40 protein-coding genes, 3 tRNA genes and 1 pseudogene are annotated in these 42738 nt (G+C 66.5%); 13 read left to right on the top strand and 31 right to left on the bottom strand.

Annotated elements, in window-relative coordinates; translation table 11 throughout:
• Window positions 1-3: 3 nt before the first annotated feature.
• The 12 genes and pseudogenes from tuf to trpE all read right to left on the bottom strand — a co-directional run bounded on the left by tuf (window position 4) and on the right by trpE (window position 8510).
• Window positions 4-1198, bottom strand: a pseudogene (gene tuf / locus PMI12_RS08205) (elongation factor Tu).
• A gap of 73 nt (window positions 1199-1271) precedes the next feature.
• Window positions 1272-1346 (bottom strand) — tRNA-Thr (locus tag PMI12_RS08200).
• 41 nt (window positions 1347-1387) lie between these two features.
• Window positions 1388-1461: transfer RNA gene (locus tag PMI12_RS08195), tRNA-Gly, on the bottom strand.
• A gap of 65 nt (window positions 1462-1526) precedes the next feature.
• Window positions 1527-1612: transfer RNA gene (locus PMI12_RS08190), tRNA-Tyr, on the bottom strand.
• A gap of 106 nt (window positions 1613-1718) precedes the next feature.
• Window positions 1719-2426 (bottom strand): uracil-DNA glycosylase, encoded by a 708-nt coding sequence (locus PMI12_RS08185; RefSeq protein WP_007830971.1) that lies wholly within the window; start codon window positions 2424-2426, stop codon window positions 1719-1721.
• Window positions 2423-3223 (bottom strand): indole-3-glycerol phosphate synthase TrpC, encoded by an 801-nt coding sequence (trpC, locus tag PMI12_RS08180; protein WP_007830970.1) that lies wholly within the window; start codon window positions 3221-3223, stop codon window positions 2423-2425. The genes PMI12_RS08185 and trpC overlap by 4 nt, the downstream gene beginning before the upstream one ends.
• Before the next feature lie 27 nt (window positions 3224-3250).
• Window positions 3251-4273: an anthranilate phosphoribosyltransferase gene (gene trpD, locus PMI12_RS08175; protein ID WP_007830969.1), complete on the bottom strand. Its 1023-nt coding sequence runs from the start codon at window positions 4271-4273 to the stop codon at window positions 3251-3253.
• A gap of 22 nt (window positions 4274-4295) precedes the next feature.
• Window positions 4296-4955 (bottom strand): LysE family translocator, encoded by a 660-nt coding sequence (locus tag PMI12_RS08170; protein WP_007830968.1) that lies wholly within the window; start codon window positions 4953-4955, stop codon window positions 4296-4298.
• Window positions 4956-4971: 16 nt separating this feature from the next.
• Entirely contained in the window at window positions 4972-6030 is a 1059-nt protein-coding gene (gene ltaE / locus PMI12_RS08165; RefSeq protein ID WP_007830967.1) for a low-specificity L-threonine aldolase, read from the bottom strand.
• Between the two features lie 7 nt (window positions 6031-6037).
• Window positions 6038-6622, bottom strand: coding sequence for an aminodeoxychorismate/anthranilate synthase component II (locus PMI12_RS08160; RefSeq protein ID WP_007830966.1), 585 nt, complete (start codon window positions 6620-6622; stop codon window positions 6038-6040).
• On the bottom strand, window positions 6619-7011 hold the full coding sequence (locus PMI12_RS08155; RefSeq protein ID WP_007830965.1) for a GxxExxY protein: 393 nt from the start codon (window positions 7009-7011) through the stop codon (window positions 6619-6621). Before PMI12_RS08155 ends, PMI12_RS08160 begins: the two co-directional genes overlap by 4 nt.
• A complete protein-coding gene (trpE, locus tag PMI12_RS08150; protein WP_007830961.1) occupies window positions 7008-8510 on the bottom strand; it encodes an anthranilate synthase component I in 1503 nt (500 codons plus the stop codon). The genes PMI12_RS08155 and trpE overlap by 4 nt, the downstream gene beginning before the upstream one ends.
• Window positions 8511-8859: 349 nt before the next feature.
• Between trpE and PMI12_RS08145 the strand changes: the two genes are divergently transcribed.
• Entirely contained in the window at window positions 8860-9465 is a 606-nt protein-coding gene (locus PMI12_RS08145) for a chalcone isomerase family protein (protein ID WP_007830959.1), read from the top strand.
• Window positions 9466-9489: 24 nt separating this feature from the next.
• On the opposite strand, the gene gph is transcribed toward PMI12_RS08145, so the two are convergent.
• Together gph and PMI12_RS08135 are read right to left on the bottom strand one after the other, a co-directional pair.
• On the bottom strand, window positions 9490-10200 hold the full coding sequence (gph, locus tag PMI12_RS08140) for a phosphoglycolate phosphatase (RefSeq protein ID WP_007830958.1): 711 nt from the start codon (window positions 10198-10200) through the stop codon (window positions 9490-9492).
• A 287-nt stretch (window positions 10201-10487) separates the two neighbouring features.
• Entirely contained in the window at window positions 10488-11126 is a 639-nt protein-coding gene (locus PMI12_RS08135) for a TetR/AcrR family transcriptional regulator (protein ID WP_007830956.1), read from the bottom strand.
• Window positions 11127-11222: 96 nt separating this feature from the next.
• Here PMI12_RS08135 and PMI12_RS08130 point away from each other — a divergent pair, with 96 nt between their 5' ends.
• The 6 genes from PMI12_RS08130 (at window position 11223) to PMI12_RS08105 (ending at window position 16070) form a co-directional block, all read left to right on the top strand.
• Window positions 11223-12116: an NAD(P)/FAD-dependent oxidoreductase gene (locus PMI12_RS08130; protein ID WP_007830955.1), complete on the top strand. Its 894-nt coding sequence runs from the start codon at window positions 11223-11225 to the stop codon at window positions 12114-12116.
• A gap of 52 nt (window positions 12117-12168) precedes the next feature.
• The gene (locus PMI12_RS08125) at window positions 12169-13020 is read left to right on the top strand and encodes an alpha/beta fold hydrolase (protein ID WP_007830954.1); all 852 of its coding nucleotides are present in this window, start codon (window positions 12169-12171) and stop codon (window positions 13018-13020) included.
• 65 nt (window positions 13021-13085) lie between these two features.
• On the top strand, window positions 13086-13967 hold the full coding sequence (locus PMI12_RS08120) for a class I SAM-dependent methyltransferase (RefSeq protein WP_007830951.1): 882 nt from the start codon (window positions 13086-13088) through the stop codon (window positions 13965-13967).
• A 38-nt stretch (window positions 13968-14005) separates the two neighbouring features.
• A complete protein-coding gene (locus tag PMI12_RS08115; protein ID WP_007830949.1) occupies window positions 14006-14812 on the top strand; it encodes an oxidoreductase in 807 nt (268 codons plus the stop codon).
• A 46-nt stretch (window positions 14813-14858) separates the two neighbouring features.
• A complete protein-coding gene (locus tag PMI12_RS08110) occupies window positions 14859-15320 on the top strand; it encodes a methyltransferase family protein (RefSeq protein WP_007830943.1) in 462 nt (153 codons plus the stop codon).
• Between the two features lie 213 nt (window positions 15321-15533).
• Window positions 15534-16070 (top strand): Rrf2 family transcriptional regulator, encoded by a 537-nt coding sequence (locus tag PMI12_RS08105; protein WP_007830942.1) that lies wholly within the window; start codon window positions 15534-15536, stop codon window positions 16068-16070.
• Between the two features lie 19 nt (window positions 16071-16089).
• Here the strand turns inward: PMI12_RS08105 and PMI12_RS08100 are convergent, their stop codons facing one another.
• A complete protein-coding gene (locus PMI12_RS08100; protein ID WP_007830939.1) occupies window positions 16090-16785 on the bottom strand; it encodes a response regulator transcription factor in 696 nt (231 codons plus the stop codon).
• Between the two features lie 242 nt (window positions 16786-17027).
• Here PMI12_RS08100 and PMI12_RS08095 point away from each other — a divergent pair, with 242 nt between their 5' ends.
• Window positions 17028-18374 (top strand): DotU family type IV/VI secretion system protein, encoded by a 1347-nt coding sequence (locus PMI12_RS08095; RefSeq protein ID WP_007830937.1) that lies wholly within the window; start codon window positions 17028-17030, stop codon window positions 18372-18374.
• Window positions 18375-18434: 60 nt separating this feature from the next.
• Here the strand turns inward: PMI12_RS08095 and tssJ are convergent, their stop codons facing one another.
• Window positions 18435-18947, bottom strand: a complete 513-nt coding sequence (tssJ, locus tag PMI12_RS08090; protein ID WP_007830934.1) for a type VI secretion system lipoprotein TssJ — start codon at window positions 18945-18947, stop codon at window positions 18435-18437.
• Window positions 18948-19018: 71 nt separating this feature from the next.
• Between tssJ and tssA the strand changes: the two genes are divergently transcribed.
• The 5 genes from tssA (at window position 19019) to PMI12_RS08065 (ending at window position 23408) form a co-directional block, all read left to right on the top strand.
• Window positions 19019-20056 carry a type VI secretion system protein TssA gene (gene tssA / locus PMI12_RS08085; protein WP_007830932.1) on the top strand — a complete coding sequence of 346 codons (1038 nt, stop codon included), beginning with the start codon at window positions 19019-19021 and terminating at the stop codon, window positions 20054-20056.
• Window positions 20057-20107: 51 nt separating this feature from the next.
• Entirely contained in the window at window positions 20108-20623 is a 516-nt protein-coding gene (gene tssB, locus PMI12_RS08080) for a type VI secretion system contractile sheath small subunit (RefSeq protein ID WP_007830930.1), read from the top strand.
• 32 nt (window positions 20624-20655) lie between these two features.
• Complete coding sequence (gene tssC, locus PMI12_RS08075) at window positions 20656-22149, top strand: type VI secretion system contractile sheath large subunit (RefSeq protein ID WP_007830928.1); 1494 nt, start codon at window positions 20656-20658, stop codon at window positions 22147-22149.
• Between the two features lie 152 nt (window positions 22150-22301).
• Window positions 22302-22781, top strand: a complete 480-nt coding sequence (locus PMI12_RS08070) for an Hcp family type VI secretion system effector (protein WP_007830926.1) — start codon at window positions 22302-22304, stop codon at window positions 22779-22781.
• An 87-nt stretch (window positions 22782-22868) separates the two neighbouring features.
• On the top strand, window positions 22869-23408 hold the full coding sequence (locus PMI12_RS08065; RefSeq protein WP_007830924.1) for a peptidoglycan-binding domain-containing protein: 540 nt from the start codon (window positions 22869-22871) through the stop codon (window positions 23406-23408).
• A gap of 97 nt (window positions 23409-23505) precedes the next feature.
• Here the strand turns inward: PMI12_RS08065 and PMI12_RS08060 are convergent, their stop codons facing one another.
• The 15 genes from PMI12_RS08060 to PMI12_RS29560 form a co-directional block, all read right to left on the bottom strand.
• On the bottom strand, window positions 23506-24297 hold the full coding sequence (locus tag PMI12_RS08060; RefSeq protein ID WP_007830922.1) for a PP2C family protein-serine/threonine phosphatase: 792 nt from the start codon (window positions 24295-24297) through the stop codon (window positions 23506-23508).
• 36 nt (window positions 24298-24333) lie between these two features.
• A complete protein-coding gene (gene tagH, locus PMI12_RS08055; RefSeq protein ID WP_007830920.1) occupies window positions 24334-25998 on the bottom strand; it encodes a type VI secretion system-associated FHA domain protein TagH in 1665 nt (554 codons plus the stop codon).
• A 79-nt stretch (window positions 25999-26077) separates the two neighbouring features.
• On the bottom strand, window positions 26078-27346 hold the full coding sequence (locus PMI12_RS08050; RefSeq protein ID WP_007830918.1) for a TIGR02270 family protein: 1269 nt from the start codon (window positions 27344-27346) through the stop codon (window positions 26078-26080).
• On the bottom strand, window positions 27343-28023 hold the full coding sequence (locus PMI12_RS08045; RefSeq protein ID WP_007830916.1) for a hypothetical protein: 681 nt from the start codon (window positions 28021-28023) through the stop codon (window positions 27343-27345). Before PMI12_RS08045 ends, PMI12_RS08050 begins: the two co-directional genes overlap by 4 nt.
• 5 nt (window positions 28024-28028) lie before the next feature.
• Entirely contained in the window at window positions 28029-28970 is a 942-nt protein-coding gene (locus PMI12_RS08040) for a type VI immunity family protein (protein WP_007830914.1), read from the bottom strand.
• A 30-nt stretch (window positions 28971-29000) separates the two neighbouring features.
• The gene (locus PMI12_RS28035; RefSeq protein ID WP_007830908.1) at window positions 29001-29933 is read right to left on the bottom strand and encodes a PAAR-like domain-containing protein; all 933 of its coding nucleotides are present in this window, start codon (window positions 29931-29933) and stop codon (window positions 29001-29003) included.
• A gap of 3 nt (window positions 29934-29936) precedes the next feature.
• On the bottom strand, window positions 29937-31001 hold the full coding sequence (locus PMI12_RS08030) for a beta-ketoacyl synthase N-terminal-like domain-containing protein (RefSeq protein ID WP_007830907.1): 1065 nt from the start codon (window positions 30999-31001) through the stop codon (window positions 29937-29939).
• Window positions 30998-32047 (bottom strand): DUF2169 family type VI secretion system accessory protein, encoded by a 1050-nt coding sequence (locus PMI12_RS08025; RefSeq protein ID WP_007830906.1) that lies wholly within the window; start codon window positions 32045-32047, stop codon window positions 30998-31000. The genes PMI12_RS08030 and PMI12_RS08025 overlap by 4 nt, the downstream gene beginning before the upstream one ends.
• An 11-nt stretch (window positions 32048-32058) precedes the next feature.
• Window positions 32059-32532 (bottom strand): DUF6484 domain-containing protein, encoded by a 474-nt coding sequence (locus PMI12_RS08020; protein WP_007830904.1) that lies wholly within the window; start codon window positions 32530-32532, stop codon window positions 32059-32061.
• Window positions 32533-32535: 3 nt separating this feature from the next.
• Window positions 32536-34881 (bottom strand): type VI secretion system Vgr family protein, encoded by a 2346-nt coding sequence (locus PMI12_RS08015; protein WP_007830902.1) that lies wholly within the window; start codon window positions 34879-34881, stop codon window positions 32536-32538.
• A gap of 74 nt (window positions 34882-34955) precedes the next feature.
• Window positions 34956-35351: a DUF4150 domain-containing protein gene (locus PMI12_RS08010; protein ID WP_007830901.1), complete on the bottom strand. Its 396-nt coding sequence runs from the start codon at window positions 35349-35351 to the stop codon at window positions 34956-34958.
• 11 nt (window positions 35352-35362) lie between these two features.
• Window positions 35363-36016 carry a DUF3540 domain-containing protein gene (locus tag PMI12_RS08005; RefSeq protein ID WP_007830900.1) on the bottom strand — a complete coding sequence of 218 codons (654 nt, stop codon included), beginning with the start codon at window positions 36014-36016 and terminating at the stop codon, window positions 35363-35365.
• Between the two features lie 16 nt (window positions 36017-36032).
• Window positions 36033-37082 carry a pentapeptide repeat-containing protein gene (locus PMI12_RS08000; RefSeq protein WP_007830899.1) on the bottom strand — a complete coding sequence of 350 codons (1050 nt, stop codon included), beginning with the start codon at window positions 37080-37082 and terminating at the stop codon, window positions 36033-36035.
• A gap of 22 nt (window positions 37083-37104) precedes the next feature.
• Complete coding sequence (locus PMI12_RS07995) at window positions 37105-39726, bottom strand: DUF2169 family type VI secretion system accessory protein (RefSeq protein WP_007830897.1); 2622 nt, start codon at window positions 39724-39726, stop codon at window positions 37105-37107.
• Complete coding sequence (locus PMI12_RS29560; protein ID WP_007830891.1) at window positions 39726-42614, bottom strand: type VI secretion system Vgr family protein; 2889 nt, start codon at window positions 42612-42614, stop codon at window positions 39726-39728. Before PMI12_RS29560 ends, PMI12_RS07995 begins: the two co-directional genes overlap by 1 nt.
• Window positions 42615-42738: the final 124 nt, after the last annotated feature.

Genomic DNA, 42738 nt, shown 5'->3' with positions numbered 1-42738 from the left:
GGCTTAGATGTCGAGGATCTTCGCCACGACGCCCGAACCCACGGTGCGGCCGCCTTCGCGGATGGCGAAGCGCAGGCCTTCTTCCATCGCGATCGGGTTGATCAGCTTCACGGTGATGCTGACGTTGTCGCCAGGCATGACCATTTCCTTGTCCTTGGGCAGCTCGATCGCGCCGGTCACGTCCGTCGTGCGGAAGTAGAACTGCGGACGGTAGTTGTTGAAGAACGGCGTGTGACGGCCGCCTTCGTCCTTCGACAGGACATACACCTCGGCGGTGAAGTGCACGTGCGGCTTGATCGAGCCGGGCTTGCACAGCACTTGGCCGCGCTCGACTTCTTCGCGCTTCGTGCCGCGCAGCAGCACACGCCGACGTTGTCGCCAGCCTGGCCCTGGTCCAGCAGCTTGCGGAACATTTCCACGCCGGTGCAGGTGGTCTTGACGGTCGGGCGGATGCCGACGATTTCGATTTCCTCGCCGACCTTGATCACGCCGCGCTCGACAGCGCCGGTCACGACGGTGCCGCGACCCGAGATCGAGAACACGTCTTCCACGGGCATCAGGAAGGTGCCGTCCACGGCGCGCTCAGGCGTCGGGATGTAGGTGTCGAGGGCTTCGGCCAGCTTCATGATGGCCCTTCGCCCAGCTCGCCCTTGTCGCCTTCGAGGGCGAGCTTGGCCGAGCCGTGGATGATGGGGGTGTCATCGCCGGGGAATTCGTACTTGTCGAGGAGTTCGCGGACTTCCATTTCGACCAGCTCGAGCAGTTCCTTGTCGTCGACCATGTCGCACTTGTTCAGGAACACGATGATGTAGCCCACGCCCACCTGGCGAGCCAGCAGGATGTGCTCACGGGTCTGGGGCATCGGGCCGTCAGCGGCCGAGCACACCAGGATGGCGCCGTCCATCTGGGCGGCGCCGGTGATCATGTTCTTCACGTAGTCGGCGTGGCCGGGGCAGTCGACGTGTGCGTAGTGGCGGTTGGCCGTTTCGTACTCGACGTGCGCGGTGTTGATCGTGATGCCGCGGGCCTTTTCTTCGGGCGCAGCATCGATCTGGTCGTAGGCCTTGGCTTCGCCGCCGAACTTGGCCGACAGCACCGTGGCGATCGCCGCCGTCAGCGTGGTCTTGCCGTGGTCGACGTGACCGATCGTGCCCACGTTCACGTGCGGCTTGGTGCGGGTGAATTTACCTTTTGCCATTTTTCGACTCCGAAAAAAACGTTTCCAACGTATGCAGATGGGTTGCAAAGCTGCCGTTGCAACCCCCAAAAACTGGTGCCCTTTGCGGGAATCGGACCCGCGACCTCTCCCTTACCAAGGGAGTGCTCTACCACTGAGCCAAAAGGGCTTTGTCTAACCAAATCGCATTCCTGCGCCGAACCGGATCTCTGGAGCGGGAGACGGGAATCGAACCCGCGTCATCAGCTTGGAAGGCTGGGGTTCTACCATTGAACTACTCCCGCATCAGGGGCACTTCAAGGCACCCAAAGCGCTAGATCCAATCGCTCCTAGAAACCAAATTCATCGCTGGTGGAGAGGGCTGGATTCGAACCAGCGTACTCGTAAGAGGGCAGATTTACAGTCTGCTGCCATTAACCACTCGGCCACCTCTCCGGCGAACCTCGAAATATAGCACGGTTTTGTGACTACCCAGAAATCCCGGCATCAAGAAGATGCGGAAGAACTGCCCGAGGCGTGAGCCCACGCTTATCTCCGAAGTTCAACCCTCCGGCCGCTGCGCCTCCCGCCATGCGCGCGCTTCGCCGAAATGACCGCAGCCGATGAACGGCACGGGCGGGCGCAGCGCCGAAAGGGGCGACGGATGATTCGCCATCAGCACCTTATGGCGCCCAACATCGATCAACGCGCGCTTACTCTGCGCGTGCGAGCCCCACAGCATAAAAACAACAGGTTTGGTGCCAGCCGAAACATGGCGGATGACGGCATCCGTCAGCACTTCCCAGCCGCGGCCGGAATGGCTGGCGGGCTGCGCTTCTTCGACCGTCAGGCAGGTGTTGAGCAACAGCACGCCGTGCTTCGCCCACTTCACCAGGCTGCCGCCCGGGTTCGGAAACGGCGGCTGCGGCGCGCCGAGGTCGCGCTGAAGCTCCTTGAAGATGTTGCGCAGCGACGGCGGCAGCGCCACGCCGGGCGCCACGGAGAACGCCAGCCCCTCGGCCTGGCCGCGTCCGTGGTACGGGTCCTGGCCCAGGATCACCACGCGCACCTCGTCGGGCGGCGTGAGTTCCAGCGCCCGCAGCGGCTGCGGCGGAAAGATCACGGCGCCCGCATCGAGGCGTTCGCGCAGGAAACCCAGCAACTTCTGCCCGACGGCGCCACCGAAAAAGTCGTCGACCAGCGGCTGCCAGCCGGGCGCTACCGGCCAGTCGGCAGGATCGCTGCTCGACAGCTGATCGGGCCGATTCATTTGAACAACGCAGCGAGGGCCTCGCCGGGCTCCTTGGCGCGCATGAACGCCTCGCCGACCAGGAATGCATTGACGCCGGCCGCGCGCAGCGTAGCCACGTCTGAGCGCGTGGCGATACCCGATTCGGTGACGGGCAGGGTGTCCGCCGGCAGCCTGGGCAGCAGATCGATGGTCGCCTGGATCGACACCTCGAAGTTGCGCAGGTTGCGGTTGTTGACGCCGATCAGCGCGGTCTTCAGCTTGAGCGCGCGGTCGAGTTCGGCGGCGTCGTGCACTTCCACCAGCACCGCCATGCCCAGCCCGCGCGCGATGGCTTCGTAGTCCTTCATCTGCGCGTCGTCGAGGCACGCGGCGATCAGCAGGATCGCATCGGCACCCATTGCGCGCGATTCGTACACCTGGTACGCGTCGATGATGAAATCCTTGCGCAGCACCGGCAGGTCGCACGAGGCGCGGGCTTGCTTGAGGTAGTCCACGCCGCCCTGGAAGAACTGCTTGTCGGTCAGCACCGAAAGGCAGGCCGCACTGATCTCTCCATCGCCTTCGGCGTAGCTTTGCGCAATGTCGGCGGGAATGAAGTCCTCGCGCAGCACGCCCTTGCTCGGGCTGGCCTTCTTGACCTCGGCGATCACGGCGGCATGGCCGGCGGCGATCTTGGCGCGCAGCGCGGCTTCGAAATCGCGCGTCAGCACGCGGCTCTCGGCGTCGAAGCGAACGGCTTCGAGCGGCGCGCGCTTCAGGGACGCAGCCACTTCCTGGTGCTTGACGGCAACGATCTTGTCGAGGATGTCGGACATAGCTTTGGGGTTCCGTTTTCTTGAGGCTCAGACGGCCGCAGAGGCCTTGACCAGTTCGGCCAGCTTGGCCTTCGCCGCGCCCGACGCGATGGCAGCGCGCGAGCGCTCCACGCCCGCCGCCACCGAATCGACCACGTTCGCCGCATACAGCGCGGCGCCAGCATTCAGCAACACGATGTCGAGCGCGGGGCCGGCGTGATTGTCGAGCACGCCGAGCAGCATCGCCTTCGACTGTTCGGGCGTCTCCACGCGCAGTGCGCGGTTGCTCGACATCTGGAAGCCGAAGTCTTCCGGATGCAGTTCGTATTCGCGAATTTCGCCGTCCTTCAGTTCGCCCACCATGGTGGCCGCGCCAAGCGAAATTTCGTCCATGCCGTCGCGGCCGTAGACCACCATCGCATGCTCGGCGCCGAGCCGCTGCAGCGCACGCACCTGGATGCCCACGAGGTCGGGGTGGAACACGCCCATCAGGATGTTCGGCGCACCGGCCGGATTCGTCAGCGGCCCGAGGATGTTGAAGATCGTCTTGATGCCGAGCTCCTTGCGCACCGGCGCGACGTTCTTCATCGCGGGATGGTGGTTCGGCGCGAACATGAAGCCGATGCCCACCTGCTCGATCGAGCGTGCAATCTGCTCGGGCTTCAGGTTGATGTTCACGCCCAGCGACTCCAGCACGTCGGCGCTGCCCGACTTGCTCGACACGCTGCGCCCGCCATGCTTGCTCACCTTGGCACCCGCTGCGGCCGCGACGAACATCGAGCAGGTCGAGATATTGAAGGTGTGCGAACCGTCGCCGCCGGTGCCGACGATGTCCACGAGGTACGTCGTGTCCGTCACGGGCACCTTGGTCGACACCTCGCGCATCACCTGCGCGGCGGCGGTGATCTCGCCGATGGTTTCCTTCTTCACGCGCAGGCCGGTAATCAGCGCAGCCATCATCACGGGCGAGCACTCGCCGCTCATGATGAGACGCACGATGTGCAGCATCTCGTCGTGGAAGACTTCGCGGTGTTCGATGGTGCGCTGCAGCGCTTCCTGGGGGGTGATCATGGAAAGTCTCCTGGAAAGTGCGTCAGGAACCGACGCGAACGGCGGGCGCGTCGGTGAACGCGAGCTTGAGGCCGAAGCCGATGAAAAGCACGCCGGCGGCGCGGTCGAGCCAGTGCATGCCTTTCTGCACGGCGCTGCGATGCGCCATCCAGCTCGCGGCCATGGCCCATCCGACGTTGACGGGGATGGCGTTGAGATTGAACAGCACGCCCAGCAACACGAAGGCCAATGCCTTGCTGTCTGTGCCCGGCGCGATGAACTGCGGCACGAAGGCCAGGAAGAACAGCGCAACCTTCGGATTCAGCACGTTGGTCCAGAAGCCGCCAAGGAAGATCGCCTTGAGGCTGCGCGCCTCGCTCACGGCGGCCACGGCTTCCAGGTCGGCTGGCGGCTTCGCGCGCGACAGCAGCATGCGCACACCGAGGTACAGCAGGTACGCCGCGCCGATGTATTTGAGCACGGTGAAGGCCGTGGCGGATGTCGCCATCAGCGTGCCGACGCCGACCGCTGCGGCGAAGATGTGAACGAAGCAGCCTGCCGTGATGCCCAGCCCCGCCATGACGCCGGCGCGCACGCCCGAGCGCAGCGAGTTGGTCACGACGTAAAGCACGTCGGGGCCCGGCGTGAGGTTCAGCAGCCAGCCGGCGGCGATGAAGGCGAGCAGATGGGGAAGATCAGGCATCGCGTCCTCGCCGGGTTCAGGACTTGAAGAAGGCGCGGATCGCGGCCACGGCCCGGTCCACGCCGGCGGCATCGACATCGAGGTGCGTCACGAAGCGCAGGCTGTAGAGCCCGGTTGCAAGGATGCCCTGCTGGTTGAGGCTCGCGAGCAGTTCCGAAGAACGCGCCTGCGCGGCGCCGGCAAGATCGACGAACACGATGTTCGTGTGCGGCGCCTCGACCTTCAGCCCTTCGATGCCTTCGAGCCCCTGCGCCAGGCGCTGCGCCAGTGCGTGGTCGTCGGAGAGACGGTCGACATGACGGTCGAGCGCATGCGAAGCCGCTGCCGCCAGAAGCCCCGCCTGCCGCATGCCGCCGCCCGCCATCTTGCGGATGCGGTGTGCCCGCGCGATGAACTCCCGCGAACCCACCAGGGCAGAACCGATCGGCGCGCCGAGCCCCTTGCTGAAGCACACCGACACGCTGTCGAAACATTGCGCGATGCGGCGGGCTTCCGCGCGGATGTCGCTTCGATTGTTCAATGCCGCCTGCGCGGTTGCCGCATTGAAGAGCCGCGCGCCGTCGAGGTGCCGCTGCAGCCCCCTGCTTCTCGCCAGATCAGTCGCCGCCTGAACGTACTCGAAAGGCAGCAGCTTGCCGCCCAGCGTGTTCTCCAGCGCCAGCAGCCGCGTGCGGGCGAAGTGCGCGTCGTCGGGCTTGATCGCCGCCTCGATCTGCGCGAGCGGCAGCGTGCCGTCGGGCGCGTGATCGAGCGGCTGCGGCTGCACGCTGCCGAACACCGCGGCGCCGCCGCCTTCCCAGCGGTAGCAGTGCGCCTGCTGGCCGACGATGTATTCGTCGCCGCGGCCGCAGTGCGACAGGATCGCACAGAGGTTGCTTTGCGTGCCCGTGGGCACGAACAGCGCGGCCTCGAAGCCCAGCAGCGCGGCGATCTTCTCCTGCAGCGCATTCACGCTCGGGTCGGCGCCGAAGACGTCGTCGCCGAGCGGCGCCGCCATCATGGCCTCGCGCATCGCCGGGGTGGGTTGCGTGACGGTGTCGCTGCGCAGGTCGACGAGGGAGGAGCGGTCTGTCATGGCGGGATCAATCGAGAAAGTTCTTGAGCATGGCGTGGCCGTGCTCGGTGAGGATCGATTCGGGATGGAACTGCACGCCTTCGATGCGCACGTCGTGCGCGAAGCCGGTGTGCCGCACGCCCATGATCTCGCCGTCGTCGGTCCATGCGGTGATGGCCAGCTCTTTCGGGCAGCTTTCGCGCTCGATGGAGAGCGAGTGGTAGCGGTTGACGGTGAACTTCGCGGGCAGCCCCGCGAACACGCCTTCCTGCGTGGTCGTGATCTCGCTGGTCTTGCCGTGCATCAGCTGCTGCGCGCGCACGATCCTGCCGCCGAAGGCCGCGCCGATCGCCTGGTGGCCCAGGCACACGCCGAGGATCGGCAGCTTGCCCGCGAACTGCTTGATGGCCGGCACCGAAACGCCCGCTTCCGCCGGCGAACAAGGCCCCGGCGACACCACGAGCCGCGTCACGCCCGAGGCGATCAGCTCGCCGATCTGCGCTACCGTGATCTCGTCGTTGCGATGCACCTGCACATCCGCGCCCAGCTCGCCGAGGTACTGGACGATGTTGTAGGTGAAGGAATCGTAGTTGTCGATCATCAGCAGTTTCATGGCTTGCTCACAATCCGGTGCACGCCCTTGACGACGGGGAATACGTTGAAGTTGATCAGAAGGCCCAGCTTGAGGCCCGAAAGACGCAGTGCGGCCAGCACCTGGGCGCGATGCAGGTCGGTCAGCACGTCGACTGCCCTGAGTTCGACGATGACCGACTGCTCGACCACGAAGCCCGCGCGGTACACCTCGCCGAGCGAGCGGCCCTTGTAGGTGGCGGACAGCGCCACGTCGCGCGTGAAGCCGATCTCGCGCTCGGCGAGTTCGATCGCCAGCGCGGCGGCGTAGGCGTCTTCGCTCAGGCCCGTGCCAAGCACGCGCTGCACCTCGACGGCGGCGCCGATGATCTCGTGCGAGAAGTCGTTCTGAATATCCGGTGCGGTGCTCATTCCAGGCCTTCCTCGACCAGTTCGGCGGCACGCAGGAGTGCGCGCGCCTTGGCTTCCGTTTCCCTCCACTCCAGCTCGGGCACCGAGTCGGCCACGACGCCGGCCGCGGCCTGCACGTGCAGCATCTGGTCCTTCACGATGCCGGTGCGGATGGCGATGGCGACATCCATGTCGCCCGCATAGCTGATGTAGCCGCAGGCGCCGCCGTACAGGCCGCGCTTGGTGGGCTCCAGCTGGTCGATGAGCTCCATCGCATGCACCTTGGGCGCGCCGGTCAGCGTGCCGGCCGGGAAGGTGGCCTTGAGCACGTCGATGGCGGTCATGCCGTCCTTCAGCGTGCCTTCGACGTTGCTCACGATGTGCATCACGTGGCTGTAGCGCTCCACCGCGAAGGCTTCCGTCACCTTCACGGTGCCGGTCTTGGCGATGCGGCCGATGTCGTTGCGCGCGAGGTCGATGAGCATCACGTGCTCGGCGCGCTCCTTCGGGTCGTTGATGAGTTCCACCTCGGCCGCCTTGTCGAGCTCGATCGATGCGCCGCGCGGGCGCGTGCCGGCCAGCGGGCGGATGGTGATCTTCTGCTCGCCTTCGCCCGTGTTCTCCTGGCGCACCAGGATCTCGGGCGAGGCGCCCACCACGTGGAAATCGCCCAGGTTGTAGTAGTACATGTAGGGCGACGGGTTCAGCGAACGCAGCGCGCGGTACAGCGACAGCGGCGACTCGGTATAGCGCTTGCTGATGCGCTGGCCCACCTGCACCTGCATGAAGTCGCCGGCGGCGATCATTTCCTTGGCGCGCTCCACGGCTGCGAGGTAGTCGGCCTTGGCGAAGCTGCGCTCGGGCGGGTGCGGCTGCGTGGGCTTCACGATGGGTGCGCTCACCGAGTACTTGAGCTTTTCCTTCAGCTCGCGCAGGCGTCGCTTGCCCACGGCATAGGCCTCGGGCTGCTTCGGATCGGCATAGACGATAAGGTAGAGCTTGCCCGAGAGGTTGTCGATGACCGCCAGTTCCTCGCACTGCAGCAGCAGGATGTCGGGGCAGCCCAGCGTGTCGGGCGGACAGCTGTTCTCGAGCTTGCGCTCGATGTGGCGCACGGTGTCGTAGCCGAAGTAGCCGGCAAGGCCGCCGCAGAAGCGCGGCAGGCCGGGCCGCAGCGCGACCTTGAAACGCTTCTGGTAATCGGCCACGAAATCCAGCGGATTGCCCTTGGCGGTCTCGACCACCTGGCCGTCGGTCACCACCTCGGTGACGGCCTCGGCGCCGAAGCCGCTGGCGCGCAGCAGCGTGCGCGCCGGCAGTCCGATGAAGCTGTAGCGCCCGAAGCGCTCGCCGCCCACCACGGATTCGAGCAAGAAGCTGTGCTTGCCACCGCCCTGCGAATGGGCCAGCTTGAGATAAAGGGACAGAGGCGTTTCGAGGTCGGCAAAGGCCTCGGCCATCAGCGGAATGCGGTTGTAGCCCTGGGCGCTGAGGCTCTTGAATTCAAGTTCGGTGATCACGGATTCGTTCTCCAGTTGCCGGCCGGCGCTGCTTTGGCCGTGGCAAGGTCATTCACGGATGGTCCGGCGTCGTCGTGTGTGTCGATCCGGAACCGCGGGCGCACGGCGTGCGCCGTGCAATCAAACAGTCAGCGAAGTATGGCGACGCCAGGGCCAGGCTCCCCGGCTGCCTTCACCTGTTTGAATGATGTGATGAACGAACATATGAGGCGCGGAGTTTAGCCCACGAAAACGCGCAAGCGTGCACCGGGAGCCGCCAACCTCGGTTTTGAGGGTTCCCCCGAGGGCGAAACGTAAAACGAAAAGATACATTCGCACGACCGTTCGCAAAAATCCAAGGAGTCCCCCGTTGACTGCTCTTTCGCTTCCGGGCGCGTTCTTCTCGCGCCTCCTCCTGGGCGCCTGTCTGGCCACCGCAGCCCTCGGCGCCTCGGCCGCGCAGGTCGACGTGGCCGGCGTCAAGCTCGAAGACCAGATGGATCTGCGCGGCACCCCCCTGGTGCTCAATGGCGCGGGCATTCGCTACAAGGCCATCTTCAAGGTCTACACGGCCGGCCTGTACATGGGCAAGAAGGCATCGACCACCGAAGAGGCACTGGCCGCGCCGGGCCCCAAGCGCGTGGCCATCACCATGCTGCGCGACATCGACGCGAACGAACTCGGCAAGCTCTTCACCAAGGGCGTGGAAGACAACTCGCCCAAGAGCGAGATGGTCAACCTCATTCCCGGCCTGTTGCGCATGGGCCAGATGTTCGCCGACCAGAAGCAGCTGAAGGCCGGCGACACTTTCACCATCGACTGGTTGCCCGGCACCGGCACGGTGATCACCGTGCGCGGCGTGGCGCAGCCCGATCCGATCAGGGAGCAGGCCTTCTTCAACGCGCTGCTGCGCATCTGGCTGGGGCCGAATCCGGCCGACTGGAAACTGAAGGACGCGCTGCTCGGCAAGCAATAGCCGGCCAACAAGCAGGCAGCGCCGCTATCGCATCGCGGCCGCCCCGAACTCGGCCAGCGAATCGACAAAGCCATCGGCATCAACGCCGCGCACCGGCTCGCCGTGGTTGTAGCCGTAGGTCACGAGCACCACGGGGCAACCCGCACCACGTGCGGCGCGCGCGTCGTTGCTCGAGTCGCCGATCATCAGCGTGCGCGCGGGCTGGGTGCCCAGTGCTTCGCAGGTCTTCAGCAGCGGCAGCGGATCGGGCTTCTTGCGCTCGAAGGCATCGCCGCCGAACACCAGATCGAAGAAGCCGTCGAGGCCCTTGCCGGCAAGCAGCGGCTTGGCGAACGACGTCGGCTTGTTGGTGAGGCAGGCCAGCCTGAGGCCTCGCGCGCGCAGCGCCTTCAACCCCTCGATCACACCGGCATACACCGCCGAATGCTGTCCGTTGATGGCAAGGTAGTGATGCTGATAGCGCTCCCACGCGCGATCGAACAGCGCACGCGCCTTCGCGCCAGCAGCGTCGGCGCCCGACGGCGCCATCACGTGCACGAGCGCGGAATGGATCAGGTGCTCCGAGCCCTTGCCCACCATCGCCTCGATGGCGGCAGGCGCCACATGCGGCAGCGAGAGATCGTCGAGCATGCGGTTCAGCGACGCGGCGAAGTCGCCGAGCGTGTCGACCATGGTGCCGTCGAGGTCGACGATGGCTGCGTCGAAGCGGGTGTGGTCGAAGCTAATAGAGTTCAAAACAAACAAATAGAGTTCAAAAAATTGCCTGGTACTCTACTGGCCATCAAAAAATAGAGTTCAAAAAAATCGTAAATGCCGGGTGAAAAGCGAAGGTGCACCCGCAGTAGCTGCAGTTCATCGAAGATGTGAGAGCCAAGCCTCGTGAGGCGCAGTTTTCGCCAAACGCATTCCTGATCGGACGATCAGATTTCGCACGTCGCCTGACTTGAGGAGAACACCAGGCTCCACATTTGGGATCGGCATGTTGTGCGAGCCAACCAAGCGCCGCACGAGAAATCGGGTACCTACGCGCCGTAGGCCGCCATGAAGACCCGTACAGCCTCGCGCAGAAGAGCCCTGTTTTCCCGGGAATCCGGCATCTCGAGCTTCAGCAGTCCGCGGATGTGCCCGGAGCCCAGGAACATCGACAGGAACAGGTCCGCCGCCTGAAGCGGGTTCCGCACCTTCAGCGTGCCCGCCGAGTTGGCACGGCGCAGGTATGCAGCCAGCGCGTCGTTCACACGCTCCGGGCCCTCCTTGTACAACGCGCGGCAGACTTCCGGCTGCGCCCCCGCGACGCCATAGACAGCGCGCAACGCGCCCAGTGCGTCACCGCGCACCAGTGCGAGAAACCGTGCGCCGATCGCCAGCAGCACCTTCTCCGGCTGGTCCGGGTCCAGCGTCCCGGCGCCAGGGAAGCCAGCCATTACGGCTGCCGTCCTGTCGCGCACGACCGCCTCGAACAACCCCTCCTTGGAGCCGAAGTTGCTGTACACGGTCATCTTGGAGACGCCTGCGTCCGCGGCGATGGCATCCACGCTGGCACGCTCCAGGCCATGCTCGTTGAAGTGCCTTTGCGCCGCTTCCAGGATGCGCCGCACGCGCTCGGGATCGCGTGGCCGCCCGCGTTGGGGCTTCGGATCAGAAACTGGTAGACGGGTCATGGGCAGATTTAGTGGACTTGACAGTTTACTATATCGACTCTACATTACTGTACTTGATAGTCCAATAATCGACCAGCCCACACGGAGCCCATCACCATGAATGACGTCATCATCATCGGCGGCAGCTTTGCCGGCCTCGCCGCCGCCCTGCAACTCGGCCGTGCCCGCCGCAAGGTCACCGTTCTCGATACCGGCCGGCCGCGCAACCGCTTTGCCGGCCACTCGCATGGCCTGCTCGGCCACGATCACAAACCACCGCTGGACATCCTGGCCGAGGCGCGGCAGCAGCTGGCGCGCTATCCAACGATCAGGCTGGTCAATGCCCGGGCCGAGAGCGTGTCTGGCGCCATCGACGATTTCTGCGTCGTCACTGACGATCACGAAAGCCTCGGGGCGCGCCGCGTGATCCTGAGCTACGGCGTCGCCGACCAGATGCCTGAGGTTCCAGGCTTTGCCGAAAGCTGGGGCACGTCCATCGTGCCCTGCCCCTATTGCGACGGCTTTGAAGTCGCCGACCGGCATTGGGGCCTCGTCTGGTCCGGCCCGCAATCGCACAATCAGGCCAGGCTGTTCCGCGATTGGACCGACAAGTTGACTGTCTTCGCCGATGGTCACGACATCCCACCCGATATCCAGGCCGATCTGGCGCGCCGCAACATACCTGTCATCGATGGCCGGATCGTCGAGATCGCCCATCACAAGGGCCATATCTCCACAGTCAATCTCGATACCGGCCGCAATGTCGCGGTCGACGTCCTGTTCGCCCATCCGCGCAACAAGCCGTCCGCAAGCCTGCATGAATCACTGGGCCTCGCCACGGTGGATACGCCCACCGGCATCGTCCTCAAGGTCGACGAGCGCCGCCAAACCAGCATGCCCGGCATCTACGCCGCCGGCGACCTGACCACGCCCTTCTTGCCCTCGGTCACCCAGGCATCGTCGCAGGGCGCGATGGCGGGAATCTTCGCCCAGCAATCGATGCTGGCTTGAGGGCATAGATCCGCACGCGGCGCCTGAGGAAACGCACTTTTAGAGAAGCCTGATGCACATGGACTTCGAACACGTCACCTTCGACCTGCCACACGGCACTTTTCACGCGCTGCGGGGTGGTGATCCCGAAGCTCAGCCGACGCTTGTCTTGCACGGTTTCCCGGACCATCCGCCGACGGCGAAGCCCTTCCTTGCCGAGCTCGGTCGCCGTGGGCGTCACGTCGTCGCCCCATGGCTTCGCGGTTACGCCCCGTCCCCGACTGCGGGGCCGTTCGACTTCGCTGCCCTCACCGGCGACGTGATCGCCCTGATCGACCGCTGGTCTCCCGGGCGGCCCGTGGAGTTGATTGGCCATGACTGGGGCGCCCTGGTCACCTACGATACCTGCGTCACCGCGCCGGAGCGGATCGAACGCGCGGTCACGCTCGCAATCCCTCATCCACTCACGTTCATGCGCCAGCTTGCGCGCCCCGCTCAGCTACGCCGGAGCTGGTACATGGGACTCTTTCAACTGCCGGGAAGCGGCTGGATGGCCGCCGCCCGCGATCTCGCCCTCATCGACCACCTCTGGCGTCAGTGGTCGCCCGGCCTCTCGCTAGCTCCTGCTCTCCAGGCAGAGCTGCACGAGCACCTGCGGGCGAGCATGCCCGCGCCTCTCAAGTACTACCGGGCGATGCTGCGCCCCGGCATGCTTGGAGCGACGCGCCGCCTGTCTCGGCCGATCGCGGTGCCCCTGTTGCAGCTTCACGGTGCCGCCGACGGCTGCATCCTCCCCCAGCAGGTCGACGACCGACATCGGTTCGCCGCTCCGCACGCGCTGGAAGTCATCCCCGGGGTCGGTCACTTCCTGCACATCGAGGCCCCCGAGGCGATCGCGAAACGGATCGCGGCATGGGCCGAGTAGCGTCATTTCCCCCTGCCTCGATAAAAGGGTAGCTAGTTAAGAACGAATCAGAACAAGGAGATAGCATGACAGAGAAAAATGCCTATCAGGTCGCCGACTGGAATGGCCAAAGCGGAGAGCGCTGGGTCGCCAACCAGGCCCGGCTCGACGCCATGGTGGCGGTGTTCGGCCAGGCCGCGATCGAAGCCGTCGCGCCTGCGACGGGCGAGCGCGTGCTGGACGTCGGCTGCGGCGCGGGCGCGTCGAGTCTGGCTCTGGCCGCCCGCGTTGGCCCGGGGGGCCAAGTGCTGGGAGTGGACATATCCGAAGCGCTGATCGACCGAGCGCGCGCGCTTGCGCCACAGGATACGCCGGCCCTGTTCCGGGTGGCCGACGCCAGCAGCGCCGAGCTGCCCGAGGGCGCGTTCGACATCCTGTTTTCGCGTTTCGGGGTGATGTTCTTCGACGATCCGACAGGGGCGTTCGCCCACTTGCGACGCGCGCTCCGGCCGGGCGGGCGGGTCGCTTTCGTCTGCTGGCGCGGCGTGGCCGAGAACGATTGGGTGCGCCTGCCGATTGGCGCGCTCAAGAGCATCGTCCCGTTGACCGCGCTGCCCGATCCCGAAGCGCCCGGCCCATTTTCGTTCGGCGACCAGGGACGAGTGGCGCGCATCCTGACGGCAGCCGGCTTCACCGATATCGCTATCGCGCCCTTCGATGCTTCCGTCCCGTTCGGCGAGGGCGGGACGCGGGACGCTGCGATCGACGACGCGGTGAAGATGGCGCTCGAGGTCGGCCCGCTTTCGCGCGCGCTCGCTGATCAGCCCGACGACATCCGCGCCCGCGCCTCGGCCGCGGTTCGTGCCGTCTTCGCAGGCCTCCCCGGCGAGCGTTCGGTGATGATCGACGGCGCAGCGTGGATCGTCATGGCACGCAATCCGATCAGACCTGCCTCCTTACACAACTGATCCTCCTCACTCCACTGCCTCTACACAACGGAACTGCCATGTCGAATTCCAAAGTTGTCCTCGTCACCGGCGTGTCGTCAGGCATCGGGTGCGCCGCCGCCACAAAGTTTGCCGAACAAGGCTGCCGGGTCTTCGGCACCGTGCGCAACACGGCAAAGGCCCAAGCCATACCTGGCGTCACGCTCATTGAGATGGACATCCGCGACGATGTTTCCGTTGATCGAGGCATTCAGGCCATCATCGCGCAGGCCAAGCGCATCGATGTGCTGGTCAACAATGCGGGTGTGACCCTGCTGGGCGCGACTGAAGAAACCTCGATTGCCGAAGCCCAGACGCTGTTCGAAACCAACCTTTTCGGCCTCTTGCGCGTGATCAAGGCCGTGCTGCCGCACATGCGTCAGCAGCGTTCCGGTCGTATCGTCAATGTCAGCTCGGTGGTGGGCTTTCTATGTTCGCCGTACATGGCCTTGTATGCGGCCTCCAAATACGCTGTTGAAGGGCTGTCCGAGTCACTGGATCATGAAGTACGCCAATTCGGCATCCGCGTGTCGCTGGTCGAACCCTCCTTCACCAAAACCAACCTTGATCTCAACGCGCCTCAGACTGCTGCCAGAATCCCGGACTACAGCAAAGAGCTTGCCATCGTCACCAAAGCCTTCCAGAACAACGTGCAAAAGGCGCCCACGCCTGAAGGCGTTGTGGCGACGATGGTCAGCGCGGCACTTGGTCCGTGGAAGATGCGCCACACGCCCAAGGGCGAAGCGTCCCTCCTGGCCAAGTTGCGCCGTTTCATGCCCGCTGGCCCGGTCGAAAAGGGCCTGCGCAAGACGTTCGGACTGGGCTGAAATCACAGCTGTGTTCACGGCCGGGTGCTAGACCTCATGGAGTAATATGAGCGTGCTTGAACTGAAGGTTCCTCCCCCCATCGTAGCGCTTGTCCTGGCGCTTCTTATGTGGCTGACGCCAGCCATCGCGGGCCTTGTGCAGATTCCCTATCCGGCCCGCGTGCTCTGCGCCGTCATTTTGGTGTGCATTGGCCAAGGCATCAGCATCGCCGGAATGGTTGCGTTTCGGCGCGCCAAGACCACCGCGAACCCCATCAAGGCAAGCTTGGCGTCCTCGTTGGTCATCCAAGGCGTGTACCGGTATACGCGCAACCCCATGTATGTCGGACTCTTGCTTACCCTGTTGGCGTGGGCAGTGTTTCTGGCGAATCCGTTTGCTGTACTGTGGGTTGTCGTGTACGTGCTTTACATCACCCGGTTCCAAATCATCCCGGAAGAACGCGTGCTGGCGTCTCTATTTGGGGCAGAGTACGAGGCTTACAAAGAGCGGGTACGCAGATGGGCATGAGGTCTAACGGGTCTGCAAGGACTTCCCCCCTAAGTCATCAACACATCCCAGCGCAACAAGAAAATCGGAAGCGGCCGCCCCCTCAACGGCGAGAGCCCACGGCGTTCTGCATATTGTTTCAAAAAATGCCGCCGCCACGCGTCGGAAACTTTTCCCGGTCTTTTGCACACCTACCGTCCATCGTTTGCAAAACTCACCACCGAGGAACACTCCATGCGTCTCACGACGAAGGGCGGCTTCGCCTTGACGGCCATGATCGATGTCGCGATGCGCGAGCGGGACGGCCCCGTGCCATTGGCGTCGATCAGCCAGCGGCAACACATTGCCCGTTCTTCGCTGGAGTTGCTCTTCAGCAAGCTGCGCCAGCATGCGCTGATCAAGGCAACGCGCGGCCCTGGAGGCGGCTACACATTGACGCGCAGGGCTTCCGAAATCACCGTGGCTGACATCCTTGCCTCGGTCGATGGCCAGCCCGTGGCGGACACCGAGGCCTCGCCAAGGAAGGACACCGCTGGCAAGGGCTGCTATTCGACCGACGCGCTGTGGGCCTCCGCCAAGCACCATGTCATGGAGTTTCTGGGCTCCGTCACGCTGCAGAGCCTGGTCGAAGAGCAACTCGCCAAGGGCGTGCGCGTCGAGCACGAAGCGCCGACGAAGAGACAGCCCCCGCAAATCTCCGCCGTCACGCCAATGCGCGTGAATGCGCCGAACTCCGTGTTCGCCTGGAACGGCGTGTTCGCCAAGCGCTGAACGCCACGCGCGTGCGGGCTCAGGCCTGCTGCGCTTCGGTCAGCGCCTGCGCCGCCACCACTGCCTCGGTGCGGTTGCGCACATTCAGCGCGCGGAAGATCGCCGCAAGGTGGATCTTCACGGTGCCCTCGCTGATGCCGAGGCTGCGCCCGATCAGCTTGTTGGGCTTGCCTTGCGACAGCAACTGCAGCACCTCGACCTGCCGCTCCGTCAGCACGTTGCGCAGGTGCTCCAGCGTCTGGCTGCCAGCGCCGCCATTGCCGCTGCGCACCAGCGCCTCGGCGCCGGCCTGCGGCGCCACGCCGGCCACGATGCCGGGCGGCAGCGCAGCCAGCATCATCGGCGGCACGTACACGCCGCCGGCCAGCACCAGCCGCACGGCCGAGAGCATGACCTCGGGCGAGTAGGCCTTCGGAATGAAGCCGAGCACGCCGCGCTCGAGCGCGCTGCGCATGATGGCCGGGTCTTCGTAGCCCGACAGAACGATCAGCGGCACGGCCGGATGGCGGCGGCGGATTTCGTCGATGTGGGCCTGGCCGTCGGCGCCGGGCATGTTGAGGTCGATCAGGGCCAGGTCGAGATCATCGGTGGCTCCGGCAAGCAATTCGTCGACGCTCATCGCCAAAACGAATTCGATGCCAGGCTCCAGCTCCGACAACTTGGCTTTGACCGCCTCGATGACGAGCCGGTGGTCGTCGGCGATCAGGATTTTCATGATGCTTTTTCCCGTGTCCCAGCGTGCAGTGAATTGCAGGCGCTGAAGATACCGGCGAATGCCCCGTGCAGCAAGGGCGGCGGCCCCACCAACGGCATAGACCCCAAGCGGTATGGCGCGGGGCGAGAGCCATTTGAAAGAATGAACGCCTACTCGAAGAAACCGGGGACATGGGCATGTGCCATCGCAGCAGACTCCGGCGCAAGGCATCCTTCGCAACGCATGGCTGAGCGAGCCCACGCATGGCTCGCCTTCTCGACTGCTTCTCCAGCTTCATCTCGTTCGGTCTCGCGCTGGATGCATCGATCGCGGCCGGCGCGCCGCCGCTGCTGCCGCCGCACGAGACCGCACAGCAGCAGGCCCGCCAGCTGCTCGATGCGGCCCGCGCCGCCGCCGAGGCCTTCGGCACGCCCGCAGCGCAGATCGAATCGGCAACCTTCGCAATGGTGGCCTGGATCGACGAAATCCTCGCGCGCCATCCCGGCGCAACCGCTGCGGTCAACACGGCTGGCGCAGCCCCGCTGCAGGTGCAGCTCTTCAACTCCAACAACGCGCACAGCGAGTTCTTCCATCACCTGTCTGCCCTGACCCCACAGGACGACCCCGTGCGCGAGGTGTACTGGCATGCGCTGGTGCTCGGCTTCAAGGGCCAGTACTACTTCGAGGATGGCGACCACGGCGAGCTCGGCAAGCTCAAGGAACTGCACGGCCGGCAGCTTCAGCTGCGCCCGCTGTCCACCGGCAGCCCGGTGCAGGACCGCGTCGCGCCGCAACCCCATGACGTGCCCGACCCGCGCGGCCCCGGCGACACGCGCCGGCGCGACCGCACGCTGTTGCACAGCAGTGCCGCGCTGGCGCTGATGCTGCCGCTGCTCTACCTGCTGTGGCTGTGGTCCACCGGGCCGCCGGCCACCGCCGCGGGCCCGGGCCAGCGCGTGGAGCAGCATCTGCAGACTTTCGCCTGCGCCGACCTCACGGCCGGCATCGACCCCGAGGGCCGCACGCACGTCACCGGCTTCGTCTCGGTGCCCGGCGACCTGCCGCGCGTCAAGAGCGAAGTGAGCGCGATTCCCGGCGTGCAGGCGCCGCGCTTCGACGTCGGCCTGCGCGTGTGGCCCCACTGCGAGGTGTTCGCCATCCTCAAGCCCTACCAGGCGCGCAACCGCGAGAAGGCCTACGGGCTGGAGGTGGATGCACCTTCGGCCCGCGAAGGCGACCTGCGCGAGGGCGACGGCGTGCGCGTGCGGGTGGTGGCGCCGCGCCACGACAGCTACATCTGGGTCGACTACTACACCGCCGACGGCTCGGTCATGCACCTCAACGCCGGACAGGCGCCCACGCGGCTGCGGGCCGGCGAGACGCTGGATCTGGGCCGCGACGTCCCTTCGAGCTGGCTGGTGAGCCCGCCCTTCGGCAGCGTGCTGATCACGGTGCTCTCGTCGCCGACGCCTTTTACAGAAACATCCGGCCGGCCGCCTTTCGAGCTGGCCTCGGCCTACCTGCTGCGGCTGCGCGAGGCGCTGGCGGCGAGCAAGAACGGTGAGCGGCTGATCGCGGACTTCGTGTTCCTCGAAACCGTTGCGCGTTGAACGCGTTGCCGTTCCCCGCCCCCCCCGCTTCTGGCGGCTCGCCGGCATGCGGCGCGGCGCTCACTTCGCGTCGACGCGGATCGCGCGGGCGCTGAAGTTCACGTCAAGCGCCTGCGCCTTGCCGGTAGTGACGGGCCGCACTTCGCGCCAGCGCGCGCGGTCGAGATCGCGGAACGCCGCCATCACGCCGATGGACTTCGCATCGGGCGGCAGGTTGAAGTCGAGCTTCTTCGTCTCGCCGGGCCGCAGCAGCACCTCTTCGCGCTGCACCAGCTCCGCGCCGAGCGTGGCCTGGTCCTTCTCGAACAGCGAGAAGAAGTCGGCGCCCTCGAAGGGGCCCGGCGACTTCAATGCATACACGCGCACGGTGAGCGGCGAGGCGCGGCCGCGCGCGTCGGGGTTGGCGTCGGCACCCGCCGTGAGCGTAACGGCCACCGTGGTGACGACCGGCTTGCTTGCGCAGCCCGAGATCAAAAGACCCGCTGCAGCAAGGCCAAGGACCGCAATGCGGCGCCGCGTTGCAGCGGCAAGGAAGCCTTCATAGGACGAATGGTGTGTACCCAGCGTGCGCATGCTATTCCCTTCGTTGCATTGACCGGTCAAGACGCATCTTTGATTATCACCAGCGAACTCCAACAGGCAACATGCTGACCAACGAACTTGCAGCCACACTGCTCGCGCCCATCGGCGAGGCCTCGCCATGCGGCGACGATCTCGAGTACGACGCGGACTTCATGGCGCTGGTGGCGGCCGCGCAAGGCAAGCCCGAGCAGCAGTTCGGCGACACCGTGATCCCCGCGGTCGAACCCGAGTGGCGCGAAGTGGGCGAACAGGCCGGAATCATCCTGCGCCGCAGCAAGGACGTGCGCGCCGCAGTGCTGCTGCTGCGCGCATCGACGCACCTGCAAGGCGTGCCCGGCTTCGTTGCCGGACTGCAACTGCTGACGGGTCTGCTCGACACCTTCTGGGAAGGCATACATCCAAAGCTGGATGCCGACGACGGCAACGACCCGACGATGCGCCTGAACGCGCTCGCGCCTTTCTGCGACGAGAGCCAGACGATGCTGCGAGAGCTGTACGACGCACAGGTGGGCGTGGCACCCGGCGTGGGGCCGATACGCGTGCGCGACATCGCCGTCGCCCACAACGCACTGGGCGCCGTGAGCGGCGAAGCCACCTACTCGGCCTCGCAGGTCAAAGGCGGCCTCGAGGCCATCCACGCGTCCCAACCCGAGCCGTTGCGAACCGCGATGGACGTGCCCGCCCTCCTCGAGAAACTGCGGGCCTTGCTGGTCGATCGCACCGGCCGCGCCGACGCCATCGACCTGACCCCGCTTCGCACCGTTGCCCTGGTGCTGAAGAAAGCGTGCGGCGCCGCCGCTGGCACGCCTGACGAAGCGCCAGCGAGTGCGGATGCCGAAGCCGACGAATCGCAGGCGGCCGGCACCACCGCCCGTCCCACCGCGATGCGCGGCGAGATCCAGAACCGGCAGGACGCGCTGCAGATGCTCGACCGCGTGATCCGCTACCTCGAGCAGGCCGAGCCCGGCAACCCTGCGCCGCTGCTGATCGAGCGTGCCAAGAAGCTCATCGGCGTGAGCTTTCTCGAGATCATGGCCAACCTCGCGCCGAACGCGATGGACACCATCGAAACGGTCACGGGCCGCCGCCCGTCCGAATAAGCCCGCCCTTCCCGACACCCGCACTCATTCACACCCGCAAGGAGCATCTCCATGGCCAAGAGCAGTCAGAAATTCATCGCCCGCAACCGGGCGCCCCGGGTCCAGATCGAGTACGACGTGGAGCTCTACGGGGCCGAGAAGAAGGTGCAGCTGCCCTTCGTGATGGGCGTGCTGGCCGACCTGTCGGGCAAGCCGGCCGACCCGCTCGCGCCGGTGGTCGACCGAAAGTTCCTCGAGATTGATGTCGACAACTTCGACTCGCGCATGAAGGCCATGAAACCGCGCGCGGCGTTCGCGGTGGAGAACTCGCTCACCGGCGAAGGCGACCTCAAGGTGGAACTCACCTTCGAGAACATGGAAGATTTTTCGCCCGCCGCCGTGGCGCGCAAGGTCGGTGCGCTCAACAAACTGCTCGAGGCGCGCACCCAGCTGTCGAACCTCGTCACCTACATGGACGGCAAGGGCGGCGCCGAGGACCTGCTGGCCAAGGTGCTCGAAGACCCGGCGCTGCTGCAGACGCTGGCCGCGAGCAAGAAACCCGAAGACGGCAGCGCGTCCGCCACCTGACACCCATCCGAGCACACGAGGAGTAAACCACCATGGCCGAAGCACTCGAACAGAGCGCGCTGAAAGATGTCGCGTATGCAGGCAGCGACTTTTCTTCGCTGCTGCAGAAGGAATTCAAGCCGCGCAGCGACGAAGCCAAGAGCGCCGTCGAAGCCGCGGTGCTCACGCTGGCGCAGCAGGCGCTGGCCAACAGCACCGTCATCGGCAAGGACGTGACCCGGTCGATCCAGGCCATGATCGCCGCGATCGACGCCAAGCTCACCGACCAGGTGAACAAGATCATCCATCACCCCGACTACCAGAAGCTCGAGAGTGCATGGCGCGGCCTGCACTACATGGTGAACAACACCGAGACCGACGAGAACCTCAAGATCCGCGTGATGGACATCTCCAAGCAGGAGCTGGCCAAGAACCTCAAGAAGTTCAAGGGCGCGGCCTGGGACCAGAGCCCGATGTTCAAGAAGATCTACGAGCAGGAGTACGGCCAGTTCGGCGGCGAGCCCTTCGGCGCGCTGGTGGGCGACTATCACTTCGACCAGAGCCCGCCGGACGTGGAGCTGCTCGGCGAGATGGCCAAGATCGCGGCCTCGGCGCATGCTCCCTTCATCACCGGCGCCAGTCCCAACCTGATGCAGATGGAGTCGTGGCAGGAACTCGCGAATCCGCGCGACCTGACCAAGATCTTCTCCACCCCTGAGTACGCCGGCTGGCGCAGCCTGCGCGAATCGGACGACTCCAAGTACCTCGGCATGTGCATGCCGCGCTTTCTGGCGCGCACGCCCTACGGCGCCAACACCAACCCGGTGGAAGAGTTCGACTTCGAGGAAGACACCGCCGGCGCCGACCACAGCAAGTACGCCTGGGCCAATGCCGCCTACGCGATGGCGACCAACATCAACCGCTCGTACAAGCTCTACGGCTGGGGCTCGCGCATTCGCGGCATCGAGTCGGGCGGCGCGGTGGAGAACCTGCCGCTGCACACGTTTCCGAGCGACGACGGCGGCGTGGACCAGAAGTGCCCGACCGAGATCGCCATCAGCGACCGGCGCGAGGCCGAATTGTCGAAGGCCGGGCTGCTGTCGATGATCCATCGCAAGAACTCCGACTTCGCGGCCTTCATCGGCGCCCAGTCGCTGAACAAGCCGGCCGAGTACGACGACCCCGACGCCACGGCCAACGCCAACCTCGCGGCGCGCCTGCCCTACCTCTTTGCCTGCAACCGCTTCGCGCACTACCTCAAGTGCATCGTGCGCGACAAGGTGGGCAGCTTCAAGGAGCGCGAGGACATGCAGCGCTGGCTCAACAAATGGATCATGAACTACGTGGACGGCGACCCCGCCAACTCGTCGGAAACCACCAAGGCCCAGAAGCCGCTGGCCGCCGCCGAGGTGATCGTCGAGGAAGTGGAAGGCAACCCGGGCTACTACACGTCCAAGTTCTTCCTGCGCCCGCACTACCAGCTCGAGGGCCTCACGGTCTCGCTGCGCCTGGTGTCGAAGCTGCCTTCGGCCAAGGGCGGCACCTGAAAAGTCCCGCGGGTTTTCTTGAAATTCCCGATTCCGTTTCGTTCTCTCTGTAGCTGCCGCGTATCGGTCGTGTCTTCAAACCGCCGGCAGCCTTCGTCTTCAACCCAGTCATCAACCGCCCGAACGCAAATCGGGTTCCAAGGAGTAGGAACATGTCATCTGACTTTCACATCAAGCTCGACGGCGTCAAGGGCGAGTCTTCCCACAAGGACCACAAGGACGAGATCGAGATCTCGTCGTGGTCGTGGAACGTGAGCAACGCCTCGGGCGCGGGCTCGGGCGGCGGCTCCGGCAAGGGCAAGGCCACACCTGGCGACTTCCACTTCGTGCACGCCTACGACAAGGCCTCCCCGGTGCTGGCCAAGAACTGCGTGGGCGGCAAGCACTTCAAGGACATGATCATGACCTGCCGCAAGTCGGGCGAAGGCCAACAGGAGTACCTCAAGGTCACGCTGAAGGAAGTCTTCATCTCCAGCGTGGCCCCCGGCGGCGCGCAGGGCGGCGACGTGCAGGAACAGGTGTCGTGCTCGTTCAAGGACATCGAGTTCGCCTACAAGGCGCAGGACGACAAGGGTGCAGCGGGCGGCGAAGTGAAGTTCGGCTGGAACGTGCCGACCACCGAAACGCGCTGACGGACGGCGGATTCGTCGAGTGCGGAATCAGGCGCGGCTGCCGCGCCCGGTCCGCTTCCTTTGCGTGTCCTCCACCGGAGCAATGCGATGGCATTCAGCACCCCCACCATTGGCGACAGCGGCGCGCTGCTCACCACCTACAACATCGACTGGTCGGTCGGCCGGATCGGCTCCAACACGCGTGAAGACGTGATGCTGGTACAGGCGCTGTTCAAGATCTTCTACTACGAGCTGATGGGCTTCAACCACGACTTCGACCCGCCGCCCGGCCAGACCGAAGTGATCGCCGTGGACGGCTACTACGGACCGGTCACGCAGAAGCACATCACGCACTTCCAGCAGCAGATGGTTGCGACCGGGCGCAAGGTCCTGGCGGACGGCATCTTCGACCCGTTCCGGGACCCCGGCACATCCAGCACGATCAGCCAGTCGCGCTACGCGCTCGACCTGCTCAACAACGGCTGCGCCAATTTCTGCAAGGAGCAGGGGATCGACAACTACACCAACCTGCCCAACCGGGAAGACATGCCGCTGTTGCTGCGCAGCGCATTGAAGCGGGTCAAGAAGACGGCCAGCAAGTACGCCTACGGCGCACCCGCGAGGGTTCCGGTCACGGGCGGCATCTGAGTCTCCGCCCCGCCCTCGGCAGCAACCAAGGGCCTGGAGCGATCGTCCGATGGACGGCGCTTCAGGCCCTTGTCTTTTGTTCGAAGCAATTCAAGAGTCAGTCGGCCGACGCAATGCTCTCTGGCAGCAGCCGCGTCGCATCGTCGCTCTCATCCTCGATCACCCACAGCGTGAGCGCCGTGTAGTTGTCGTGGCCCGGCTTGGCGTTGGCCTTCACCTGCGCGTCGATCAGCTCGGTCCACTGGCTGGGCGTGCGCGAGGCATGCAGCGTGTCGATCAGGCGCTCGTCGCCCAGCGGCTCCCACACGCCGTCGCTGCACAGCAGCAGCACGTCGCCTGGCAGCAGGCGCATGCGGTCGGACACGGCGATGTCGGGGGCCTCCTCGATCGAGCCCAGCGCCGACAGCAGCATGTTGCGCTGCGGATGCAGCCGCGCGCCCTCCTCGTCGAGCATGCCGCCGGCCACCATCTGCTGCACCAGGCTGTGGTCGGTGGTACGCGCCACGATGGCACCGCCGCGGAACAGGTATGCCCGGCTGTCGCCGCTGTGCACCCAGGCCAGCGCGTGGTCCTCGAGGTCGATGGCCGCGAACACGATGGTCGAGCGCATGCCCGCGAGCTTGCCGCCCTCGGCCTGCCGCGCCACCACGTCGACGTTGGCCTGCTCCACCAGCCGGCGCAGCGTGGGCTCGTCGAGCCCCGGCGCGGCCGAGAAGCCGCCCAGCACGCTGCTGCGCGCGGTGGCCGCGGCCACGTCGCCCCCGCCATGGCCGCCTGCGCCGTCGGCCACCAGGCAGGCGACATAGCGCTCGTCGTGCCAGTGGCCGTGGACGTCTTCGTTGTAGGTGCGGCCGCCCTGGCGGGAGAGCGTGACGATTTCGATTTCCAAGCGGGTGCCTCGCTGGTGATGCGGTGGTAGTTGTCGTCAGGCTTCGGACTTGAGGCGCGCCATCTGCTCTTCGTAGGCTTCGAGGAAGGCCTTGCCGAAGAGGCTGTGGAAGTCGTCTTCCGCCTCGCTCGCGATGCCACCGTAGAGCGACACGAACTGGTCCCAGAGCTTGGCCTTGCGGTTGGCGCTGAAGAGCGCGTCGAGCGCCGACTTCGCGCTGATCTTCTTCTCCAGCTCCGCCGGCTCGAAGCGCGCGATGACATGGGCCAGCGCCGCGCGCATGCCCACCATCACGCCGAACTGGTGTGCGCGCAGGTCGTTGTAGGCATCGCGCATCGCGGCCTCGGGCGGCATGAAGCCGCGCACGCCAGGGCCCAGCAGATGGGCCAGCGCCACTTCGACCGTGGGCGAGAACTTCAGCGGATTGTTGGCCTGCGACGCGATCATCGTGACCTCGGCGCGCACCTCGCGCTTGAACTCCTGGCGCGTGAGCAGCAGCTGCAGCGTGCCCTCGGTGGCACTGCGCAGCATCGCGCCGATGCGCTCCATCAGGCCGGGTGTGAGCATCTCGGGCGGCTGGTGCGTGCTGGCGAGGCCGCGCAGGAAGGCGGCGAGCAGTTCGTCGTCGGTGGCGGTGCGCGCGGGCGCTGCGGGGCGCGGGGCCGGCCGCGGCGACGCGGCAGGGGCCACGGGCGCGGGCGGCTCGAACGGCCTGGCGGAGCCCTCGGGGCCGCTGATGCGGATCGGCTGGCCCGTGACGTCGTCGAACTGCGCCATCGGTTGGGGCTGCGGCGATGGCGACGAAGGCGGCGTGATCGCCTTCGGCGGCATGAAGCCGAACTGGTCGATCGGAAGATGGTCGGAGCGCGGCGTGGGCGTGGGGGGCGCCGCTTGCTGCAGGGCCGCCAGCGGATCGGCATTGGAGGCGGTGTTGGGCTGCAGCAGCGGATCGGCCAGCGGCGACAGCGCGAGCGGATCGCCTCCGATGCCGCCACCGCCGCCCATGCCGCCGAACAGCTCGTCGATGCCCGCGGCCTTGCCGTGCGGGGGCGGTGCGCCGAGGTCGGAGAAATCGTCGAGCGCGCCAAGGCCGGCCGCGGGCGCGGACGACGGCGTGGGTCCGAGCAGGTTTGCGAAGGGATCGATCTGCGCGGCCTGCGCGTTGCGCGAGCCGCTTTCCATCGGGTCGGGGAACAGCAGCGAATCGGGCAGTGCTGCAGCGGGAGCGGACGCCGGCGCAGATGCAGCCGGCGCGGCCGGCGGCGCGAGGCCCGCCAGCAGGTCGGCGAAGGGGTCGTCGCTCGACGGTGCCGCAGTTGCTGCCGGCGCGGCGGCGGAAGGACCGCCCAGCACCGTGTTCGGGATGGCCAGCGACGGCGGCGCGGCGTCGGCCGTCACGCGCACCGCGAGCTCGAAGCTGCCGACCACCAGCCGTGCGCCATCGGCCAGCGCGACCTCCTTGCCCGAGCCCAGCGACACGCCGTTGCACTGCATCGGGTTGCTGCCGCGGTCGATGAGAAAGTACAGCCCGTCGCGGCACAGCACCTGGGCGTGCACCCGCGAAACCGTGCGGTCGGGGTCGACGAGCACGAGCGTGTTGGTGTCGGCACGGCCGATGGTGCCGCCATTGGGTCCGAAGTCCGCGGCGATAGACTGCCCCGCCGGAGCGCCTTGCCGGGTGATGACAGCGATATGGATCATGAATCGGCCCCTGTCGCCCGTCGCGAGCGAAACAACTCGAGGGAAGTATTCATTCCGGCCGGCACCTTGGCAATCTCGCCTAAAGAGGTATGCCGTCGCCGAGCCTGCGCTGCTGCCGCCACGCCGGCGCGCTGGTCGCGAACAGCGGCGCACGCGCGTCGAGCAACGCGAGTTGCAGTGCGGCCGCCACGCGTTGGCGCTGGAAGCCCTGGCGCAGCACGCCCGTGCAGCTGTCGGGCGAGAGCGGCTGCCCCATGAAGAGCCGCGTCCCGGGGGTGAAGCGCGCGCCGTTCTTCTGCCACCACGCGCGAATCTTGTCGACGTCGGGCCACGGCAACGCGATGTCCTCGGGCAGTTCCACGTTGTCGTCGTCGGGGTCCTCGGTCGGGCCGTCCTCGAAGCCGTCGGGCGGCGGGACCTCCATCTGCGCGAGGTTGAAGTCCACGCCCGTGATGGTGACGAAGGCCTCGGCCGCGATGCGCGCCGTGGCCGGCTGCGTCATCTGCTCGATAAGCCAGGGCACGTAGCGCGCGTCGCCGATGAAGCCCGAGCCGATGATGCGCAGACGCTGCGCCCCGGGCAGCGTGGCGCTGTCGAGCAGCAGCGCATGGCCGGGGGCGATCTCCATCGCCTGCAGCGCGAGCTGGAATGCGCGCGGCTGGCGCGGCCCGCTCTTCAGCGCGAAGGCGGCGAGCGCATCGAGCGCCTGCGCCCGGTCGCCGAGCAGTACCGCCGCCCACGCGGCCCAGAAGCGCAGTTCGGGCTTGGCCTCGCCCAGCAGCGACTGTGCTTGCGGCAACAGGTCGGCACGGCCCAGTTCGCCGGCTGCGCGCAGCGCGCGGATGCGCACGCTGTCGGGCGCACTCGCGAGCAGTTCGCCGAGCAGCGCGCCCGGGTCGCGCCGATGCAGCGCGCAGGCCGCCACGCCGAGCTTCTGCCGCAACGGCGAGGCATCGTCGAGCAAGGCCTTGACGCGGCCGCCCAGATGCTTCGGCTCGACCCAGCCGAGCGCGGAGATCAGGCCGGGCACGACCTCGGGCAGGTCTTCTCTTGCACGCTCAACCAGATCGTCGAAACGGCTGTCGACCGCTTCTATGGCGAGCACGGCGGCAACGAAGAAGTCCTCGGGGCCTTCGTTGTCGATGAGGGCCAGTGCATGCTGCCAGCCTTCTTCGCCGGCGACGCGCAGGCCGTCGATGTGGGCGGCGAGGCGTTCGTCGAGGTCGGCGAATTGCTGGGGCGAGTAGTTGGGGGCGTGGACTGCGCTGGTGCGCTGGAGCCAGAGAAAGGAGGCTTCGTCGGCGTGCTCGGCGAGGATGGATTCGATCACAGGCGCGGCGCCGCTCATACTTCGATCTCCACGTCGCGAATCCGCAATGCGTCGGCATGCGCCACGAGGAAGTGGGTAAGCAGGTCGAGGCAGGCCTCATGAGCTATCACGCCTTCGAGAAACCATTGGCAGGTGGTACTGCCGATCCGCATCGTCTGCGTGGCGCCAACGGTGGATTCACCCGGCAGGTACGGTTCCGGCGGCAGGCCGCCTTGCATAAGCGCGATCCAGCATTCGAAGCCTGCATCGAGCAGGTCTGATTGCTGCTCATCGGGTGGCGCATCCAGGTTAAGCACGACCACCAGTTGTTCGCCGAAACCCACGAAGTCGGGACGTTGCAGCATGAACGCTTGCTGCGGTTTGGCTGCGAGAGCCGAGGCAGCTTCACCGATCGCCGTTGCCCCGGCCTGTTGCCCGGCTGGGCCGAGCCATCGCAACGGCAAATCGCGCGCAAGCCGTCCCCATTCGCACATGCCGCGCAAAATTCGCAGCACCGCCGGATGAATTGCATCGGTATGCATGTGCACCAGCACCAGCGTGGGCGACGCCAGCTGCACAACTACCGGCACCGCCGCGACACCGGGGCCGAAGAAGCCCAACTGCATCGCGCGGGCGAAGTCGCGCGCGACGACGCGCACGAAGTCGAGCACGACGACGGCAGCATCGGCGCGGGTAGCCACGGAGAAGGTCAGCATGCGGCTCAATCCTCTTCGCCGAAGAATCGCGCGTACCACGCTTGTGATTCTTCGGGCGTCATGCCAGTGACGAGCAGGTTATCGATCCAGTCATCCGGCACGCGCAGCGGCGCGAGCACCTTGCCGACCGCTTGATACGCCGGCAACGCGTGCCCCCGATTGACATCACCCAGCTCAGGTTGCGTGCTGGCACGGATCAGCAAGCCGCGATCGTTTGCAATGGCCTGCACATTGATCGGAGGCGGCAATGCCGAGGCCAGCGCGTTGATGCCCCCCATTTCCGCAGCGCGGGCCTTGCCGAGAAAGGTCAACCAGCTCACTCCGAGAATGCCCAGGTCGGCAAAGCTGAAAAGACCGAGTGGCTTGCCGTAGGCGAGCCCCGGATAACGCGTAAGCCATCCCCGGTTGGCGCGTTCGAGCTCGCGCTCTGCCTCGCCATCACCGGTGTTCCAGTAGTAGGAGAATCCGCCATAACCGGAGTCGAAATCAACCAGTGCCAGCAGGCCCAGCACTCGTTCGACTGTTCGATCGGGCACATTGGCTTCGTCGAGCGGGAGGCATATGCGCAGCATGTGCCGCACCACGCGGTCGTCAGGGTCGCTCAGGTCTTCCTCGGAAAAAAACTGAAACGACGGCAACGCATAGTCGGCCGCGCTCGCACCGGAGTGCTGCTCCACCCCGAGCAGGTAGCTCGCGAGCGCCTTCCTGTCACCCAACATCTGTGCCACCTGATCATTGGCGGGACCGACGAGACGCTTCGCAGTCTTCATTACGTTGGTCTTGTACCAGCCGAGTGCCTGACCGTGATGTTCGCAGAAGGCACGGTGAAACTCTATGAACTGAGGCGCCAACGCGGCGCGAGGGACGGTGCAGAACACCAGGATTTCAAGACACGGTCGAAAATGCATGGCCGTGCTGGCGCCGTCGCCAAGGATCGTGTCGTTCATTCTTTGCTTCCTTGCATAGGTGGACCGCATTCAATCGCAAGCGCAGTCCGATTCTTCGATCTGCTGGTATTTGCCCGCATTCTTCGCCCCCAGCCGCTCCTTGGCCAGTTGTTGATTGGCCGTGGGCGTGTCGCCCTTGAACTTGACTTCGACGAAACTCTTGACGTTGTCGAAATTCGCCGGCTTGGCCGCATCCTTCAAGACCGTGAAATCAGGCCGAAAAGTAGTGCCCGGCGCACCGCGTCCAGCCGCCAGCCCGCGAAACAACGAACCCGGTGCCGGCAAGCCATTCGACAACGCCCGCCCTTCCGACATGATGCCGACGAAAGTGCCGCCGACTCGCTTGGCGATCTTCCAGGTCATCTCGACGAACAGGTCGAGCTTCTTCGGCTTGTAGAGTGGAAATCCGCTACTGAGCTTGCTCGCCACGCGGGACTGGAGGGTTGGGTATTTCTTCGACGGGATCGTGCCCTCGTCCGCTTCGTCACGCGTATCGCAGATGGCAGTGCAGATTTGATCCCCGAGTTCCTGCCCCAATGCTGCGACGATCACTGGGTTCTGCAGCACACCGCCTAGGTTGGCGGCGTTCTCCGCGTTGTGGAACATCTTGTCCGTAAGGCGGGTAGCGTTCTTGCCGTCCATCTTCACGTCGAAGGAATAGAGAATCCATGTCGCCTCCTTCATGAAGGTGCTGGACTTCACGCCACCGGCCACGCCCGCGTTGTCGCCGTTCGAGAGCGCGAATTTCGAGCCCTTGTTGGCGGCCATCGCCTTGTCGCCTTTGACGGTGGAGGTGCCGTTGCTTAGCGTGATCGAGTTCGCGATGTTGGGGTAGGGTACCGGCACCGGCCCGCCTGGGCTCGGGGTCTTGCAGACATCGGGAATGGTCGCGATGCTGACACCTGTGCTGAACTTGTGAACTAGCGACAGGCTCGTGCCGTTGACCCTGATGGAGACCGGCATGATTCATTCCTCGCCGAAGTCCATCGCGCAGATCAATGCGGCACCCCGCTCGCCCGACGCGGAACTGGCCCACACCATCGACCATCGCCCCTTGCCGTAGCGCTTGCGATGGCAGATCGCGGCGATGGCAATGTGCAACGGAACGCCTGCTGCGCCGATATCACCCCAGCAGTCGGCCGGGGCGACGAAATCGCTGGCCGCTCGGAAGCGATCACCCTTTCGCAGCACCGTGAAGCCGTACTCGTCGGCACGATAGGGTTCGCCGTTGAGGTCGCAGAAAACGTTGTGTACGCATTCCTCCGGGGGCAATCGCCCGAGCGCCCGTTCGAAGGCCTCGCTCAGGCCATCGCCCACGCACACCTCACCGGTCCCGATGAGATGGGCTTCCTGGGCGACGCCAATCCCCACCACTTCACCCCAGGCGTCGAGCTGCCGCGCTCGCGCGAAGTCCCGCGAAGCCAGCAGCAGCGCGCCAGCCGCCTCGCCAGGCACGAAGCCCCATGCATTGTTGTCGGCACCTCCGCCGTGGAGTTGCCCGCATGCCTCAATCCATTCGAGCGTCTCTGGTGCCAGGGTGGAATCGACGCCGCAGACGAGGCACACGTCGACGGCACCAGCAAAGCAGTCTTGCACGGCCGCCTCGAGCGCGAGATGTCCGCCAGCGTGGCCCGCTTCAAAGGCCCGCGCGGTACCGAAGCGCCCGGGATATCGGCGCGACACCCACGCCAACAAAGAACCGGCCAGGTCGTGGGGCCGGCCCGGACGCGTGGGCGGCAGCGCCAGCGCGAGACCGCATCGCACCGATACGTCGTCGGCCGTGGATAGCACTCGCAGCGCACCGTCGATAGCCGGCAGCAGCAGCGCGGCACAACGGTCTGCAACGCCAGCCGATGCATCGATCCAGGCTGCGCGGGCCACGCGCATCGGTTCACCGGCGGTATCGATCACGAACGGATGCTCGCCGAAACCGCAGACTCCTGCGCGTACCGCGGCAGCGCTCGCGAAAACATCGCGCCCCACCGGCGTGCAACCGCCCAAGCCTACGATGCGCAATCCGTCGCCGCTCATGCGAAATCCTCTGAAGGTGTCTCGCCCAGGCGAACTAGCTGCTTTTCGTAAACGCGCGTCTTCTCCAGCTTGTGGACCTTGGGGTGACAGGGCAACGCGCTATGCCACACCAGCGACACACGCGCCGCATCGGGCTCAACGATCACCGTGTGCAGGCGCGGCGGCTCGTGCCGCTGGCGCGCGCCATTCGAAAAGAAAGTTTCCAGTCCCAGCACCACCCTCGGCAGTTCGAAGCTCAGCTGCGCCGCATGCGGCGACAAATGAATCAGCACTACCGGCTCGCCACCCCGCAGAAACTGCGGCGCCTGCTGGTCCACAGGCGCACTCTGGTAATGCCGATCATCTAAGTCCACCGGCAGCAGCGGCAACCGATCTCGCTGCCACGCTTCGTCATACGTCCCCGCGAACCCCGCCCGCGGCTGCCAGTGGTTGCACAGCGGCCCAAACCCCGCGGGCTCCGGCCGGTCATTCCACGTCCGCACGCATTGATCCGGGTACTCGATGTTCGGCAGCCGCATGCCCTCCGCATGCGCGGCCTCGAGCGCGAAGCCGGTGCCCACGGGGTTGCGCACGTCGAACTGCGGATTCGGCGCATCGCGCGTCCATGGATCGACACCGCCGTATGCGCGCTCCCACACCAGCGGCATGGTGCTGAAGGGTTCGGGCTCCGACGGTGAGCCGCCCAGCCACACGCGGTCGCCCGTCACGCGCAGCCGCTTGGCGACAGGACCGACGCGCATGCCCACGTCGATCTGCGTCACCGGCACGCCACCGGGCGCATGCGCATGGCCGATCAGCAGCACGTCGGTCGTCTGCTTGGTGCGCACCAGGTCCATCTCGTAGAGCAGGCTCGGCTGGAGCGCGGACTCGTCGATGAAGACGGGTGCCTGCGCCACGGGCGGCTGTTGGGGCGCGATGCTCGTCTCGCCATCGAGCGAAATGTCGAAGCTGCACTTCACAGCCACGAGCCAGATCTCCGCCCCGTCGCGGTCGCGCACCCAGGTGCGTTCGGCGGCGTAGGGTGTGCGGTTGTCGAGCTGCCACATGGCACGCCTCTTCAGTTGATGCCGACGTACGCGCCCTTGACGCGGTTGGCGCCGCGCGAGCGAGAGAGCACGTAGTTGCCGTTGATCAGCACCTTGCCCGAGCGCGTGAGCACGATGCTGGCCTCCCCGCAGCGCAGCTCGATGCGCTCGCGCGCCTGCAGCACGACGCGTTCGCCGTCCACGCGTGCATCGAGCACCGGTGTTCCGCTGCGTGGCGGCTGCAAGCGCCCGACGATGACGGGATGCCGCACCTCGCCCTGCTCGAAGGCCACGACGATGGCTGCGCCCGCATCGCCGGGTGCCAGCCCCACGGTCGACAGCGCCTGCACCGGCGCCATGCCGTCGCCCAGCGTGACCAAGAAGCGCCCCTCGGCATCGAAGCCCGCGAAGGCGGCCACCGCCACGCCCTGGCCCGACAGTTTCGACCAGGCCGCCACGCTGTGCAGCACGCTGCGCGCGCTCTGGAGATCGGTGTGGTCTTCCACGGCTCAGTCCTCCCCCAGGTTGGAGCCCTTGATCTTGATCGAGCCCCCGGCCTTGAACGATGCAGTGCCGTCGGCCTTGATGGTGATCTTGGCGCCCTTGATGGTGATGCCGCTGGCATTCATGACGATCTTGCTGCCACCCGCCTTGAGCATGATGGTGGGCGCCTCGACCATGCAGATCGCGCCCGCCTTGATCTTGATCGGCCCCTTCGATGTCTCGGCGATCACCGCCGCCGACAGCTTGTGCGGGCCGCCCACGCTGATCGATTGCAGCGCGCCCACGTTCACTTTCTGCACGCCGCCCACGCTCACCATCTGTGCACCGCCAACGCTGACGGTCTGCACGCCCCCCACGTTGATGGCTTCGCCCGCGCCCACGCTGTGCATCCGGCCCGCCCCCACGGTGTGCGCCTCGGCCACCGAGATGGTGGTGGTCTGCATGCCGTTGACTGTGTGGCTGCGCCCGCCGTTGACCGTCACGGTCTCGCCGCCGTTGACCGTTTCGGTGCGGTGGCCCGTGATGACGATGGTCTCGGTGCCGCCCACGGTCTCGCTTCGGTTGGCGCCGATCGACACGGTCTGATTGACGCCCACGTGCTGCTTCTGGTTGTTGCCCACGCTTTCCGAGTCGTCCACGTCGATGGTGTCGGTGCGGCTGTTGTGCACAGTGGTCGTCTGGTTGTTCTCGACCGTGGTGTTCATGTCGTACTGGCCGTGGATGGTCACCTTCTCCTTGCCGGCGGTGTCGTCCATCGACAGCTCGTTGTAGCCCTTGCCCTTGTGTGTATTCGACTTGATGCCGCTCACCACGGCACCTGCCGGCAGGCCGAAGGGCGCCATCGACTCGCCGTTGTAGAAGCGCCCGATGACGATGGGCTGGTCGGGGTCGCCGTCGAGAAAGTCGACGATCACTTCCTGGCCGATGCGCGGAATGCTGATCGCGCCCCAGCTCTTGCCGGCCCAGGGATGCGACACGCGCACCCAGCACGAGCTGTTCTCGTCGTTCTTGCCGTAGCGGTCCCAGTGGAACTGCACCTTCACGCGGCCGTGCTCCTCGGTCCAGATCTGCTCGCCGCTGCGGCCCGTGACGATGGCGCTCTGGGGTCCGGGCATGGTCACGCGCGGCGTCAGGCGCGGCGGGCGCCAGGGCGTGTTCAACGGAATGAGCGTGAGCAGAAAGCTGCTGCTCGCGCGCTGGCCGGTGCGCAGCGCCGGCGTCTCGGCGATCAGGTCGCTCACCAGCTCGCCCAGCCCGGCGTTGACGGGGTCGTCGGCCAGCACCTCGTGCAGCACGCTGTCGATCGGCCGCTGGCCCTCGGGAAAGTTCGCGCCCTCGTAGCCGGGGTGGCTCGCGACGAAGGTACAGGCCGCGATCAGGTAGTCGCCGTCGCGCTTGCCGTCGGGGTCGCCCTTGAACGAGAAGCTGCGCCCGGCGGTCACGTCGGGCCAGCCGGTCAGTGCCCAGTGGCGTTGCCGCCGGCCGACCAGCTCGTCGAGCCGCAGCTGCGCGAGGTTGTCGGTGTCGTCGCCCGACTGATAGCCGCCCGGGAACTCGAACACTTCCAGGTCGGACAGCTCATGCGTGTCGGGGTCGCCCTTGTCCGCGTCCAGCTGCTTGCTGATGACCTTGAAGTCGCGATCGCGCGACGCGAATTTGCCCGAATCGAACTGCCGCGAGCTGACCCAGCGCGTGATTTCGTTGAAACGCCCCTCCGACGCGCCGCGCTCGACATGGTTCAGCGTGTCGGCAACCGGCAGTTTCTCGTGCGCCAGTGTGCTGGCGTCCGACAGATGCAGGGTGCCGGGCGCGTCGTGCGCGTCGAACCAGTAGTAGATGCCCTCTTCTTCCAGAAGGCGCGAAAGGAACTGGTAGTCGCTCTCCCGGTATTGCACGCAGTAGACGTGGGGTTCATGGCGCCCGACCACGCCGCCGGCCTTGATCTTCTTGAGGCTGCCGATGGGGCCGTCGTCCAGCACGGCGTCGATCACATCCAGTACCGGCTTGTTCTGCAGGATGCGCGCGTTGACGCGCTTGCTCAGCAGCCAGAACCACGAGCGCAGGCTGATGCGGTACTCGAGAAAGCGCCCGCTCTGCGACACGCGCGTGAAGCGCACGGCATGCCCCTGGCAGTGCCGCTTATGAGCGTCGCCGTCGGCATCGGCGAACTCGATCACGACATCGAAGGAGCGGCCCAGTATGTCCGCGGCATCGATGCTTTCGTTGTCGGTCAGCACGGTGAGTTCGTAGGCCGAGGGGCGCGCGAGCACCTCATGGCCCGCGATGCGCCAGAACATGAGCTTGTCGACGACGGGCGAATCGCCCTGGATGCTGAACTTGTGATCGGCCATGCCATGCACTCCCTCTTCGTGCTTCTTTGCGAACGATGCCGCTTCGCGGCCTCGCCGTGAAGCAGCCGTGTGGCCTATGGCGCCAGCAACAGCACCAGCGCCTGGCTCGGCACCGTGCGCACACCCGGGCAGTTCGTGCTGTTCTGCAGCGACACGCTGGTCAGCCGCGTGGCCGGCATGCCGCAGAAGAGCACGGTGAACGCCGCCGTCAGGTGCCGGCTCGGCCCCATCACCGTGCCCGAGGCCACGCCCATCAACACGCCGGCGTTGTCGCCGTTCGTCATCGGGATGGTGGTGCCAAGGTTGTGCGCCGGCATGCCCATGATCAGGATGGTCGGGCAGTTCGGGATCGCCATCGGACCCATCGCGATGTTGGGATAGGGCACGGGAATGGGCGACGGCGCGGCCGGCGTGATGCAGACGTCGGGGAAGCCCATGTCCATCCCCATCATCTGGCAGTTGGCGAACATGGCGCGCTCCTTCAACCGAAGTGGATCTGGCCGCCGCGCGCCTTGACGAGCTTCTCGCCGTTCACCAGCGCATGCTCGCCCGACAGGCGCAGCAACTGCTGCGCCTCGCATTCCACGTGCGTGGCCTGCACGCGGTCGATACCTTCTGTCGTGCGCAGGTGATGGCGGCTGAAGTGAGTGACCCGGTCGAACACGGTCGACAGCACCGCCCCCACCAGCTTGATCGCGGTACCGATGACGCGCAGGTTCCGGCCCATGAGCTCGGCGTCCTCGGCGCAGACGCTGGCCTTGTCCGTCTTCAGCGAGAACGCAGCCGCCTCCAGCGACAGCGTCGGCGCGGCCAGGCTCAGCGCGCCGCCCTCGACCGCGAACCGGGTATCGCCATGGCAGCTCAGCACGTTGGCTACGCCCTCTTCGCGCTGCAGCACCGCCAGCACCCAGACCTCGTCGGGCGCCACCAGCAGGCAGGCGACGGTGTCGCCGGCGGCCGGCTCGAGCAGGCAGCTCGCGGCGCGCCGGCCGCGCGCACGCAAGCCGCCACTGGCCACGCTGAAGCCTTGCGCGTCGCTGCCGGTGATCAGGCCGACGCAGCTTTGCGCCGGCGTGGCCGGCGAGGTGTCGCGCGCGGATGCGCGGCGGCGGGCAGAGGGAGTGATGGTGGTCATGGTCGTCTCCGGAAGATCAGGCGGTGGCTGTCCAGCGCTCGGCGCGGTCCAGCTCGGGGTCGGTTTCGAGCGCGCGGGCGCGGTCGGTCATCTGGGCGCCGGCCGCCTTCGCGCCATGCAGGCAGGTCCGCAGCATCGTGGCCTGGCGCAGGTCGGCGTTGACGAGGTCTGCGTGCCGGAAATCTGCGTAGGTGAGTTCGGCGCCCGCCAGGCTGGCACCCGCCAGTTGCGCATGGGCGAAATGGCATTGGTAGAGATCGGCGCCATCGAAGCGCGCCGCCGGAAAGCGGCCGCCCGTGAAGAGCGCCTGGCGCAGCCGGGCCTGCGAGAAGTTCGCCTGCTCGCCCTGCGCGTCGCAGAACAGCGCGTTGGGGCCGACCGCATGGCTGAAGTCGGCCCGGTCGAGGGTCGCGCCCTGGAAGTTGCATTGCCGCAGCGAGACGCCCGAAAAATTCGCCTCGCTGAGATCGGCAAAGGAAAACTGGCAGCCGTCGAGCGCCAGTCCCTCGAAGGACTTCCGGCGCAGCGCGGTCTTGCTGAACGTCGCGCGGGTCATGCGCGCGCCCGCCCAGGTGAGCTGCGACAGGTCGCACTGCAGCACGCAGGTATGTTTCCATTCGCTGCCGTCGGCGTTGACGTCGATCAGGGAACAATCCGTGAACACCGCAGACTCGAGCGCGGCTTCCGACAGGCTCGCATGGTCGAGCCGGCAGCGCGAGAACGTCGCCATGCCCATCCAGGCCTGCGCGAACTGGGCATGGCTCAGGCTGCATTCGCTGAAGGTCGCGCCATGCAGGTGTGCGTTGCGGAAATCCGCGTGGGCCAGCTCACACTGGTTGAACACCGCGCGACGCAGATTGGCGCCGTTGAACATCGCGCCCGTGAGGTGGCAGCGGTCGAACACGCTTTCGCGGCCATCGGCTTCACGGAGGTCGACTTCGTCGAGCTGCGCCTTCGTGAACACGCCGCCGCCGATGAAGGTTTTCGCGAAGCGGCCCTTGCGCAGGTCGAGCCCGTCGATGGGCTCTCCCATGCCGATGGCGAGCGTGAGGTGTTCGGCTTTCACTGGGTGTCCTCCGTCGCCCCGTTCAGATCGGGTGGGCCGCTGCATGGCGCGCCTGCTGCTCGGGCGTGAGCCGCGGCCAGGTGCGCACCCGCTCCAGCAGCGCGCCATCGAATCGCACGTCGCCGTCCAGCTTCGTGCGGGAGATGTCGGCGCCGAAGAAGTTGGCGTTGCGCAGATCGGCGCTGCGCAGGTCGGCATGCTGCAGCATGGCGTCCTTGAAGTTCACGCCCGCGAGGCGAGCCCCGGTCAGCACCGCCTTGCGCAGCAGCGTGCCTTCGGCAACGGCCAGGCGCGCGTCGCAACCCGCAAGGCGCGCCGCACCGAGGTTCGCGCCGTTTAACTGCGCCCTGACCAGCGTGCACCCGCGCATCTCGACCTCGCCCAGGTTGGCGCCGCGCAGGCTGGCCCGCGACAGGTCGGCTTCGGTGAGCGAGCAGTCCTTGGTGAAGACCGCGCCATCGAGTTGGGCGCCGGCCAGCCGTGTGCGGTCGAGCCGGCAGGTGACGAAGCTGGCGCCGGCCATCCGCGCACCGCGCAGGTCGGTCTCGCTCAGGTCGCACTCGACCAGCGTGGCGCCCGCAAGGTTCGCCTCGCCGGCCTGCAGCCCCCGCATGTCGAGCTTGTAGAACAGGTTGTTGCCGGCTTCGACACCGCTCCAGTCGGCCGGGCCCCACGTGGTCTCGAGCAGATTCGCGCCAGCGATGTCCGCGCGCCGCAGGCTGGTCTGCGCGAGTTGGCAGTGCATCAGGACGGCGCCCTGGAGTTGGGCCTGGTCGAACACCGCGCCCGCCAGCCGGGCACGGCCCAGGTTGGCATGGGTGAAGGTGGCACCGATGGCGATCGTGCCCTGCAGCCCGGCATGCGCGAGCACGGCCCGCGTGAAGTTCGCACCGGACACGTTCGAACCCTGCAGGTTCGCGCTCTCGAGCCAGGCGTCGGTGAAGTCGACGTCGCGCAGATCCAGCGCCGACAGGTCGGCACCGGTGAGGTCGATGCCGGGAAAGCTGCGCAGCCCCTTGCCCAGCATCCATTGCATCAGGGAGCGCCCGCCGGCCGCCACCTCGCCTTGCTGCACATAGGCCGGCGGCTGGAGATGCGCCCCCTGCAGGTAGCCCAGGCGCTCGGCGCCTTCGCGCTGGGCCAGTTGCCGGGCGACGACGCGCTGGTCGAAGGCCAGGCCCTCCGCGCGCTGCGCGTCGAGTTCGGCCAGATGGGCTTCGGCGTTGTAGCGTGGCGGCCCGCGGTGCGCGAGCTTCGCCATGTCGACCTGGCCCGCCTCTTCCATGTCGAGCACGCGCTGGACCTGCCCGACCATCTCCTCGATCGCGGCCCAGCGCGAGGCCTCGGCCTCCTGCTGCCTGGCCTTGAGGTAGGCCGGGAGCTCGGCCATGCTGCGTTTCTTCTCGGGCGGCGGCAGCACCATGCCCAGCGCGTCCGGGTCCTTGCCCTGCGCGCGCAGGGCCTCGCGCGCAAGGGCGATGTCGACCTCTGCGCGCTGGCGTTGCGCCTGGCCCTGCAGTCCCTCCATCGCGAAGGCCTGTTCGGCCTGCTCGGCCTCCGGGTCGCGGGTGTCGATGCCTTCGGGCAGCAGGTCCGTGTCGTTCAGCGCCTCGAGGCCGCCGTGCTTCGGATCGCTGCGCCGGGCCAGCACGTCGATGTAGTGCGCGTCGGATTTGGGGGCACCCAGCCGCTCGACCGCGCCGAGCAGGTGCACGATGTCGGCGCCATCGTCCTCCGCGCATTCGGCCATCCCATGGAACACCAGCACCAGACGCTCCGCATGCGGGAAGAACCACACGGTGGTGAGCCGCATCGGCACCTCGCGCAACTTGTGGTCGCCGGACGCGCCCCGCGCGTAGTTGACGAAGGTGCGCACGCGCAGGCCCGGCAACCGGCCCTCGATGTGGCGCTGCGTCGGATGCAGGTTGTCGAGCGCGTAGGGCTCGTCCCCGCGCAGCGCTTCGCCGAGCCACTGGTCCTTCGGCGCCATGTTGAAGTGCTTCCAGTCGAGGTCCGGCGGAAAGCCCGGCGCATGCGTCTTGAGGTAGTCCGCGTCGTAGCTTCCGCGGTACGCGATGCGCTGCGGATGCGTCGCATCGAGCGGTCCATAGCCGGCCGGCACCACCTCGGACCGTGGCGACAGAACGCGCGAGCCCGGCAGTTCGAGGTTCGGCAGGAAGCGCACGCCTGCGTCAGCCGTGCGCCCCTTGCCCAACGGGTTCGGCGCGAAGTCGCTGCCGCCATAGGCATTGGCCCAGTCGAGGTCGATCTTCCCGGGCACTGCCGCCGGTGCGGCGCGCGGCTCGTCACCGTCCCACCACCGGTCGCCGAAGGCGAGCACGGTCTTCTGCGTTCCGGCGAGCCGGACCCGCACGGCGCAGTCCGGCGACGAGCCGGCCGGGTCGGGCCAGGCATGGCCGTGCACCAGGAACTCGGGCGTGAGCTTCGCCACGCCTTCGTCGAGCAGCGGCAGGGTCATCTCGCGGCCCACGAAGTTCCACATCGACTGTTCGCCCCAGAGCCGTCCGCTTGCGCCTTGCTCGAACGGCAGGTACAGGCAGTGCGTGACGCACAGGCCGTAGCGTTTGCGGTATTCGATCGCGCGGCTCGAGAAGCCGAGCGACATGGGCTTGCAGACCTGCATCAGCTGCCCACCGGATTGGAGCCACCGCTGCCGCCCTGGGGACCGGGAGACTTGCCCGCAGCCGGCATGGCGGCATCCCACGCCTTGTCCGCGGCTTCGCCGACGCCCTTGGTGTGGTCGTCCACGAACCCGGCGGCCTTGGTCGCCGCACCCGGCAGGTAGTTGCCTCCCAGTTGCGAGCCAACCGCGGCACCCGCCGCGGCGCCGAGCGGCCCACCCGCCACGAATCCCACCGCCGCACCCACGCCAGCCCCGACGGCCGTGCCGACTTGCCGCTGCCGGCGGTCCGCGCTGTCGGCCAGGGCATTGAGCTTGGTCTGCAGCCCCGGCAGTTCGGGAATGTCCTTGGCGGCATCGCGCAGCGCCTGCGCCGCATCGGCGTACTGCTTCATGGTCGCCGCGGCATCGCCGAGGCCGAGCACGCCCGCCACCAATCCGCCCAGCGCACCGACCACGGCCGCGCCGGCGGCCCCGCCCGCGCCGGCACCGGGCTGGATGATCTTGACGGCCGTGCACTCGATGTCGGCCGGCGTGTTGGTGAGGTCCAGCGCGGCCACGTTGTGCATCTGCAGCGCGGCGCAGTTCTCCATCTGGATCGCCAGCGCGTTGTCGATGCTCACGCCGAGGAAGTTGCTCATCTGCAGCCCCATGAAGGTGCTGCGCGCCATGCCCATGTTGGCTTCGCTGGACGACCCGATGTAGCCGCTCGAGTTGGAGCCCAGCACCGTGGTGTTGGAGCCCATCGAGGTCGCATTGATGTTCGCGTAGGCCATCAGGTCGATGTCGGCGCCCGCCACCAGCTTGATGCCGGCGCTCGATGCGATGGTGTGCGAGCCGGTTGCGACGTCCTTGCGTGCGCCCCCCGCCGTCACGCTGATGTCGCCTGATGCGCCGAGCTTGGTCGCCGAAGTGGTGACGCTCATTTCGCCCGTGGTGACGGCCAGCGAGGCCGAGCCGTGCACTACCGGGCCCGACACGCCGATGGTCTGGCCGACGCCGACGGTGCGGAGTTCGCCGAGCACCGACACGTCGGTACGGAAACCCTTGGTCTGGGTGAGCAGGTTGCCGGTCACCAGCAGCGCATAGTCCTTGCCGATCTTGCTGGTGTTGTAGCCGTGGATCTCCACGTCCTGATTCTTGCCCACCACGTGCGTCTCGAATTTCTTGACCGTGACGTGGCGATCGTTCTCCACCGTGAGGCTCTGGTCGTGGCCGACGCTGGTGGAATCGTCCACCTCGACCGAGGTCGACATGTTGCGCTCGGCATGGATGTTGACCAGCTCGGAGCCCTTCTGGTCCTCGAACATGATCTCGTTGTAGTTCGAGGGGCTGCCGCCCGGCGTCGAGCGCGTCCTGAAGCCGCTCTGCGTGGCCGACTTGTAGGGAATGCCTTGCTCGTCGTTGTAGACGCGGCCCACGATGATCGGCCGGTCGGGGTTGCCGTTGATGAAGTCGACGATCACTTCCTGGCCGATGCGCGGCGCGAAGTAGCCGCCCCATCCCTTGCCGGCCCAGGGCTGCGAGACCCGCACCCAGCAGGTGGACTTCTCGTCGCTCTCGTCGTAGCGGTCCCAGAAGAAATGCACCTTGACGCGGCCGAACTCGTCCACGTCGTGCTCCTTGCCCTTGGCACCGACCACGATGGCGGTCTGCGGCCCCGGCATGACCACGCGCGGCGTGAGGCGCGGTGGACGGAACGGCATGTCCATGGGCAGCACCGTGAGCAGGAAGGCGCAGCCGCCGCGCACGTCGGGCATGCGCGCAATCAGCGCCTCGAGGACGGCGCGCGTGTCGGCACCGACGGCGTCGTCGTCCAGTGCCTCGCGCAACGTGAGCGCCAAGGGCTCGGGAGCGTCGCCGATGTGCAGGCCCTCGTAGCCCGGATGGCTCGCGACGAAGGTGCAGGCCGCGATGAAATAGTCGCCGTCGCGCGTGCCGTCGGGGTCGCCCTTGTAGGCGAAGCTGCGGCCGGCGGTCACGTCGGGCCATGCGGTGAACGCCCAGTGCCGGTCGCGCCGTGCACCCAGCTCCTCGGCGCGCACCTTGGCGCTGCTCTCGGCATCCTCGCCGCTGAAGTAGCCGCCCGGAAAATCGAAGGCCTCGAAATCCGCCAGTTCGTGGTCGTCGGCCGCGTCGACGTTGGCACCCAGCGTCTTGTTGATGGCCTTGAAGTCGCTGTCGCGGCTCGCATGCTTGCCGGTGTCGAACTGGCGCGCGCTGACCCATTGGGAAATCTCGTTGAAGCGCGCCTCGCTCGCATTGCCGGCCATGTGGTTCAGCGTGTCGGCCACGGGCAGTTTGTCGTGCGCGATGTCGCTGGCGTCGGACAGATGCATCGTGCCGGGCGCGTCGTGCGCATCGAACCAGTAGTAGATGCCCTCGTCCTCGAGCAGGCGCGACAGGTAGCGATAGTCGCTCTCGAGGTGCTGCACGCAATAGCGGCGAGGCTTGTGGGCACCGATCACCTTGCCCGGCTTGGTCTTCTTGAATCGCTTGATCGGGCTGTCCTCGAAGACGGCGTCGAGCACCTCGAGCACCTTCTTGTCCTGCAGGATGCGAGAGTTGCTGCGCTTGGTCAGCAGCCAGAACCACGAGCGCAGCGCGATGCGGTACTCGAAGTAGCGGCCGGCCGCCTGCACGCGCGTGAAGCGCACCGCATGTCCCTGGCAATGCCGCTCGTGCGTGCCGCCATCCGAATCCAGGAATTCGATCACCACGTCGAAGGCACGCCCGAGGATGTCCTTCGCATCGATGGCCCGGTTCTTCGAGAGAACCGTGAGCTCGTAGAACGACGGGCGTGCGAGCGCTTCATGGCCGACGATGCGCCAGAACATCAGGTCGTCCTTGGCTGGGGAGTCGGTCTCTATGCGGAACTCGTTGTCGGCCATTTTTTTCTCTTTGGAACTTATGGGCGCTTGTTCGGGGTGCGTGCACAGGCCACCGGGTACTCCCCTGCGCGAATGTCCCCCGGGCTTCGCCCTCCTCCTTTATTTCGCTGCGGGGAGCACCCGG

Source organism: Variovorax sp. CF313 (genome assembly GCF_000282635.1).
In the GTDB taxonomy this organism is placed as follows: Bacteria; Pseudomonadota; Gammaproteobacteria; order Burkholderiales; family Burkholderiaceae_C; genus Variovorax.
This window is presented reverse-complemented; position numbering and strand designations above follow the sequence as displayed.

Bases quoted from the DNA above. Each gene is read 5' to 3' on its own strand.
- PMI12_RS08185 (WP_007830971.1), bottom strand. From the start codon at position 2,426: ATGAATCGGCCCGATCAGCTGTCGAGCAGCGATCCTGCCGACTGGCCG.
- trpC (WP_007830970.1), bottom strand. From the start codon at position 3,223: ATGTCCGACATCCTCGACAAGATCGTTGCCGTCAAGCACCAGGAAGTG.
- trpD (WP_007830969.1), bottom strand. From the start codon at position 4,273: ATGATCACCCCCCAGGAAGCGCTGCAGCGCACCATCGAACACCGCGAA.
- PMI12_RS08170 (WP_007830968.1), bottom strand. From the start codon at position 4,955: ATGCCTGATCTTCCCCATCTGCTCGCCTTCATCGCCGCCGGCTGGCTG.
- ltaE (WP_007830967.1), bottom strand. From the start codon at position 6,030: ATGACAGACCGCTCCTCCCTCGTCGACCTGCGCAGCGACACCGTCACG.
- PMI12_RS08160 (WP_007830966.1), bottom strand. From the start codon at position 6,622: ATGAAACTGCTGATGATCGACAACTACGATTCCTTCACCTACAACATC.
- PMI12_RS08155 (WP_007830965.1), bottom strand. From the start codon at position 7,011: ATGAGCACCGCACCGGATATTCAGAACGACTTCTCGCACGAGATCATC.
- PMI12_RS08135 (WP_007830956.1), bottom strand. From the start codon at position 11,126: ATGACCCGTCTACCAGTTTCTGATCCGAAGCCCCAACGCGGGCGGCCA.
- PMI12_RS08130 (WP_007830955.1), top strand. From the start codon at position 11,223: ATGAATGACGTCATCATCATCGGCGGCAGCTTTGCCGGCCTCGCCGCC.
- PMI12_RS08125 (WP_007830954.1), top strand. From the start codon at position 12,169: ATGCACATGGACTTCGAACACGTCACCTTCGACCTGCCACACGGCACT.
- PMI12_RS08120 (WP_007830951.1), top strand. From the start codon at position 13,086: ATGACAGAGAAAAATGCCTATCAGGTCGCCGACTGGAATGGCCAAAGC.
- PMI12_RS08115 (WP_007830949.1), top strand. From the start codon at position 14,006: ATGTCGAATTCCAAAGTTGTCCTCGTCACCGGCGTGTCGTCAGGCATC.
- PMI12_RS08110 (WP_007830943.1), top strand. From the start codon at position 14,859: ATGAGCGTGCTTGAACTGAAGGTTCCTCCCCCCATCGTAGCGCTTGTC.
- PMI12_RS08105 (WP_007830942.1), top strand. From the start codon at position 15,534: ATGCGTCTCACGACGAAGGGCGGCTTCGCCTTGACGGCCATGATCGAT.
- PMI12_RS08100 (WP_007830939.1), bottom strand. From the start codon at position 16,785: ATGAAAATCCTGATCGCCGACGACCACCGGCTCGTCATCGAGGCGGTC.
- PMI12_RS08095 (WP_007830937.1), top strand. From the start codon at position 17,028: ATGGCTCGCCTTCTCGACTGCTTCTCCAGCTTCATCTCGTTCGGTCTC.
- tssJ (WP_007830934.1), bottom strand. From the start codon at position 18,947: ATGCGCACGCTGGGTACACACCATTCGTCCTATGAAGGCTTCCTTGCC.
- tssA (WP_007830932.1), top strand. From the start codon at position 19,019: ATGCTGACCAACGAACTTGCAGCCACACTGCTCGCGCCCATCGGCGAG.
- tssB (WP_007830930.1), top strand. From the start codon at position 20,108: ATGGCCAAGAGCAGTCAGAAATTCATCGCCCGCAACCGGGCGCCCCGG.
- tssC (WP_007830928.1), top strand. From the start codon at position 20,656: ATGGCCGAAGCACTCGAACAGAGCGCGCTGAAAGATGTCGCGTATGCA.
- PMI12_RS08070 (WP_007830926.1), top strand. From the start codon at position 22,302: ATGTCATCTGACTTTCACATCAAGCTCGACGGCGTCAAGGGCGAGTCT.
- PMI12_RS08065 (WP_007830924.1), top strand. From the start codon at position 22,869: ATGGCATTCAGCACCCCCACCATTGGCGACAGCGGCGCGCTGCTCACC.
- tagH (WP_007830920.1), bottom strand. From the start codon at position 25,998: ATGATCCATATCGCTGTCATCACCCGGCAAGGCGCTCCGGCGGGGCAG.
- PMI12_RS08050 (WP_007830918.1), bottom strand. From the start codon at position 27,346: ATGAGCGGCGCCGCGCCTGTGATCGAATCCATCCTCGCCGAGCACGCC.
- PMI12_RS08045 (WP_007830916.1), bottom strand. From the start codon at position 28,023: ATGCTGACCTTCTCCGTGGCTACCCGCGCCGATGCTGCCGTCGTCGTG.
- PMI12_RS08040 (WP_007830914.1), bottom strand. From the start codon at position 28,970: ATGAACGACACGATCCTTGGCGACGGCGCCAGCACGGCCATGCATTTT.
- PMI12_RS28035 (WP_007830908.1), bottom strand. From the start codon at position 29,933: ATGCCGGTCTCCATCAGGGTCAACGGCACGAGCCTGTCGCTAGTTCAC.
- PMI12_RS08030 (WP_007830907.1), bottom strand. From the start codon at position 31,001: ATGAGCGGCGACGGATTGCGCATCGTAGGCTTGGGCGGTTGCACGCCG.
- PMI12_RS08025 (WP_007830906.1), bottom strand. From the start codon at position 32,047: ATGTGGCAGCTCGACAACCGCACACCCTACGCCGCCGAACGCACCTGG.
- PMI12_RS08015 (WP_007830902.1), bottom strand. From the start codon at position 34,881: ATGGCCGATCACAAGTTCAGCATCCAGGGCGATTCGCCCGTCGTCGAC.
- PMI12_RS08010 (WP_007830901.1), bottom strand. From the start codon at position 35,351: ATGTTCGCCAACTGCCAGATGATGGGGATGGACATGGGCTTCCCCGAC.
- PMI12_RS08005 (WP_007830900.1), bottom strand. From the start codon at position 36,016: ATGACCACCATCACTCCCTCTGCCCGCCGCCGCGCATCCGCGCGCGAC.
- PMI12_RS07995 (WP_007830897.1), bottom strand. From the start codon at position 39,726: ATGCAGGTCTGCAAGCCCATGTCGCTCGGCTTCTCGAGCCGCGCGATC.
- PMI12_RS29560 (WP_007830891.1), bottom strand. From the start codon at position 42,614: ATGGCCGACAACGAGTTCCGCATAGAGACCGACTCCCCAGCCAAGGAC.